The following is a 57671-nucleotide window of genomic DNA, read 5'->3' as shown; positions in this document are numbered from 1 at the left end:
TTGTATTCTTGCCTGATTTTCTATCTGAAGCTTCATCACGCATATTATTTAAGTTTAAAACCCCTACACTCAATAATCCTATTGCTACTGCTGGTAAGATTAAAAGTGGATCTACTTCTTTTGAATATAAAAAATTCACTCCTAATGTACTTACTAATCCGAAGAATACAAATACAAATAGATCACCAAATCCTTTATATCCATAAGCTGAATTTCCTACTGTATAACGTATTGCCGAAATAATTGCAGCAATTCCTAACAATAAGAAAAAGATTGAATACACAAAGTTTGTTTCGCCAAAAGCAAAATAAATCAATGTTATTGCTGACAACAAAGTCAATATAGCAGTAATTATTATAGCCTTTTTCATAGCTTGTGGTGTTATTACACCGCTTTGAATGGCGCGTTTAGGCCCTATTCTGTCTTGGTTATCGGTTCCTTTTACTCCATCACCATAATCATTGGCAAAATTGGATAAAACCTGTAATCCAAGGGTTGTTAACAGCGCAAAACCAAAGATTTTCCAATTAAAAACCTCTGTTGGCGTGTAAACGTTTTCTGTGGGATTTGCCAAAGCATACATACTACCGACAATAATCCCTGAGACTGATAAAGGTAATGTTCTTAATCTAGCGGCTTCAATCCAATGTTTCATTCTGATTTTTTATTTAGTTTGTTTCAGGTTTCATGTTACACGTTTCAAGTTCAGAACCTGGAACCTGAAACCTAAAACATTTTTTAAACTTTTTTATTTATGGTAACCATTTGTTTTCGCCAAAATTAGGCTTTCTTTTTTCTAGGAAGGCATTTCTACCTTCTTTTGCTTCTTCAGTCATATAAGCCAAACGAGTTGCTTCTCCAGCAAAAACTTGTTGCCCAACCATACCATCATCTGTAAGATTCATAGCAAATTTTAGCATTTTTATAGATGTTGGAGATTTTTGCAATATCTCTTGTGCCCACTCATAAGCTGTATCTTCTAGTTCATCATGAGGAATTACTGCATTTACCATTCCCATATCCATTGCTTCCTGAGCTGAGTAGTTGCGTCCTAAGAAGAAAATTTCACGTGCTTTTTTCTGTCCAACCATTTTGGCTAGATAAGCTGAGCCATATCCTCCATCAAAACTAGTAACATCAGCATCTGTTTGCTTAAAAATAGCATGTTCTTTACTTGCTAATGTCATATCACAAACTACATGCAAACTATGTCCTCCACCAACAGCCCAACCTGGAACTACTGCTATAACAACTTTTGGCATAAAACGTATTAAACGTTGTACTTCTAGAATATTTAAACGATGTTGCCCATCTTCTCCTACATATCCTTGATGGCCTCTTGCGTTTTGATCTCCCCCACTACAAAAAGAATATACGCCATCTTTAGTCGAAGGTCCTTCGGCTGACAATAAAACTACTCCTATCGAAGTGTCTTCTTGTGCATCGTAGAACGCTTGGTATAATTCAGATGTTGTTTTTGGACGAAATGCGTTGCGAACATTAGGTCTATTAAAGGCTATTCTTGCAACTCCATTACATTTTTTATAGGTTATATCTTCAAATTCTCTGACAGTAATCCAATCCATTAGATGCTATTTTTAATTAATTATAGTGTAAAAATAAATCATTTTTTACACTTTAGGCTATACATTTTTAATGAAGTCATTCCTTAAACAATTTTACTCAAATGTTAAAACTTGTTTTAAAATAAAAAACGATATTGTTTTATAGTGTATTTTGTTTTTTATTTTTATCTTTACAATCTATTAATCAATGTGATACACTATTTTAAGTACACATTTAAGATTGATTTTCTTTCACTGATTTATTAACCTAAAAAATGATTTTTTGAGAAAATTTAAAAAATTTGTCGCTCATTTTTCTATGGTTTTAAATTTAAAATCCCTAGACCATGAGCAAATGAGAATAGCATTTGTCGAAATTGCCAAAAAGAGATAGTAACACCTACGGTTAACGAGGAAGATTTATTAAGCTACTCTAAAAATGAGTGTACATTATAGTTTAATCATCTTTTAAAATATTAAAAATAAACCAAAGGTTCTGCCGTGAAATTAATTTTAGCATATACGTATTTGTTATCCTTATTTCCAGACAAACCCATCTGAAAAAGTAATAAATCACACGCAAGAAGAGTTAGTACAGTATTTATATTGTGTGATTCTATTCACTTTTCGCGATGACAGTAGATTTATTTTTATTTTTGTTTTTTTTAATTACAATTTTTTTTAAAACTAGAATAAAAAGAGAAAGGCTAATCGTAATGATTAGCCTTTCTTGTTGTATTATTCTTTAACTAAATAGATTCCATCTTCTTTAATCTCGATTAGTTTCTCTCTATAAAGTGCCCCAATAGCTTTTTTGAATGTTTTCTTACTCATTTTAAGCACCGTTTTAATATCTTCAGGATGTGAATTATCTGTAAGTCTTAAAAAACCACGACTCGCTCTTAATTCATCCAAAATCTTATCAGCATTTGGCTCGATACTTTGGTATCCTTGCACTTGCAATGAAACATCAATTTTATTGTCAGGGCGAATGTTTTTAATATAACCTCGCATACGGTCTCCTGTACGAATAGCATCATCATAAACCTCATCTTTGTACAGCAACCCTTTGTGTTTCTCATTGATGATTACATTAATCCCAATCTCAGTTATATGAGAAACAATTAAATCTACCTCTTCTCCTTTTTCGACTGTTAAGTTATCATTGCTCAGGAACTGGTTGGTTTTACTAGAAGCTACCAAACGATTGGTTTTTTCGTCCATGTATAAATAAACCAAATAACGCTTTCCTTTTTCCATAGGACGCGCCTGTTCTTTAAATGGAACCAGGATATCTTTTTCCATTCCCCAATCCATAAAAGCACCAATCTGATTAATGTAGTTTACTCGCAAAAGAGCAAACTCATTTAGTAAAATATATGGTTCTAAAGTTGTTGCAACTGGACGCTCTTCGTGATCTAAATAAACAAAAACAATGAGTTCTTCGCCTATTTCAAATTCATTTGGAACATATTTGTTTGGTAAAAGTATGTCGTGTATCCCTTCTGGATCTTTTTCGGGGTTACCCAAAAACAATCCTACTTTGGTATCACGTAATATAGTTAGTGTATTGTATTTTCCTATTTCAATCATCTTCTTTAAAGTTCTGTATTGCTATCTAAGCAAGTTTCTAAGTTGCAAAGGTACGAAGTTTGAATCTACCAAGGAAAAGTATTTATGAAGGATTCTTTATGTTAAGTTTTCTAATCGTTTTATTTTTTAATTAAATTTGAGATTATATCAATAAACTACAAATAAATCAAACGATAATCTCTTATTTATATCTTTACATTACTATTTCTTTCCCCTTTTATACAATCTCAAACAAATAATAACGATCCTGAAGCAAACGATGATGATTCTGGAGTTGTTGCAATAGACCTCAATTAATTTTCATTAAAAAAGCGCCTTTTGGGCGCTTTTATTATTTTATAATGAGATACTATTTGTAAACACTTTCTTTTTTAAAGTGTTTCGTTAATAAATAGTACACAACTGCTCTATATTTATTCTTGTTTGAGCGTCCGTATTGTTCTAATACAGCATCGATTCCAGCATCTAAAGCTGGTGTATCTGGCAAGCCTAATTTCTTGATTAAAAAATTATTCTTTACGGTATCCAATTCCGATTTTTGCGTTCCTGCAACCGTTGCTGCATCTGCATTATATATTGACGGACCACAACCAATAGTTACTTTTGTCAATAAATCCATATCTGGAGTTACACCACACTTGTCTTTTAAATCAGCAGCATACTTTACAATTAATTCGTCTCTTGCACTCATAAATAAAAATTTAATAGTTGATTAATAATTGGTTTATACTCTCAAATTTAAGCTTTTATTCTATATATCGTGTTTATTTAAGACAAAAATAAGTTTACAATAATTCTTTAAAAAACTGAAGCAATATTTTGTCGTTTTCAAATGTTGGCGTGAAAATTTCTAGAATTGCTGGTGCTCCGTTTGTATTGTACAATGATTTTAATCCCAATTGTAATGCATTTTCATCATCAGCCTTTATATAAGTCATTTTAAACATTCTTGCCATATACTCGGCCGTTAAATGATGTGATGTTTCAAAAAAGGTATTAAACACTGGTTGCTCCTGATGTCCTGGCAAAATACGGAAGATTCCTCCTCCCCCATTGTTTACGATTATAATTTTAAAATCATTCGGAATATAACTATTCCATAAAGCATTACTATCATACAAGAAACTAATGTCTCCTGTAATAAAAACTGCTGGCTTAGGATTGCCTACTGCGGCTCCTATAGCTGTTGATGTACTACCATCGATACCACTCGTACCACGATTACAGAAAACATCTATCGATGAGTCTATGTCGATTAATTGTGCATATCGAATAGCCGAACTATTACTTATTTGTAATTGACTGTTTTTTGGCAATGATTCAATTACTTTTTCGAAGACCTTAAAATCTGAAAATGGAATCTTTCCTAAATATTCCTGTGCTCTTACTTTTCTTAAATCATTTATTTTTTCAATTTTTGAAAAGTAATCACTTTCAATAGATTCCGTTTGAGGCAAAAATGCTTCGAAGAAATCATTTGGATTTGTTTTTATATGATTTGGTGAAGCTCCAAATGTATCATACGCTCTTAACGTATCTATATGCCAATGTTGCTTTGGTTTGTACTTTCGTAGAAATGCTTTGATGCGTTTAGAAACTATCATTCCTCCAAAAGTGATTAAAATTTCTGGTTGGAAATCTTCAAAATCTGCTGGTGTAAACGGCGTAATTAAAGTATCGATACTATTTACAAAACTCGGATGATGCAAGTTAGATGTTGTTTCGGTTAAAACAACTACTGATTCATCATTGGCTAATCTTTCAATTATTTTTTGATTAATAGTATGTGGCTCATTTACTCCTACAAGTACCATCTTACGAGTCGATTTATTCCAATCAGCAACCATATTAGCTATATCTACTATTGCTTCTGACTGGTTTTCTTTTACGTAAGTGTCTATTATTGGGCTAACAGTAAGTTCTGAAACTGTTTCGTATAGCGGTTCTTCGAATGGTGCATTAATATGTACTGGCCCTTTTTGTATTCTAGCTGTATCTATTGCTTCGTTGATTTTCTTATCATTTTCTGGCGAGACATCTTCATGCAAATTAGCATTATACAAGGAGTGATTGCTATATACATTTTCTTGTCGAATGGTTTGCCCATCACCTATATCTATTTTACTTTGCGGACGATCTGCTGAGATTACAATTAACGGTATCTGGCTATAAAATGCTTCTGCAAAAGCGGGATAATAATTTAGCAATGCTGAGCCAGAAGTACAAACCAAAGCTGTTGGTTGATGGGTTTGCTGAGCAATTCCTAATGCAAAAAATGCAGCACACCTTTCGTCTGCAATACTATAGCACTGAAAGGCTGGGTTACTAACAAATCCTATGGTTAAAGGCGCATTTCGCGACCCGGGAGATATAATTATATTGGTGATTCCTTTTTCTAAACAAATTTGAATGATACTCTGTGCAAGTGGTATTTTGGGGTAAATCATTTTTTCGAAATTATAAAACACAAAGTTAATGAGTTCAGACATGATTTAGGGTATAAATAACAATATATTACCATCTACTTATAGAAAAAGGAAATATATTTGTAAAAATTGTCTTTAATAAAACTGAAGAATTATGCGCTTTATTTATCTATCGTTACTCCTACTTTTTATACATACAGGAAATGCTCAAAATCAATTCATTCATGATGACATTTCATACAAAGATGCTTTAGTAAAGGCGAAACAAGAAAGCAAACCTGTATTTATTATGCTTTATGCTAATTGGTGCCCGCATTGCAATGCTATGAAGAATGGTACTTTAAAAGATGCTACAGTAATGACTTTTTTAAAAGACAATTACATTTGTGTTTGGAAAGATATTGATAAAGAAGAAGGTCTTGCTTTAAAAACTAAGTTTGACACTAAATCATTACCTAGTTTTTTAATTGTTGATTCTAATGAAACTGTTTTATATAATTTGAAAGGCGAAATAAAAACTGCTGCATTCTTAAACGAAATCAAAAACGCTTTAAATCCTAAAATGCAATTGCCTTATTTGGAGTCTGTATTCATGGCTGACCCAAGTAATCCTAATAAATGTTTGGCATACTTGACTACATTGAGAAAAGGTCGTGAAAGAGTCGATTTATCCAAAGCCACTCATACCTATCTTGCCACACAATCGGATGCTCAATTACTTACTGAAATGAACTGGCGTATTATTGCTAATGGCGTAAGTGATATCAAATCGCATGAATTTCAATATGTATTGCAACATCAAAAGGAATTTGGAAATGTTGTTTCTCCTGATCGTGTAGAGAAAAAGATAATTAATATTGTAACTGAATTGCTTCGTCCTTATACTGAAAGTCTTGATACCATTAACTATTACAAACAAAGAGAAATTGCCAAAACGATTCGTCTTCAAAAAACTGATTCTCTTATTTTCTCTTATGATTTAACAATTGCTGAAAGAAGTACCAATTGGAAGTATTATAACAAAACTGCTTTAGATGGAACTCAAAAATATGTATGGAATAGTCCAAATACTCTTAAAGAAATTGGACAAGTTTACCTAAAAAACATCACTGATACTGAAAGCCTTAAAAAATCTATCGAATGGGTAAAACGTTCATTAGAACTAAATGATGCTTACGATGGTAATTTATTATTAGCGCGTCTTTATATTAAAGTTAAAGACAAAAAATCAGCTTTAGTTTATGCTAAAAAGGCTAAAGCTATTTGCAAAGAAATGGATTGGGACTCGAAAGATGCTGATGCTTTATTTGCCGAACTTAAATAAAACTACAAATAATACAACTCAATATGTCTGTTACAATTCGACCAGCAACTTCTCAGGATTTAGTAAAAATCCTTGATATTGTTAACTATTCTATTTTACATACCACTGCAAATTACAGCTACGAAACTCAGACGATCGAAGTTCAGAAAAAATGGTTTGAAGATAAAAACTCTAAAAACTTACCTGTTATTGTTGCTGAGCTGGATGGTGAAGTTATTGGTTTTGGCAGTTATGGTCCGTTTAGAGAAAAAATTGGATATCAATACACTATAGAGCATTCTGTTTATGTAACTGATAATATAATTGGGAAAGGTATTGGCTCTAAATTATTGACTGAATTAATTCGCCTAGCCAAAGAGCAAAATTATCATGTTATGATTGGTGCAATTGACGCTGATAATGCCGGAAGCATTAAGTTTCATGAAAAATTTGGTTTTGTAGCAACTGGAACTATCCGTGAAGTAGGTTACAAATTTGATCATTGGCTTGATCTGATTTTCATGCAGTTAATACTTAAATAAAAATTTACATTTAATAATACGGTGCCTAATTAATGTAAGCGTCTGAATAAGTATGAAGTGCCATTTGAAAGTTATTTATTAATTCTTCTCGTGAAGCAGAAATATCCAATAAACTAATATCATCAATATTTTTAAACTTGTACAATACTTCTTTATTAAAACTACAGACTACAATAGGCACCCCTTTTCTTTGCAATTTAATAAAGTCAAATAAGTCCTCTCCTGAATAAACAATGAAAAAAATAAACGAATATTCCTCTTGTATATTGTCAAAATTATCTTCTGAACTAAATTTTTTATAGACTTTAAAATTAATATCTTTTCCAAATTGCTTTTTCAAAAATCTGGAAAAACCATGTTGATTATCATATACTAATACCTCTTTTGTCTCCATTTTATTTACTTACTATTCCCCATTTTGCAATTAATCCACTTGCTCTTTATTCCCTTTTAGAAAAGATACAAAATAACCGATTTCTTTTAGGAGAATATGTTTAAAAAACAACAAATTAAGACATATTTCAACCGTTAAGTGATTTTTCAACAAACAACAGTCGGAAAAAATCAAAATAAATACGAATTATTCATTAGCATAATACAATTTAAAAAGTAGCCTTAATGAAATCATCAGAAGGTTTTCTTCCGAATTGCTGAAAATACATTGAAGTAAAATAACTTAATTTGTCATAATTTAATTCATGTGAAATATCTATCAATGAATCAAACTTTCCGCTTTTAAGCAGTTCATTGGCAAGAATCATTTTTTCTCTTAAAAAGAAATGATTTGGAGTACTAATAAACATTTTTTTGAACAAAGACATATATTTTGAGACTGACATTCCTGCCATATCAGCTAAAAATTCGATTCCAGGAAATCCTTTATATAGATTTTCTAATAAATAATCTTTTGTAGTATTTAAAACTTCAGCTTCTTTTTCTGGCACATAATGAAGCATGGGTAATGGATTTGAATAACGATCAATAAATGTTGCCAATAGCCTAAGTGCAACTCCCCGCAAATATATTTCGAAAGCTGGATCTAGGAAAGACTTATTTTTTATAGCATGCATAATAACCTTGCTTTTACTATCAATATGATCATAAAAGAAAAGCGTATTTTTTCCACTTTTTATTTTACGCTTATTTGAATCTCTTATAACGCCATTTGCAACTGTAAATTTCAATAAGTCTTTGGCTACCAATAATCGCATAGCAAAAACCCGTTCTCCTACAACAGGCTGAAAAACATTATCAATAGCGTTGTCAAACACACCCAAACCTAAATTAGCTTTATATCCAATTTTATGCTTTATCCCCTGAACATGAATCAAATTCATTTTATCACTAAAATCATAATGAATTATATATAAGTCATCTTCTGATTTGATTCTTTTTATCAGAATGGGTTCTTTAAATATTAAATCCCAAATTACAACCGAAAGCCCAGGCATAACTTCTGTATAATAAAAACCGCCATCAGCAACATCTTTAGGCATCTGTAAAAACTTATCTTCAATTAGCGCTGCTCCTAACCTCTCAATAAGTTGTTTTGCAAGTTCTTTTTGCCATACAGATGTTAAAGTATATGTGTGACTAATTTCTATCATTACTGTAATTGTTTAATAAACTCTTTTGGTGACATCCCATAAAAATCTCTAAATTTTGCTGTAAAATAGGAATTGTTAGTAAAATTTAATTCGTTCGAAACTTGGGTAATCGTCAACTGTTTCTCTATCAAAAGACGTTTAGCTTCAATAAGTTTATTATTAAGAAAAAAAGAATTTGGAGTCATTCCGGTAATCTTTTTAAATAATTTTTTATATTTAGTCTCTGACATATTTGCCTCTTGCGCTAAAAAAACAATACTTGGAAAAATCTGATTTAAATTTTCAATTAAATAGGCTTGAGATTTTATAATTCCTTCTAAATCTTTTTCATTAACTCTATCAACTACAATTTCATCAAGGACCATCTTTTCAATATATTCAGCCAAAAGATTTTGTACAACTCCTTTAAGATGAAGAGCAAAAGACTCCCCTTCTAACTTTGAGAGCGCAAATTCATCAGAAGATTATAACTTTCATTACTCATTCTGGTAAATTTGACGATCGTATTTAATTTAGAATCTAAAATTTCTTCCGCATGCATTTTTATTGATGGGTTATTTTCTAAATATCCTTTTATTACTTCTTTTTAATAAAAATATTTAGGGCAAATGTCTTACTTCCTGGTTTAACAATATAATCAGAACTTAATGTACTATCAATAATAACTAAATTATAATTCCATCTACCAATTGGATTCTCTCCATCGCCTAATAATAAAACAGCCTCTCCTTCAGTAAGATTATAATACATCCCTATAAAGTCATCTGTTTTGTTTTCTTGTCTGAAGTGAATTTCTGAATGGTATAAAACATCTATATAAAGTACTGAAATTCCAAAGTCACAACTCAAGAAATACCTTTCTCCTGTATGAATATAATCTGGAACTATGATAAAATTACTATCAACTCTTCCTTCCAATTGTATCGCTAGAGGTTCTACCCAATCTAACTCCACTCCATAATGATGTATAATTTTTTTCATAAATATTGTTTACAAGCTTTTTACATAATACAAAACAAAATTATCATGTATTAAAGTAATCAAAAAAACTGTTCAATTAATGGTAGTAGTATTGTTTTTTGCTTTTATTCTCTAGAAAATTTTAGAGTGCAAAATGAAACAATATTTATGGTTTAATACGTTAAAAAAATATCAGATTAAGACATTTCTTAAACACATAACAAATCTTTATTAGCCATAAATTAAGTTATGTTTCGTAAATGTATAAATTATCTATATACGTATTACAAAAAATGAATATACTAATACAGGTTATGTTTCAGAAGGTATTTTATTAATAAAAAAAGCGATTTCCAATATCCTGAAAATCGCTTTTGAATTTGTTTTTTTGATGAATTAACTTTTAATCCAATTGATTATCTCTGGATCTGTTGGTACCGTTTTAGGATGAATTACTTTTACCAATTCTCCTTTTTCATTAATTAGATATTTCTGGAAGTTCCACTCTACTTCTGAGTCTTGCAATCCATTTTTAGATTTTTGAGTCAAAAATTGATATACTTCGTTCATATCATCCCCTTTTACTGAGATTTTGTCCATCATAGGAAAAGTTACACCATAGTTTTGCTGACAAAAAGCACCAATCTCTTCATTTGTTCCTGGTTCTTGTGATGCAAAATTATTTGCAGGAAACCCAACAATTACAAAACCTTTATCTTTATATTCTTTGTAAATAGCTTCTAAATCTTTGTATTGTGGTGTTAATCCACATTTTGAAGCTGTATTTACAATCATTATCTTTTTCCCTTTTAAAGAAGCAAAATCAAATGGGTTCCCCGATAGATCCTCTACTTTAAACTGATAAATGGTTTGTTTTTCCATAACCTTTTCGTTTTTGTTGTTTTTATTTTTCTTTGTTTGCGCTTGATTCTGACAGCTAAACAAAATCATAGCACCGCAGAATAGAAACAATAATCTTTTCATAATTAAATTTTTTATAAAATTAATCAAATTTGATTTACCTGATTTCGTTCTTCACTTTATTTTATGATTGAACAATTGTTAATTTAAAAAGAAGCCTGATGCATATAAACATCAGGCTTCCTTAACAAACAAATTAAATTCTCTCTTCTAAAAAGTAATTTTAAACATAATACTTTTATTAAATTTATAAATTAGGAAAGAGGCTTCCAAATTCGTTCCTTCATCTTTTACCTCTAGAAGCAGGCTAAATATTATCCCCCATATTTGCCTTTATTGTTCTAAAATCTCATTAGAATGGAAACCTATCTCCCTATTCAATCAATTATTCAAGTCTAAATTATCCCCCATTCAGACTATCATAATGTACATATACGAGATTAGTTTACGCATGGTTTTAAAAAACATAAAAAAAGTTAATATATTATACTTTATATACTTATAAAAGTATTATGGTTATAAATAAATTACTATTTCTTTAATTTTTTAAATTATATTTATACCAGCTTTAACAATATTTATAGTTTTTTAAAATAAAAAAGACAAATTTGTTCACCCTAAATCTACAAAATATGAGTCAAGACGAATTATTGGTATTAATTTATAAGAAAGACGAAAAAGCTTTTACCTATCTATACGATATGTATTCTAAAAGTTTATTTGCCGTTATCAATGTTCTTATAAAAAACAGAGAAGAAGCTGAAGATGTACTTCAGGAAGTATTTGTGAAAATCTGGAAAAACATCGATACTTACCACGAAAGCAAAGGTCGATTTTATACTTGGATCCTTAATATTGCTCGAAATTCGTCTATTGACAAACTTCGTTCTAAAAACTTTAATAACAGTCAAAAAAACCTTTCATCAGATAATTTCGTACATCTATTAGACGACAGTAATAAACTCGTCAACAAAATCGATACTATTGGAATTCATGAGTTTGTAAAAAAACTCAAACCAAAATGTATTGCGATAATTGATTTATTATTCTTTAAAGGATATACCCAACAAGAAGCTTCAGAAGAGTTGGCGATACCTTTAGGAACTATAAAAACGCAAAACAGAAACTGTATTAATGACTTACGAATTTATTTGAAATTATAATGGAAACAAAAGAATATATAGAATCCGGTATTTTAGAGCTTTATGTTTATGGATTACTTAGCGAATCTGAAAGTATGGAAGTAGCTGCTATGGCAAAAAAACATGTTGAAATTAACAATGAAATTATAGCCATCGAAAAAGCAATTGTAGCACTGTCTTCAAGCTTTTCACCTTTTCATTCGGTAGCTAATTTTGAAAAAATTAAAGCGAAACTAGAACTTAAACATGGTAAAGTTGTCGATATGAAGCCAGCTTCTACTTGGTCACAATATGTAGGTTGGGCCGCTGCTGTACTCTTCTTATTAGGTTTTGCTTACCAGTATGTACAACTCACTCAAACCAAGCAAGCAATAGCGATTGTTGGGAGTGAAAAAGACAAATTGAAAAATGATTATGCACTTTTAGACCAAGAAAATAAAGTTACTGCGCAAAGCTTGGCCATTGTAAGAGACATAAAAAACACTGGAGTTACCCTAGGTGGACAAGCTGTAGCACCTCAATCATATGCTAAAGCCTATTGGAATAAAGATACCAAAGTAACCTATATTGATGCTGCTGGTTTACCAAAACCTCCAAAAGGAAAAGTATATCAGGTATGGGCACTTAAACTTAGTCCAGTACTTACACCTACAAGCATTGGTTTATTAAGTGATTTTGATTCTAATAGTCAAAAGTTATTCAAAGTAGAAGATACTGGCTATGCTGAAGCTTTTGGAATTACTCTTGAACCTGAAGGCGGAAGCCCAAGTCCTACAATGGATCAATTGTACACTTTAGGAAAGGTATAAAAAATAACCTATCACAAAATTAAAACGCATATTTAAATAAATTAATATGCGTTTTTTATTATTTTAAAATTCCATTCAACCAATACTAAACCAATTCAATTTATGAACAGTACTTTAATTTTAAGAATTGCCGTAGCTATTATTCTACTTACTCACAGTGTTTTTGGAATATTTGATAATGGCATTAATGATTTTGGAAACCTCTATTTAAACCAAATTGGGTTCGCTCCTCTTGGTGTATTCCTCGCCTGGTCGATAAAGCTATCACATATTGTTGCAGCTGTTCTTCTGCTTGCTAATAAGTACATCAACTTTGCTGCAATTATTACTATTCTAGTACTTATTATGGGAATTATTTTAGTTCATTTTCAAGAAGGCTGGTTTGTTGTAGGTGGTGGCAGAAACGGAATGGAATATAACTTTTTATTGATTTGCGTATTATTAGCAATTATGTTTCCAAATGGGATCATTAAAGGTTCTGAGAAATAAAGGCTTCTTCTTAAGGTACAAAGAGGCAAAGTTCCGATAGGTATCAGAACTTTGTAACTTAGTGCCTCAGAACCTTTAAGAAAACCTTAGTAACTTAAAAAAAATATAAAATTCTTTTTTTATAAAAATCTATATCGTAATATTGCAATATAAAAATACAATCATGGGAGCTACTAAAACAGATTTCTTTACTGACAATCAAAACGAACTGGCTATTCTGGCAAAAGCACTAGGACATCCTGCAAGAATTGCCATTATAGAATATTTATTAAAGGTAAATGCATGCATTTGCGGTGATATTGTAAACGAATTACCACTTTCCCAGCCTACCATTTCTCAACATCTCAAAGAGCTTAAAAACGCTAATTTGATAAAAGGAAGTATCGAGGGAAACGCAATTTGCTATTGTATTAACGAATCTGGATTTGAAAAAATCAAGGTCTTTTTCCAACATGTTACAGCACATTTGGAGAAAAGAAATAATGAATGCTGTTAAATATTAAAAATAAAAACTATGAAACTTTCAGAAATTAAAAACATTTTAAAAACTGTTGAAGCTATTAATTTTCAGCTTCCAAATGGGAATTATGTACCCGAGTATTTTCACGTTACCGAAGTTGGTTTGATAACCAAGAATTTTATAGATTGTGGAGGAACGGTACGTAAAGAAACAGTTGTAAACTTTCAGCTTTGGGATGCTAATGATTACGAGCATAGATTAAAACCTCAAAAACTGGTTCATATTATCGAACTTTCAGAAAAGGTTTTGATTCCGACAGCTATCGGAATGGAAGATTTTGAAATTGAAGTCGAATATCAAGATACTACTATCGGCAAATACGATTTAGACTTTAACGGTAAAGATTTTCTTTTATTAAATAAACAAACGGCTTGCCTTGCTATGGATCAATGTGGAATTCCATCGGAAAAACAAAAAGTAAATCTTTCGGATATATCAAATCAATCTAACTCTTGTACTCCGGGCGGAGGCTGTTGCTAATTTTTTAAATATCTTAAATATGCGCACACTCTTTCCCGAAATCGAAAACACAATTGGTTCTTTTGATTTTAAAAATATTCCTCCTGAGCGTAAAAGTATTTTGCTTCCTTTGGTAGTTTTTATACAAAATAGAGTGAATACGCTACAAGAAATTAGGCTTAATTTTATTTGTACCCATAATTCGAGAAGAAGTCATCTGGCACAAATTTGGGCACAAGCTGCAGCTGCGCATTTTGGCATAAAAAACACTTCTTGTTATTCGGGAGGAACGGAAGCGACTACTTTATTTTCTGTGGTTACTAAAACGCTGAAAGAATCGGGTTTTAAAATCGAAACTATTTCCGAAGGTCAAAACCCTATTTATTCGATAAAATTTGCGCCTAACGAACAACCTATTATTGGGTTTTCTAAAACCTATGATGCTAATTTTAATCCCGAAAGCAAATTTGCAGCTATAATGACGTGTTCGCAAGCCGATGTGGGATGCCCATTTATTGCTGGTGCTGAAAAACGCATTCCGATTACTTACGATGATCCGAAAGCATTTGATAATACACCTCAACAATTTGAGAAATATCAAGAACGCAGTGTACAAATTGCTACCGAAATGTTTTATGTTTTCTCACAAATAAACAAATAATATGTCTGCAAATACTTGCGCTCCAACTTTCGAAAGAAAAAAATTAAGTTTTCTTGACCGTTTTTTAACGCTTTGGATTTTCCTTGCTATGGCTGTAGGCGTTTCAATTGGTTATTTTATTCCATCGAGCGGAGATTTCATTAATTCTTTCTCTCGCGGAACTACTAATATTCCGCTTGCAATTGGATTAATATTAATGATGTATCCTCCACTTGCGAAAGTTAAATACGAACTCTTGGGAGAAGTTTTTAAAAATACCCGAGTATTGGGTGCCTCTCTATTTCTTAACTGGATTGTTGGCCCTTTTTTAATGTTCGGATTGGCTTTATTATTCTTAAATGGTTATCCTGAATATATGATTGGCTTAATCTTAATAGGCTTAGCCAGATGTATTGCAATGGTTGTTGTATGGAATGATCTTGCTGATGGAAACCGTGAATATGCTGCTGGATTAATTGCACTAAATAGTATTTTTCAGGTTTTACTTTATAGCGTTTATGCTTGGTTTTTTATCACTGTTTTACCTCCTTATTTTGGATATACGGGTTTTAATGTAAATATCTCCATTGGTCAAATTGCAGAAAGTGTTGGTATTTATTTAGGGATTCCTTTTGCACTTGGTATTGGTAGCCGTTATATTCTTATTAAACTAAAAGGTATCACTTGGTTTGAGAATAAATATGTGCCTCGAATTTCACCTATCACACTAATTGCATTATTGTTTACCATCTTAATCATGTTCAGCCTAAAAGGAGAATTAATTGTGCAAATTCCTATGGATGTAATACGAATTGCTATTCCTCTGATTCTTTATTTTGTAATAATGTTTGTATTTAGCTTTTTTACTGGCAAGTATTTTGGTGCTGACTATTCTAAAGCTACTGCAATTGCATTTACTGCTACTGGAAACAATTTTGAACTTGCAATTGCTGTCGCCATTGGTGTTTTCGGTATTAATAGTGGACAGGCTTTTGCTGGCGTAATCGGACCTCTTGTTGAAGTCCCTGCCTTAATTGCTTTGGTTAATGTTGCCTTTTGGTTTAAAAAAGTTTCTTTTAAAAACTCAGAGATTTAAAGTAACAAAGGCATCTTTTAAGGTGCTGAGGTACTAAGTTACAAAGTTCCGATAGCTATCGGAACAAAGGCTGTTTAGCTGGTGTGTGTAACTCTTTTGCAATAATGCTTTCTAAACTTTACGTTTAATTTCTCATGTAAAAGCAGACACAATCTTATCATCCTAACGCAGAAAAGATCCCCCATTGATACGATACAATTTGGAGAGCTATTACTACATCAATTTACTATTTTCGAACTTTCGTTTCTCAATAACTCTCATAGATTTATATTGATTGTTTTATCATGAAAACGAATACCCTAGCCCTGATGGAAACGGCATCCTTTTTATTTTTTCTTTAAAAATAAAAAGATATAGTGGACAGCAGGAAGTAGCTACTAATTCAAAATCTTAATTTACAACAAGATTCATATAACCATACTGTTACTAAAACTTATAAAACCTACTTAGGAGGGGAAAAGTTAAATAAAAAAAGGTTCAACTTTTTACAGTTGAACCTTTTTATGTGAACTAATAATTTATTATTTTTTATAATACTTGCGGTATTTTGGATAAGTTACAGCTCCTATCAGTGTAATTGTCCCCAATGAATACCATATCCAATCTAATGAATGTGCTTCTCCACTTGCATAAGAGTGTAATCCTACCAGGTGGAAGTTTACTCCATAATAAGTAAATAAGATTGATACAAATGCAAACATACTCATTAGGTTAAAAAACCATTTTCCGCGTAAAGCTGGTACAAAACGAGCGTGAATTACAAATGCATAAATCATAATACTGATTAATGCCCAAGTTTCTTTTGGATCCCATCCCCAGTAACGTCCCCAACTTTCATTGGCCCATTGCCCTCCTAAGAAGTTTCCTATACTAAGCATAATCAAACCAATAGTTAATGCCATTTCGTTGATGTATGTAATTTCTTGAATATTTAAGTCCATCTTGGCTTTGTTGTTCTTGTTGGTAAAGAAAATCAATACTAATGATACAAAACCTAATATCATTCCTAATGCAAATGGTCCGTAACTAGCAACAATTACTGCTACGTGTATCATTAACCAGTATGAATTAAGAACAGGCTGCAAATTAGCTATTTCTGGATCGATCCAGTTTAAATTTGATGCAAAGAAAATCATAGACGTAACAAATGCTGCAGAAGCTACTGTAAGTTTTGATTTTCGATCAAAAGCCAATCCAAAGAACATCGTTGCCCAAGCTACATAAACAATAGACTCATACGCATTACTCCATGGTGCATGTCCTGCAATATACCAACGTGCTATTAATGCAATTGTATGAAATGTAAATATGATACCTATTAAAATATGAAAGCCATTTACTACAATACGCAAAAACTTTTTATCAAAGAAAATACTGAGTAAAGTAAAAATCAACATAAAAATTCCGGCAAGCGAATACCAATAAATCATTTTTGGTAAAATATTATAAGTATTATATGCAATTTCAAGATCAATTTTATTATCACTTGGTCGCACTTTACTTCCAAATTTCTTTTGGAACCCGTTGATGCTTTCTAGCAATTCATCGGCTTGTTTGAAATCTTTTGTTATCGAAGCATTATTTAAAGCTGCAAAATACATTGGCAAAATTTGCTTCACATAAGTTTCGTCCATTCCTTTCAAACCAGCATTGCTTATCTCTAAGTAGGAAATCCATTTATTACCTGGATCATTTGGTATAGGGAATATTTTTAATATACTTCCGCTTAAAGCCGATTCCATTATATTTACCTTTTTATCAGTTTCGATAAAATCTTTCTCAAACTGATTTGGGTTTGCTGCTTTATAAGCCGCATCTAAATAAGGTGATAATTTATAGTTTCCTTTCTCGTCAAAGAATTTAATAAATGGAGCAAAGCCTGCATCTTTATCGATTCCGATAATTTTACGAATACTATCATTTCCTGACTTAATGTATATAATCGGAATTTCTATCCAAACCTGAGCGTATTGTGTCATTGACAAAAATACCTGATCAGAATTCATTCCGTTATACGTATCGTTATGACTTACTTTTCTCAATAATTCTGATGAGAAAGTATTAATAGGCTTCATTCTTCCACCTGCATCCTGAATAATCAAACGACCAAATTTGGCTGCATGTTCTTTTGGTGCTTTGTATATATTTATTAATGAATCAAGTTGTTTTTGACTTGGTGGTTTTGTAACATGGTTTGCATGATTCTTTGGATCCTTTGTTTCTGCTGCATGATTGTGGTCATGGTCTTTTGCATGGTCATGATTTGGATCAGTACTATGTGCTGCATGATCATGGTCGTGATCGTGATCGTGGTCATGTTGCTCTTGTGCAAATCCGTTGAAGCTCAACATTAAAACTAAAATAGTAATAAATTTTGCTTTTTTATTTTTTACTTTTTCTAGTTTGCGCTTTAAGTCAGCAAAACGAGAATGTTTAGTAAACATAATTGCCATTAGACCAAAATACAACAAATAATAACCGAAATAGGTAATGTTAGTTCCCCAGAAATCATGATTTACTGATAAAACAGTTCCTTTTTCGTCTGGATCAAATGAAGATTGGAAGAATCTATATCCTCTATAATCTAATACGTTGTTCATATAAATTCTAGCATCAAATGTTTTAGTTGAATCTATAACAGTAACTTTACTTTCAAAAGAAGAATAACTTTTCTCTGTTCCTGGATATTTTTGAGCTATAAAGTCATTCAATTTAACCTTGAATGGCAGTATATAAGCTTTACTTCCGTAGAAAAAAGTATAATCAATTTTTCCAATTTTAACTGTTTTAAAATCTCCAATTTTCCCTTTTGATCCTAATAACGTTACTTCTTTTTCCTGACCTTCAGCTTTTAGCGTTACTGTCAAAGCATCTTCATGTGTTTTAGCCTTGTAATCATTATTTGATTCATAAGCAATAACTCCTTTTACAGCTGGATCTGGAAAAACAATACGTATATCTCCAATACTATATAATGAACGCATCATTAATGGCTGTACATTATCCTTGGTTACTTTTCCTTTGAATTTATCGGCCATACGCATAAAATCTCCTTCAAAAGGGGTTTGTATCGTATACGTTTCACCTGTTGTATTGATATTAATAGCTCCTTCTGTAGGTTTGTTTAATGCAAATAAAACATTGTGTATGTTTTGCACTTCGCCATCTTTAAGGAAATGTTCTTCACGTCCACCTTCACCAGCTTCTACTAATTTTAAATATAAAATTCCGTTAGCATCTGGTTTTATAACTTCTTTGGCTCCCATAATAAAGTCCTTATATTCAACCTCAAATGGAGTTTCATCAAATTTTCCTGAAATACTAAAATCGTTATTGGCTACTGGAGATAATAGTAAATTTTTCTCAAAGACACGGCGTTTCATTTCGCCCTTAAACTCCCCATCTGCAAAAACAGTAAGAAATGTTTTGTCTGAATATACCTGATTTTCGGTAGCGCCTTCGCGAATTGGCATCATCCCTTCATAACTAATATAACGCGTTATAAAAGCGCCTAAAAGGATAAAAATGAAAGCCAAATGCAATAGTAAAGTTGCCCATTTTTCTTTTTTGTGTAATTGGTATCTTTTAATATTTCCAAAGAAATTAATTAAGAAGAAAACCATTATGACCTCAAACCACCATGAGTTGTATATAAAAATTCTGGCTGTGTCAGTATTGTACTTACTTTCTATAAAGGTCCCGACCCCCATTGCAATTGCAAATGTTAAAAAAAGGACAGCCATTAATCGTGTAGAAAACAAAAAGGAGAATATTTTTTTATCCATTACTAAGGAATTACGTTTTATAAAGTGGCACAAAAGTACTTAAAAATGTTGACTCAAATATTCGTGCTTTTGTTAATTAAATCCAAAATAAAACACTTCTATGAAATCTCTATAATGTTTTTTCTTGTTAAAATGAATTTCTAAACGAACTTACCTAGTAACGGGAGTCCTTTAAAAAAATTTGCTAATTTTGCAATATGATTAAAATAACACTTATTGGATCTGGAAATGTATCTCAACATTTAATAAATGCTTTCGCAAAAAACAGTGCGATTGAACTTATTGAAGTATATTCCAGAACCAAAAAAGAAATAGCTCCACTACTCGATTCTAATAAAATTGTAACTGATCTTGCTCTTTTAAAAGAAGCCGATTTGTATATTATTGCCGTTTCTGATGATGCAATATCGATAGTTTCTGAACAATTGCCTTTTAAAAACAAACTAGTAGCTCACACTTCTGGAACTGCTTCATTACAGGCAATTAATACAAAAAACAGAAGTGCTGTCTTTTATCCTTTACAAACATTTACAAAGAATAAAGAAGTCGATTTTAAAGTGATACCGCTTTGTTTAGAAGCCGAAAATAATACCGACTATTTGGTACTTGAAACAGTTGCTAAAAGCATTTCGGATGCGGTATATTCCATCAATTCGGAACAACGCAAAGCATTGCACGTTGCAGCTGTATTTGTAAATAATTTCACTAATCATTTATATCAAATCGGACAGGAAATATGCGAAGAACATCAGGTTTCATTTGATACATTAAAACCTTTAATCGCCGAAACTGCCAATAAAATTAATACGCTTTCGCCTATTGAAGCTCAAACGGGTCCTGCAAAACGCAATGACATTACAACAATCGAATCACATTTGAGTTATTTATCAAATGAAAATCAAAAAAAAATATACACATTACTAACAAAATCTATACAAAATAATGGCAAAAAGTTATAAAGAAATAATGAACGACATCACTACTTTTATTTTTGATGTTGACGGAGTACTTACTGATAGTTCTGTTTTTGTAACCAATGAAGGAGAAATTCTTCGTACGATGAATATCCGTGATGGTTATGCTATGAAAGCAGCTGTAGAAAGTGGGTATAATGTATGCATTATCTCTGGCGGAAGCAATGAAGGCGTGCGTGTACGATTACGCAATTTAGGAATTACAGATATCCACTTAGGAACTCCAGATAAAGTAGCAACCTTTAAAGAATATACTGAGAAATATAATATTAATCCTGAGCAAGTTTTATACATGGGTGACGATATTCCTGATTATCATGTAATGAAATTAGTAGGATTACCAACTTGTCCTCAAGACGCGAGTCCTGAAATAAAAACAATTAGTCGTTATATCTCACACGTAAAAGGAGGAAAAGGTTCAGCGCGTGATGTAATCGAACAAGTTATGAAAGTACAAGGAAAATGGATGGAACACTTTAATGGGAAACACGATTAATTTAATTGTTGATTGTGAATTGTTGATTGTGAATTGTTGATTGTGAATTGTTGATTGTGAATTGTTGATTGTGAAATGTTAGATGAAAAGATTTAAGATAATCTTTTATATAAAATATCGCCTTTCTAAAATCTTTACTATCTAGAACCTTAACCACTTAGTACCTCAGCACCTAGTAAAAAAAATGAAATACCTCAAACTCATTCGTTACCAAAACCTATTGATGCTTGCTTTTATGCAACTATTATTCCGTTATGGATTCTTAAAATTGCAAAATATCCCTTTGGCACTAGCCCATTGGCAATATGCGTTATTGGTTTTAAGTACTGTTTTAATTGCAGCCGCTGGATATGTGATTAATAATATTTTTGATCAGGAAACCGACTTAATCAATAAACCCGCTGATGTTGTAGTTGGTAAAAGCATTTCTGAAACTGCAGCCTATAATATATACGTTGCTCTTAATATTAGTGGCGTTGCTATTGGTTTTTACTTATCGAATGTAATTATGAGACCTGGTTTTGCAACAATTTTTATTCTGGTCGCGGCTAGTCTTTATTTTTATGCTACAACCCTAAAGCAAATTATGATTTTAGGCAACATTATTGTTGCCCTATTATTGTCTTTTAGTGTTATAATAATTGGTGTTTTTGATATATTCCCTGCTACTGATGCTGAAAACAGAGCACAAATGGCAAGTATGTTCTCTATCCTTTTTGATTATGCTGTTTTTGCTTTTATGATTAATTTTATGCGAGAGATTGTAAAAGACATCGAAGATGTAAACGGAGATTATAACCAAGGTATGAATACATTGCCTATTGCAATTGGCACTAGCCGAACAGCCAAAATTGTTTTTGCACTTTCAATTATTCCAGTTGTTTTTTTATTAATCTATATCAATAACTATTTTGTAGCCTACAATCTTTATATCGCTACGTTATATGCCTTTATATTTGTACTTGCTCCACTATTATATTTCATTGCTAAAATAACAACTGCAAAAACAAAAAAAGAGTTTCACAATTTGAGCTCTATTTTAAAATGGATTTTATTCTTCGGAATTCTATCAATTTTAATCATCAATCTTAATATTAAATACAATGCTTAAGCAAAAATTAGAAAAATATACTTTAATACTAGCTTCCGGTTCTCCAAGACGTCAGCAATTTTTTAAAGACTTAGATTTAGATTTCGAAATCCGATTAAAAGATGTTGAAGAAATATATCCTCTGGAATTAAAAGGAGCTGAAATCACCGATTATCTAGCCGAGTTAAAAGCAAATGCGTTTGAAGGGCAATTAAACCCAAACGAAATCCTAATTACAAGCGATACTATTGTTTGGCATAATGATAAAGCTTTAGGTAAGCCAAAAGATGAAGAAGATGCTTTTAATATATTAAAATCACTATCAAATACGACTCATGATGTAATCACTTCTGTGTGTTTTAAAACCAATGACAAATCAGTAATTATAAACGAAACTACAAAAGTTACCTTTACTGTATTAAGTGATGAAGCTATTTTATATTATCTAAAAAATTACAAACCATATGATAAAGCTGGAGCATATGGCATTCAGGAATGGATTGGTTTTGTAGGCGTTGCAAAAGTAGAAGGCTCTTATACCAATGTTATGGGCTTACCTACACACAAAGTTTACGAATATTTAAGTACATTAGATTAAAATAATAAATTACTATGATGTCTTTCTTCACCGATTATGCCAAAGAGATATTTGCAACAGGAATTCTTATTGCAGTAACAATTTCTACAAGAGTCATTGTTACTCAAATAGTTCGAAAATATGCTAGAAAAGAACATTTTTTAGAACATCGAACCATTTTAATAATTAAGTATATTCATTTACTCACCAATATTTTATTTATAATAGGGTTATTTATTGTTTGGGGAGTCAAAACTGATGATATTTTCCTTACTGTATCTTCTATAGCAACTGTTATTGGTGTGGCAATGTTTGCACAATGGTCTATTTTAAGTAACATTACCTCAGGAGTTATTTTGTTTTTTTCTTTTCCATTTAAAATCGGAGATTCTATCAAAATTCATGATAAGGATTTTCCAATCGAGGCCGAAATTGAAGACATAAATGCTTTTCACGTAAGTTTAAAAACTAAAGAAGGAGAAAAAATAATTTACCCTAATAATTTACTTTTACAGAAAGGAATCTCAATTATACCAGCTCGTTTTGAGGATAAAGAGTTTTTTGACTAAAAACGAAATATGTTAAGTCATTTAAGCGAAGAGTTTCAAAACTTATATTTATTTAAATGGCTTATATGTCTGTACTTTTATGGGAATTTTATAAGCTAATCTTAAAAATGTAGAACGTAAAAAAGTAAATAAACATAACATTTGTTTAACTTAGTTTTTATTAGTCGTAATAAAAGCTTTTAATCTCAATAAATTAGTTATGGAAACAGTTAAATTACCTTTTTACGTAAGACTAATGTGTGTTTTAATAAGCATAATTTGTATTGGCTTTATATTTTTTATTGGTAAAGATATTCTAACATCAATACTATTAGCTTTTCTATTTTCGGTACTATTACTACCATTATTCACATTATTAAATATTAAGTTGCGCTTCCCCCATTTTCTAGCATCTATAGTCACCGTTATCATTTTTGTATTGATTATAATTGGAATACTTACTTTTATATCTTATCAGATTAGTGATATTGCCAATGACTTTTCTGTAATTAAGAAAAATGCCATTTCAGTTTTTAATGATTTTCAAAACTTTATTAAAGCAAATTTTAATATTAGTACTGGCGAACAAAAAAAGTACATTGAAAATGTCACTTCTGATTCAGTAAAAAATGGTGGCGAAAAAATAAGTACTGCTTTGGGCTCTCTCTCCGATGTTCTTTTAGATTGCACTATAATCCCTATTTTTATTTTTCTGTTCTTACTATATAAGAAACATTTTATTCTATTTTTAGCAAAATTATTCAAGAAAGAACATCATAATAAACTAAAGGAAATTCTAACTCAAATAAAAGTATCCATAAACAATTATATTGTTGGCCTCATTATAGAAATGCTTGTTGTTGCTGTATTAACTAGTTTAGGACTTTATATTATTGGTGTAAAATATTTTATTTTGTTAGGTCTTATCACAGGTATTTTAAACATGATTCCATACATCGGAATCTTTATAGCAGGTGTATTAACGGTTTTGGCATCATTAACCGGAACTCCTGGAATATCAATTATTTTAGGAATTCTTATAGTAAATATTATTGTTCAACTAATCGATAATAATATTCTCGTACCTTTAATTATAAATACTAAAGTAGAAATAAATGCGCTCTTCTCAATTGTCGGAATCATTGTAGGTGGCGGAGTTGCAGGCATATCCGGAATGTTTTTGGCTATACCATTATTGGCTATTCTTAAAATAATATTTGACAGAATTGAGTCTCTTGAGCCTTGGGGATATCTGATCGGTAATGATTTGCCAAAAAAATTTAACTGGAAAATCAAAAAGACAAAATTAAAAGAATAGAATACCGTTTTATGTACTATCTAAATGAATTTATAAACATTACACTTTGATAATAAAACTATTTCAATATAAAACATTACTATTACTTATTATGGTATGCTTTTGCTATACGAGCTCATTTTCGCAAGTAAAAGAAACTAAAAAAGACAGTACTGAAATGTATTCTAAAATTAAGTCCTATACTAAAAAACATAAATTCACAAATTTCTTTCATCGCCTTGTATTTAGATCTACACGTCCAAGAAAAAATGACGAACAGATCAAAAAAGTAGATACGACAAATTACAATGGAAAGATTATACGCAAAATTAATATTATAGTACTAGATCCTTTTGGATACTCCGAAAGTGATTCGACTATTACACCTAGAAATTGGGGAGAAAGAACTGGAAACAAGCTTCACCTGAAAACAAAAAAATTCGCAATCCGTAATTTATTATTATTTAAAAAAAATACTCCCTACGATGCCTACAAAGTACAGGAATCTGAGCGTATAATTCGATCTCAGAGATATGTTAATACAGTAAGTATTAAAGAGCAATTAACTAGCGTAGCATCAGACTCGGTAGATGTTACCATCCGTGTGCTAGATTCTTGGAGTTACATTCCAAAATTTTCGATTTCGAGTAGTCAGTTTGGTATAGGACTAAAAGATAAAAACTTTTTTGGAACAGGTCAACAATTAGAATATAAGTTTATCAATCGGATTAGCGATGGAAAAAATGCAAACAATTTTACCTACACAGTTCCTAATATTAGAAATAGCTTCATTAATGCAACTGCAAAGTATAATATCGATTTAGATAACAACTATAATAAAAGCATAGCTATAGAGCGTCCTTTCTACTCTCCTTTAACCAAATGGGCAGGAGGAGTTTATTTCGGGCAACAATTTAGAAAAGATACCTTACAAGGTCCTGATTTAAAATATGCCTTTCAGAATTTTAAATTCAATTCACAGGATATCTGGCTCGCAAAAGCATTTCCTATTTTTAAAGAAAAAGAAAGAAAAACGAACTTAATTGTATCTGGTCGCTTATTAAATGTAGATTATACCGAAACTCCCACTCCAGAATATGATCCGGTAAGTTTTTATTCGGATGAGAAGTTATTACTTACCGGAATAGGAATCAATACCCGAGAGTTTGTTAAAGACAATTATATATTTAGAAATGGAGCTACTGAAGATGTAGCAACCGGTAGAATCTTTGGGATAACAGCTGGCTACCAATACAAAAACACATTTTGGCGTTCTTATGTAGGCGCACAAGCCTCATTTGGAGATTACCATAAATGGGGATATCTGAGTGCTGATTTTGAGTTTGGAACTTTCTTTCATCAATCCAAAACATACCAAAGTGCATTTGTATTTGAAGCCAATTATTTTACCAATCTTGTAAAGATTGGAAATTGGAAATTAAGACAATTTGTTAAGCCTGCATTAATTGTTGGTGCCAATCGAGAAAATTCTATTGGTGATAAACTTAATATAAATGGAGACAATGGTTTACAAGGCTTTAACAGTGCACTATATGGTACTAGCAAAATGGTATTATCATTGCAAACACAAACTTATGCTCCACATGCGTTATGGGGATTTCGTGTGAATCCGTTTTTTAATTATACTGCAGCAATATTAGGAGGACCCGGAGATGCAATGATGAGAAACAAGGTTTATTCTAAAGTAACTCTGGGGCTTTTGATAAGTAACGATTATTTAGTCTTTAGTTCATTCCAGCTTTCAATCTCTTATTATCCATCAATCCCTTTTGAAGGAGATCGAGTTTTTAAAACAAATACATTTGAAACTACCGATTTTGGATTACAGAATTTCGAATTGGCTAAACCTAGATTAGTTGATTATAAATAAAGAACAGAATATTCTCATATCCTATATTTTTTTACAAAAAAACAATACATCATAATCTACTACATATCAAGGCTTTTACTTCTAATCCATTATATTTCACCTTTTGTTGCTGTTCAAAAATCGTATTGTGGCACAACTTTTGGTTTTTACAAATCAGATGTCGAGATAATCAATCATTTCAACATTTAGAATAAGAATAAGAATCCCAAAACCCCAGAAAAAATGAAAACGCTAAAAATTATTACTTTCGGAATATTTCTTTTTATTTCAAGTACCATTCATTCTCAAGTTTCAATAAACGTAAATATTGGTTCTCCACCACAATGGGGACCTGTAGGATATACTGAAATGGAATACTATTATTTGCCAGACATTGAAGCATATTATGATGTTCGTGCTACACAATTTATTTATTTTGGTGGAGGAAAATGGATTAGATCTAGCCGTTTGCCTAGACAATATAGAAACTATGATTTATACGGAGGATACAAAGTAGTTCTAAATGATTATCACGGTAGAACACCATATGTTTATTTTGACAGACATAAAGGTAAATATCACAAAGGATATCATGGTAAACCTCAAAAAACTTATGGCTATTACAAAAAAGATCGTCACGATCATTACAAAAAAGATCGCCACGACAAGCACGATAAACATGATAGAAATGACCATGATAGAGACGATCATGATAGAGGGCATGGTAACGGACATAGAAGACATTAAACATCATTTTATAACTTAGAGAGAGTGCCTTTAATTAGGCACTCTCTTTTTTTATTAAAATATTTAACATCTTTACAACTCGTTAACAACTACTGGTTTCTATTATTACTATTTTTGAAAATAATCCTTAAATTAAATAATTCTCAGATGCACGAACTTCGTTTAAAAATTATTCTTTTATTTCTTATCAGCTTTCAAGCTAGTTTTGCACAAAAGCCACAAAAACCTAATTCTGTTGAGATTTACAATCAAATAAAGAAAGTAAATTTCTTAGGCTCGGTACTTTACATAGCTGCACACCCCGATGATGAAAATACTAGACTAATTTCTTATTTATCTAACGAAGTAAATGCGAGAACAGGATATTTATCTTTAACTCGAGGCGATGGTGGCCAAAATTTAATTGGTCCCCAATTAAGAGAATTATTAGGTGTAATTAGAACCCAAGAACTTATTGAGGCTAGAAAAATTGATGGTGGCGAACAATTTTTTTCACGTGCCAATGATTTTGGTTACTCCAAAACTCCAGATGAAACATTGACTATATGGGATAAAGAAAAAGTTCTAGCAGATATAATATGGAATATTAGAAAATTTCAGCCCGATGTAATCATCAATCGCTTTGATCATCGTACTCCTGGTACCACTCACGGACATCATACAGCATCCGCTATGCTAAGTGTTGAAAGCTTTAATTTAACCAACAATCCTAGTATATATCCTGAACAATTAAAATACGTAACTCCTTGGCAACCTAAACGTCAATATTTTAATACCTCATGGTGGTTTTATGGCAGTCAAGAAAAATTTGAAGCCGCTAATAAATCTAAATTCACAACATTAGAAACAGGTGTTTATTATACAGGAATAGGAAAATCTAATCAGGAAATTGCTGCATTGAGTCGTAGTCGCCATCAATCTCAGGGATTCGGTAGTACAGGAAGCCGCGGTCAGGATACCGAATATTTAGAACTCATTAATGGCGATGCTCCAAAAGATTCAGCTACTATTTTTGATGGAATTGACACCACTTGGAACCGTATTAAGGGCGGAAAACCTATTGGGGAATTAATTAGTACAATTTTATCACAATATAATTTTAACAACCCTTCAGCAAGTATTCCTGACTTGATAAAAGCATACACAATGATTCAATCGTTGGACGAAAAACATTGGAAGCTCATAAAATCAGAAGAAATTAAAAAAATTATAGCCGCTAGTTCTGGCTTATATCTAGAAGCAGTTGCACAACAACAAGAAACTATACCAGGAGGCACTGTAAATCTTAAATTAGAGGCTATTAATCGTAGCACTGTTCCTATGCAATTAGTAAATGTAACAACTTTACCAGATCACAAAAGCACACCACAAAACATAGATTTAATCAACAATAAAGATCAAAAATTTGATTTAAAAATACAATTACCAAGCACAATTCCCTTTACTCAACCGTATTGGTTAGCTGAAAAAGCAACTACAGGGATGTATACCGTTTCAAATCAAGAAAATATTGGAATTCCAGATATTATTCGTGATGTGAAGGTTGTTTTTAACATCAAAGTAAACAATGTTGAGATTCCGTTTGAACGCACTGTGGTTTATAAATATAATGATGATGTAAAAGGAGAAATGTATGATTTCCTAGATATTGTTCCAGAAGTAACTACTACAATCCTTGAAAAAGTATTGCTATTTAAAGATACTCAAACAAAAACTGTCGCAGTAAAGATTAAAGCTGGAAAAGATGCTGCAAATGGTAATTTACAATTAGAGTTACCCAAAAGTTGGATGATATCGCCAAAACAAATTCCTTTTAGCTTAGCAAAAAAAGGAATGGAGCAAACTGTTTATTTCGAAGTTACTCCACCTGTTAATCCTGAAAATGCTACACTAAAAAGTGTTGTAATCATGAACAACAAACGCTATGATAAAGACCAAATAATAATTGATTATAGCCATATTGCTAAGCAGCAAGTTTTATCTACATCTGAAGCCAAAGCAATACGATTAGACTTAAAAACAAATGGTGATTCAATTGCTTATATCATGGGAGCTGGTGACGAAGTACCAAATAGTCTGGCACAAATGGGCTATAAAGTTACCATCTTAAAGCCTGAAGAAATTACTCCTACACGACTTGACGATTTTGATGTAGTAATTACAGGAGTTCGCGCCTATAATACTATTCAGGCACTTTCTAATAAACAAGTTGTACTTTTTGATTTTGTTAAAAACGGAAAAACAATGATTGTACAATACAATACCGCAGGTGATGTTGTAACTGATAGTATTGCACCATATCCTTTAAAAATATCGACAGATAGAGTAACCGAAGAAAATGCTCAAGTTACCTTTTTAGCGCCAAATCATCCAGTTTTAAGTACGCCAAATAAAATTACGACTAAAGATTTTGAAGGCTGGAAACAAGAGCAGGGATTGTATTATCCAAATCAATACGACAAAGCTTTCACTCCTATCCTATCTTCACATGATAAAGGAGAATCGCCCAAAAAGGGCGCTTTATTAGTCGCTCCATACGGAAAAGGATATTATATTTACACTGGTTTAAGTTTTTTTAGAGAATTACCAGAAGGAGTTCCTGGAGCCTATCGATTATTCTCAAACATAATCTCATTAAAACAACCAGTACAAATCCCAAATAAAGAAATTAAGAATTAAAGCTTTTTAATATGGCAACGAAAAAAATAAAAACATGGAAAAAAAGCTACACCTATGTGCTAGTAGCCAACGCCATTTATATTCTAGTTTTTTACTTAATAATGCAATTATACTCATAACATATGCAACTATTTGATTGGGTTATACTCATCGTTACACTTTTATTTATTGTTGGTTACGGCTCATGGAAAACCAAAGGCAGTAAGAATGTTGAAGAATTTATTTTAGGAAATAACGAAACTCCTTGGTACACTGTTGGACTTTCGGTAATGGCAACACAAGCAAGTGCCATTACATTTTTATCGACTCCAGGACAAGCTTACCATGACGGGATGGGTTTTGTACAGTTCTATTTTGGATTGCCAATTGCGATGATTGTTATTTGCGTCACCTTCATACCATTATATCATAAATTCAAAGTCTATACTGCTTATGAATTTTTAGAGAAACGATTCGATTTAAAAACTCGCTCTCTTGCAGCAATCTTATTCTTGGTTCAACGAGGTTTAGGAACTGGATTAACCATTTATGCCCCAGCAATTATATTATCGGCACTATTAGGATGGAATCTTACTTTAATGAATGTGATGATTGGAGTATTAGTAATTATCTATACATTTTCAGGAGGAACAAAAGCAGTAAACGTTACCCAAAAACAACAGATGTTTGTCATCATGTCGGGAATGTTTATTACCTTTTTCCTAATATTACATTACCTGCCAAATGATATGACTTTTACCAATGCTATGCATATTGCTGGAGCAAATGATAAAATGAATATCGTGGATTTCTCATTTAATCCTGAAGAAAAATATACCTTCTGGAGCGGAATTACCGGTGGGTTCTTTCTTGCCCTCGCCTATTTTGGAACGGATCAATCGCAAGTAGGTCGTTATTTATCTGGGAGGTCAGTTAAGGAAAGCCAAATGGGATTAATCATGAATGGGCTTTTAAAAGTCCCTATGCAATTTTTCATTCTACTTACTGGAATAATGGTTTTTGTATTCTTTCAGTTTAACCCAGTTCCATTAAATTTTAATCCGAACAACAAAGCTATAATCGAAAAATCTGCGTACAAAGACGAATACCAATCTTTAGAAAAAAAGCTTACTGTTCTTTCTGAAGATAAAAAAGTGATTAACTTATTATACATCGATCAGTTAAATCAAGATTACGACAATCCAATTCTACGAAAAGAATTAGTAACACTTTCCAATAAAGAAAGAGACTTACGCGAAAGAGCGAAAGAAATCATCTTAAAAGCCGACAGCAATAGCGAAACAAATGATAAAGATTATGTTTTCTTCCATTTTATTCTAAACTATTTACCAAAAGGATTAATCGGATTGTTATTAGCAGTAATACTTTCGGCAGCCATGTCGTCTACCGCTTCGGGACTAAATGCTTTGGCATCGACAACAGCAATCGATATTTACAAGCGTAATCTTAAAACCGAAAAATCAGACAAGCATTACCTCTATGCAACTAAATTTTTTACTTTATTCTGGGGAATAATTGCTATCCTATTTGCATGTATAGGAACTTTATTCGAAAATTTAATTCAACTGGTAAACATTATTGGTTCTATATTTTACGGAACTGTTTTAGGGATATTTCTGGTTGGTTTTTATATCAGACGTGTGCAATCAAAAGCAGTGTTCTATAGTGCACTTATTAGCCAGATTACCATTTTTATAATTTTTTATTATGCCATCTGGATTTACCCAAGTGGCCAAGAAAAACTAGGTTATTTATGGCTTAACTTTATTGGTGCTATGTTAACCATTTTCTTATCCACGCTAATGCAGCTTACTATCTTCAGAAAACAAAAAGGAATAGTAGCTTAACAAATATCAAATTACTACAAACGCTGTAAGACATAAGTTTTACAGCGTTTTTTTATTTTCATCATTATAAACTAAACATACAAAAGAGCAGAAATAACCATTATTAATAAATTCTATTTAGAATAACATTAACTACTTAAGTACAATTATTTTCTGACACAGAAACATAGTTAACCAATATCTAAAAAAGACGTTTAGCATAAAATAAATCATATAAGGCTATATGATATATTTTTTTGGATTCCTTTTCTGATTATCAATATTAAATGTTTTTATATACGTTGAATACCATTTTTACATATGCCACTTAGAAGCTTAAAATAGAATTAAAAGATTGTTAGGCTCTGAATAAGACATAAAAAAAACCATTTTGAAATAGTATCAAAATGGTTTTTTTAGTAATCGAATAAAATATTATTTACTCCATTCAGAAATACTGTCTTTATTCATTTTTACGTAATCCTGATTTTTAGCAGCTTCTGAAGCAACAAGCGAAATTTTAGCTGTTTCGATAGCTCCTTTTTTGTCTCCTTGTTTTGCTTGGATTAATGATTTAAGTCTGTAGAAGTAGAAAGGTTTATCAGCACTTAATTCAATTGCTTTATCAACATATTCTCTTGCTTTAGCAATATCCCCACCTTTTGCTTGAAAAGTGTATTGTGCAGCTGCAAAATAATCATTTGATGATGGTCCAGCCAATACTTTTTTGATACTTTCTGAAGCTAATTTATCTGTAGGAACTTCAAACTTTACTGATACAGAAGAATTTTCCCAAGCAATATCAAGAGTACCTGAATTAAAGTCTAAATTATTAATTCCAATTGTGAATGTTTGAACTGCTTTATTTAAAGCATCTTCTTTTACAGTAGTTTTTAAAGCTACATCAGCATCATTCCAATTTTCTGGTAATCCCCAGTTGTCTGTTTTTGAATAGAAAATAACATCCCAGCTTTCAATTCTTGGAACAGTAAAGATAGCATATTTCCCTTTTTTCAACGTTTTACCATCAATTACAACATCATCGCTAAATGATATTACTGAATTTTCGTTTGCTCCCGTTCTCCATAATTTACCAAACGGAACCAAATTTCCAAATACTGCTCTACCTCTAGCGCCTGGTCTTGAGTAAGTAACTTCTACATCTGTTAAACCAACAATCTGGTTTACAACCGCTTTTGGACTCGCTTGAGGAGTTTTTATTTGTGCTTCTGCAACAAATGGAGCAATAACAATTGCTAAGGCAATAAGTACTTTTTTCATTATTTATAGTTTTTTTGTTTTCCCAAAATTACGAATTCGTTCAATTCAAAATGTTAATAATTACCTAATAGGAGCCTTAATTTGCACTATTTTCTCAAAGTTTAACTCATCAAAATGATTAATAACAATATCAGCATCTGATAAGTCCTGCATTTTTGAATGTTCGCTATTGTATCCCACACAAAATATTCCCGCAGCTTTTGCTGCTTTGACACCATTGGTACTATCTTCTATTATAATACAATCCTCTTTTGGTGCTTTAGACAATGAAGCTGCATGCAAGAATATAGCTGGATTAGGCTTAGATTGAGGAAAGTCTTCACCGCTAACAATATCAGTAAAATATTGATGCAAATTAAAACGTGTAAAAACACGCTCAATAGTCACTTTTGAAGCTGACGAGGCTAAAATTAATTGCATGCCATTGGCATATAAATCCTTAATTAAATCCTCAACACCTTCTAGCAACAATAAATCTTCTTTAGTATCAAAAGCATCATTAAAAATAGTTCTTTTTCTCTGAATCAAATCTTCTACATCTTGCTCTATAGTTGGAAAAATATTCTTTAGAGTTTGAAAAGTATTCCGTGTCGAAAATCCAGTAAACGATGCATAAACCTCATCGGTTACATGAATACCTAATTCCGAAAATTGTTTGTGATATGCATAATAATGCACGGGTTCTGTATCTACAATTACACCGTCCATATCAAAAATTACTGTTTTAATCATTTCTTTCTTTTTAAGGTACTAAGATTCTGAGGCTCTAAGAGGCAAAGGTTCTAAGTTTTTTTTATATTGTGAAATACTTTGTATTTAGATTATATACTATACGCATTCTTAATACTGGTACTCTAAACGGTGACTGAATACTATTTCTTTAGCAGATAACGAATTACCGTTTCGGCAGCGTATAAACCAAATAATCCTGGCATATAGCTATTTGTTCCATAAAATGATTTCTTAAAATTAGATCCATCAGTCATTTTTAAACTTGCCTCATCCTGAATCTCTGAAGAAAAAACCACTTTTAGTTTATCTATTTTAGCTTCTTTTAACCTTTTACGAATTGTTTTAGCAAAATAGCAATTTACAGTATTAGATATATCAGTAACTTTTACTTTTGCAGCTTCCATTTTTCCTCCAGCTCCCATGCTACTAATTATTTTAATATGCTTACGCTTAGCTGCAATAATCAAATTTAATTTTGGAGTAACACTATCGATACAGTCCAAAACATAATCAAACTCTTCTGTAACAATCTCAAATGCACGCTCTGGTGAAAGAAACTCCTGAACACGTATTAATTTTAATTCTGGATTAATATCCATCAAACGATCGCCTACGATTGTAACTTTTGGCTGTCCAACAGTCGAGTGTAAAGCTGGTAATTGTCTGTTTATATTGGTAATATCTACTACATCTCCATCTACAATTGTCATAGTTCCTACTCCTGCTCTTGCCAAAAACTCGGCAGCAAAAGATCCTACTCCACCTAATCCAACAACAAGAACATGTGAATTTTTAAGATTATCTAATCCTTCTTTTTTAAATAATAATTCGGCTCTTTCAGTCCACTCTGCCATATAATTTTGTTTAAAGTTTAATGTTATTAAGGTTTTAAAAATCTGAACCTTTTTTATTTATTAAATACTGTTTTATAATTACTAGCAAGTAATTGCTGTAATTCATCAACTGTACTATTTTTATATTTTGCTGCTATCGCATACACTATAGCTATAGATTCATCGACTGTATCCGTTTCTAAAAAAAAACGGTTATTAGGAATACTTTTAAAAATAGTTTCTAAATGAGGATTCCTGATTAAATGTTTTCCAAAAGAAAGATAAAATCCATTGTCTAAAAGTTGTTTCGCTACTTGCTCATTTTTAGAAAAACCATGAATAATCATAGGAACTGTAATTCCTAATCTTTTCTTCAAAGCAATCACTTCCTGAAATGCTGCTACACAATGTACCACAACAGGTTTTTGGTGTTTTTCTGCCAAAAGTAATTGCCTTTCAAAAACAGCTACTTGTAATTCAAACGGAACTTCTGTTCGCTTGTCTAAGCCACATTCGCCAAGAGCCAAACAATTTTCGGCAGTCATTTTTTGATTTATAATTTCCAGATCAGCTTCAATTCGTTCCTTTACAATATACCAAGGGTGAATTCCGATAGAGTAAAAAGCTACGCTTTCGTCAAACTCATTAGGATATTGATTGACTATATCCAAAACATCTGGACGTTTTGCTGATTTATGTGTATGGAAATTTAAAAATTGCATTAATCATGAAACTTTTTAACACCTGCTTCTATTGCCACATTTAAATCATTCTCTAAAGGTACAATTGGGCAAGAATATTTATGGTTATAAGCGCAATACGGATTATATGCCTGGTTAAAATCAATTACAATTGTATTTCCTTTTGGGATTTTTAAATCAATGTACCTTCCTCCTATATAAGTTTCTTTTCCAGAAGTTAAATCCGAAAAAGGTAAAAATAGATGATCTTTGTATTCTTCTTTTTTAGAAAGGTCAATATTTCGATATACATTTAATTGTAAATCAACTCCATCAATAATAAAATATACCATTCCATATTTTATATACATTGGCTTTCTTGCTGTAGAGGTTTTCATCTCAAACGGTTTCTCTTTTTTGGCTTTTACAAATTTAGCCACGACAGCATATTTTTCATTTATTGGATAAAAATCTAATGTCTGGAAAGTTTTTAAATCTTCAGGAAGCAACGGACTTGTTTTTGCATCTGCATATTCGCTATTAATTGTCTTTTGAAAATTTTCGGCAGCAACACGATCAAATTTTTCTTGAGCAAAGCCAAAGTTAAATACTAAAAGGGCTAAAAACAGAATTAGGTTTTTCATCTTATAAATTTTAGCAAAAATAGTTTAAAAGTAACAAAGCAACAAAGACTGTAAGTTACAAAGTTTTATAACTTTGCACATATAACCCATTTATAATGCTAATCAACGCCTTTCAACGCTATATAAACAATTTTAGAGGATTTTCTAGAGAAATTTGGATACTTACACTTGTCACGTTTATTAATCGTGCTGGAACAATGGTTCTACCGTTTTTATCGAAATACTTAAAAGAAGACCTTCAATTTTCATACAATGAAGTGGGCTGGATTATGGTCGCTTTTGGATTAGGTTCTATGTTGGGTTCTTGGCTTGGTGGTAAGCTATCAGATAAAATAGGCTTTTACAAAATAATGGTATTTAGTTTATTTACCAGCGGGATCTCTTTATTCTTTTTACAATACATAACGACTTTCTGGGCATTGTGCTTTGCAATGTTTAGTATTATGGTCATCGCCGATATGTTTCGTCCTGCAATGTATGTTTCGTTAAGTGCTTATGCCAAACCCGAAAACAGAACTCGCGCCTTAACATTGGTACGACTTGCAGTAAATCTCGGTTTTGCTGCTGGTCCTGCATTAGGAGGTTTAATTATTATGGGAATTGGTTATAAAGGATTATTTTGGGTGGATGGTGCTTCTTGTATTGTAGCAATTTCAATTTTTGCATTACTGGTAAAAGAAAAGAAAAAACCAGTTCATGACAGTAGTCACGATATAATAAGCGAACCTAAATCGGTGTTTAAGGACAAAATATTTTGGGCGTTTTTATTTGTAAGTTTTGCAACTGCTATAATTTTCTTTCAGCTTTTTACAACGCTACCATTATATCACAATGAAAAATTTGGCTTAAGCGAATTGCAAACAGGATTATTAATGACACTAAACGGACTTATGATATTTTCACTCGAAATGCCAATTGTGAGCTACTTAGAGCGAAATGCTATTCATAAAATAAAGATAATTATCTATGGTACTATATTAATGGCTTCAAGCTTCTATTTATTATTAATTAATGTTTGGGCTGGAATACTTGTATTTGCAATGATTATAGTTTCTCTTGGCGAAATATTAGCCTTCCCTTTTTCTAATGCTTTTGCTTTAAGCAGAGCGCCACGAGGTCAAGAAGGACGCTATATGGCTTTATATACCATGAGTTTTAGCTTGGCACATATTATTAGCTCCAAAGTAGGTTTTGAATTTATTACCCGATTAGGATATCAATATAATTGGTTCATAATGGGAACTATTGGACTAGCTGCAACCATATGTTGTTTTTGGATTCAGAAAGAATTACAAAAAGAAAACAGCATTTTACAACTACACAAAAAAGATTTTAAAAGCAAACTAAAAACCTGTTAAACAATATTTTAAACTAGAAACACGTTTCTAATACGACTTCTTTAGAATAGACCTTAACTAAAAAAATAGTTTAATAACTGCTTTTTTAGTTGTGTAACTATAAAAATAGTTGTACGTTTGATTTAAAATTAGAAATATGCAAAAGTTAACCAACAAAGAAGAAGAGATAATGCACATTTTATGGAAGCTAAATAAAGCATTTGTAAAAGAAATTCAGGCTGAAATTACTGAGGACCAACCGCATTACAACACGCTATCGACTATTGTACGAAACTTAGAAGAAAAAGGTTTTGTGGCTCATACTCCATTTGGAAACACACATCAATATTATCCTGTAGTAACTTTAAAAGAGTATAGCAAACGTTTTATGAATACGGCAATTGACAATTATTTTAATAGCTCGTATAAAAATATGGTTTCCTTTTTTGCCAAAGAAGAAAAAATTTCTGCAGACGAATTACGTGAAATTCTAGAAATGATCGAAAACAAAAAATAATAATTTATGGAAGCAATTTTCATCTATATTCTTAAAACTAGTGGACTAATCACCCTATTTTATTTGGCGTATTATTTTTTATTGCGAAAAGAAACTTTTTTTAATAGCAATAGATGGTTTTTATTAACGGGATTAATCACCTCGGTTGTATTGCCTTTTATAGTTTATACTAAAACAGTTTGGATTGCTTCTACTCCAACTTCATATATCAATAATTATCAAATTTATACTCCCCAAAATAATCCGGATGTATCACTTGTTGATTGGAATTTTGCTTTAATTGCTATTTATGGTATTGGATTCTTGGCTCTATTAATAAAATTTGCTTTTGATTTCTATAGTTTAAATTCTGTTTTAAAGGGCCAAAAAATAAAACAACAAGCTGATTTTAAATTCATTGACATAAAAGAAAATATCGCTCCTTTTTCTTACTTTGATTATATCGTGTACAACTCATCATTGTATAGCGATTTAGAACTAGAAAGTATTATTGAGCATGAAAAAGTACATAGTGAGCAAAATCATACAATAGATGTTCTGGTATCAAGAATCTTTTGCATATTATTTTGGTTCAATCCCATTGTTTGGCTTTATAAAAAATCTATTCTACAAAATCTTGAATTCATAGCAGATAGCGAAGCTGCACAAAAAATATCCGACAAAAAAGCATACCAATACACGCTTTTAAAAATAACAACACATGAGAATTGTGTTGCAATCACCAATCATTTTTTTCAATCATTAATCAAAAAACGAATCATTATGTTAAACAAAAATCAATCAAAAAAGAGAAATTCATGGAAATACTACGTTGTAATTCCAGCACTTGTAGCTTTTGTACTTTTATTTCAAGTTGAAATTATAGCAAAAGAAAAGGAATCCATCAAGAATGAAACCCTGAAAACAGATCCAATAGAAGAAATAACTGATGTAGATATTTACAAAATTAAAAATAGTGCAACAGATCAGGAATTAAAAGTAATGGCCGAAAAACTAAAACAAAATCACAATATAGATGCTGTTTTCTCAGATTTAGAACGCAATTCCGAAAATCTGTTAAAAGCTATTAGAATAGAGGTAAAAAGAGGCTCTGAATTAAACCAAACCTTTCTCTTGAATGAAAGTAAAGCAATTAAAAACTGCGGAATTATCGTAACGACATACAAAAACGGCTCTAAAAAAGTTGCCTTTACTACTGATAAAAAAGTTGAAGATAAAAAAAGAGCTAAAGAACTTAAGAATGAGCCTAAAAATAATAAAAGCTCAAGTGTCTTTACTACTACTTCAACTACCACTAGTGATAACAATGTTGCCATTACTATTAATAACGATGATAAAGATGCTCATGATATAGCTATTCAATTAAAAAATGATAAAAATGCTAACAGTAGCAGTTTTACGAGTATTAAAATTAATAAAAACGCTAATTCAACTAAGGCAAACACTGACACAAAAAATGACACAAAAAATGAAACTACAATCAAAATATCTTCTCCAAAAAAAGGAAGCTCAAAAAAATCCGAACAATTAATAATTATAGATGGTATTATAGTTTCTGATATAAGTCTAGATGAACTTGATTCGAAAAATATCAAATCAATGAGCGTATTTAAAGGACCTGATGCAATAGCTAAATACGGAACTCAGGGAGAAAATGGTGTAATTGAAATTGTAACCAAAAAATAACATTCCAGATTGCATCTAAAATAAAACTAAAAACATGCAAAAGTTAACTAACAAAGAAGAAGAAATAATGCATATTTTATGGAAGCTAAACAAAGCATTCGTAAAAGAAATCCAAGCAGAAATTACTGAGGATCAACCGCATTACAACACCCTATCGACTATTGTACGAAACTTGGAAGAAAAAGGCTTTGTAGCACACACTCCTTTTGGGAACACGCATCAATACTATCCTGTAGTAACTTTAAAAGAATATAGCAAGCGCTTTATGAATACAGCAATTGATAATTATTTTAATAGTTCGTACAAGAATATGGTTTCTTTTTTTGCCAAAGAAGAAAAAATTTCGGCCGATGAATTACGTGAAATCTTAGATATGATAGAAAACAAAAAATAATAATTTATGGAGGCAATTTTCATCTATATTCTTAAAACTAGCGGACTAATCACCTTGTTTTATTTAGCGTATTACTTCTTATTGCGAAAAGAAACTTTTTTTAATAGCAATAGATGGTTTTTATTATCGGGATTAATCACCTCGATTGTATTGCCTCTTGTAGTTTATACCAAAATAGTTTGGGTTGCCCCTGTTCGTACAAATTTTACTTTACCTATAAATAATAATGTTATACAAACAATTCCTGTCGAACAGAGTTGGTTTGATATTCATTTAAATTTGTGCTTGGTACTATTGTATGTTTCAATCATCTCTATATTATTATTAAAGTTTGCTTTCGACTTTTATAGCTTAAAAAGAGTTATTAAAGGACAAACCATTCTAAATCAATCCGATTTTAAGTTTGTAGATGTTTCAGAAAATATTGCTCCATTTTCATTCTTCAGTTATATTGTGTACAACTCATCACTGTACAATTCTACTGAACTAGAAAACATTCTTGAGCACGAAAAAATTCACAGCGAACAAAATCACACCTCAGATGTATTGATATCAAGGATATTCTGTATTGTATTCTGGTTTAACCCAATTGTTTGGCTTTATAAAAAAGCCATCATGCAAAATCTGGAATTCATTGCCGATGCTGAAGCCTTGAAAAAAATAGCCGATAAAAGGGCCTATCAATACACACTTTTAAAAATAACAACACACGAAAACTGTGTTGCAATCACCAATCACTTTTATCAATCATTAATCAAAAAACGAATCGTCATGTTAAACAAAAATCAATCAAAAAAGAAAAATTACTTAAAGTATGCCTTAATACTTCCCGCATTAGGAGCATTTGTATTCCTATTTCAAGTAAAAGTTATTGCACAGGAAAAAGAACAAAAGGAAGTAAAAGAAGATATTATTGTTAATACAAAATCTGATCCTAAAAATGTATTTGTATACAAAATTAAGAAGAATACAACAGATAAAGAATTAGATGAAATTGTACAAAAATTAAAAACAAATCATGAAGTAATCATTGCATTCAGCGATATAACAAGAAATTCGACTAATGAATTAACTGGAATACGTGTTGACATAAAAAGAAAAAATGGTAAATCGCAAATTATGCAAACTAGTGGCAATGAAGCCATAAAACCTTTTGGTGTTGTTATAATAAAAAACGAAGATGGTACCGAATCTATTAATTTACAAACTGGTAAAGATATCCATCAGCCTGTAACTATGAGTGAAAGCTCAGAAGAAGATGAAAGTTATAATACCAATGAAGATTTTCCTATACCTCCAACGCCACCAACACCTCCGGATACTCCTGAATTTCCTGAAGGACCAATGCCTGTTGCGAATATTGACATGTCTAAAATGCCAAAACCTCCTGTACATCCAAAAGATATAAATGATGCAAAAGCTATGCAAAAATTCAACAAAGAAATGGCTGAATTTAATAAAAAGATGGAAGCTTTTAAACCAAATATGTCTGCTTACGAAAAAGAAGTAGAAGCTGTAATGGCAAAGCGTGAAGCGATTTATGAAAAAGAAATGGCCAAATTCGACATTGAAATGAAAGAATTTGATTTAGAAATGAAGCAATTTGATCTAGACATGAAAAAATTCAATGTCGAAATGGCAAAATTTGACAAGGACATGCGAAAATTTCAAAAAGAAAGCAAATCAAAATAAGAAAAAAGAAACTATCTTTCTTTAATCTGTGATGAAAAATCATACACACACATGCATTATTCCTTAATTGTTACTATGAAAGAAGCATTTTTAATTTCAGTATTTCTACTCATCTTCAACAGCTGTTTTGGTCAAAAAGCAGCTGTTAATCAAAACGAAATAAAACAAAAAATCGATAGCTATATTAATGAAGTAATCAAAATAAATGAAATCCCTGGAGTTGCACTAGCTGTTATCAAAGACGGAAAAGTTATCTACGAAAAATACTTTGGAAAAGCTTCTTTTGAGGATAATAAACCAGTAGATAAAAACACTGCTTTTAAGATTTTCTCTACAACAAAACTGATAACAAATGTTGGAATTTTTCAACTTATCGAGAAAGGAAAATTATCTCTGGAAGACCCAATTTCTAAATATCTTGATAATCTCCCAAAAGAATGGCAAAGTATAAAAGTGAAGAATTTATTAACTCATTCATCAGGCTTACCAAACATCGTAATGTTTGAAGATATTCCGATTACATTATCCTATAATGAAAAAATTGCAATACTATCAAAGAAACCAATGGAGTTTGCAACTGGAAGTGAATACAATTACAATCAAACAAATTATTTGTTCCTTACCAAGATAATAGAAAAAATAACAGGTTTGTCGTTTGAAGAATACATCATGCAAAATCAATTCCCAGGAGTTAAATCTGGAGTTTATTTCTCCTCTAATTTTGGTGAATCGGTGCCTAACAGTGCATTTAGATATAATTACAATAATAAAACAAAGGAGTATGTAAAACAAACCTCAAATAGTGGCGCTGATCTCCATTCGGCAAATGGTCTAAATATTACTCTGCAAGAATTTATTCGTTGGAATGAAAATTTAGATAAAAATACTTTCTTAAAAAAAGAAACAAAGTATCCAATGTGGGAGCCATTTAAATACACTAATAGTACTCAAAATTTTGGATATGGTTGGGATTTTTACCCTGTAAACAAAATCATCTCGTATGGTTTTACAGGCGGAAATGAAACTGCTTTTAGAAAGTTTACTAAAAACGATTTAACTATCATTTTTTTATCTAATGGTCACAAATATGGCAATTTATCTGTACAGTCTCAAGTAGTAAATCATGTAGCAGGAATTGTAGATAAAACCTTAATCGATGATTACTTACTAGCTGACGAAAAGATAACACAGGATTTTTTGAAATTAGACTTTACAAAAGCGGAGCAAAACTATCTTGCCTTGAAAAAGAATCATCCTGAATGGAAGTTTGAAGACAGATTAAACGCTATTGGCTATACATTGATGAATTACGAAAGAGTAAATGATGCCATAAAAGTTTTTGAATTAAATACAAAAGAGAATCCTAAATCAGGAAATGCATTTGATAGTCTAGCCGAAAGTTACTTTAATAACGGTCAGATTGAAATCTCTAAACAGGCGTATCAAAAAGCACTGGAGCTTTCGCCAGAAAATGCAAACGCCAAAGAAATGTTGGCTAAAATAGATAAACTACTTGCAAAATAGTATTTAAAACTTATTTAAAATTCAATAAAAAGGGCTTTGTATCACTACAAAGTCTTTTTTTATATCTTTGAAAAAAATCCTACTCTTATGTATAAAATTCTAGCTCAGATAAATAAACTTATTCTACCCAGTTTTACCAAACAAGGACTTGATATAACAAAAGCAAAGAAATGGCAAATGGCTATTATTGGTTACCGCTATTTTGTTACAGCACGCGCTTTAGGATAACATACATTATTCATTAAACACAAAAAAGTCCTGTACAACATACAGGGCTTTTTTTGATTATTGGAGCAATCGGGTCTAAATATTAACTTTTAGGCAACAACACTGTATTAATTACATGAATTACACCATTAGATTGATTCACATCTGCAATAGTAACGTTTGCTTTATTTCCGCTTTCGTCACTTATGTACAAATCTTTTCCTTTCATCCAGGCTGTTATCGTTCCTCCACTTACTGTTTTAAGCGAAGCTTTACCACCACCCATTTTTATAGCTTTTGCGATATCGGATGCATTCATTTTACCAGCTATAACATGGTAAGTTAAAATGGTTTGTAATTTTTTAATATTTTCTGGTTTCAACAATGTTTCAACTGTACCTTTTGGCAATTTATTAAATGCCTCATTTGTTGGCGCAAAAACAGTAAATGGCCCTTTACCTTCTAAAGTTTCTACTAAGCCCGCAGCTTTAACCGCAGCTACTAATGTAGTATGGTCTTTTGAGTTGACTGCATTCTCAATAATGTTTTTGTTAGGATACATTGCTGCTCCACCAACCATAACTGATTTTTGAGCGAAAGAAGTTGCTCCAAATACTAATGTAAAAATTACTGCTGTTAAAATGTTTTTAGTTTTCATGACTTAATTTTTTAGTTATAAAAGCATTTACGACATAACATCCTATTTGGTTTTTAATATCTGAAAATAAATAGAACAAAAAATGCTAACACTCCATAAAAACCTACCAAACAGAGAATTAACATCTATCAAAAACATCTTATCTGACTGTTATATTTTGTTTCTGGTTTCAAGTTCTGGACTGAAAACCGAGGCCGATAATCCTTTAAAAATTAGCAAAAAAAAACCGAGTCATTTCTGACTCGGTTTTTCATTATTGTTTAAAGAAGAATTATTTGACTTCTTCAAAAATAACAGTAACTGATTATCAATACATTACAATACAATGGTACAAATATGGAACAAAGTAACTATTTTATTTCACAAAATAACATATTTCTTTTCTGAAAGCCAATCATTTAAAATTTTATTTGACAGGCTTAGTTTCTGAATAAACTAAGTTCCTTTAGTTAGAAAGAAACTATCCTTAATCCTTAAATGGGAAACTCTAACTCCTATTTTTAATCTCTTGTAAAATTTAATTTTATATTTTTAGCAAGAAAAAATTCCTTACTAAAAACCCACTTTATCATACAACACAATATTTTCTTTAATCAGATGCTTTTTCAATTCTTTCCAAGTATGATCTCTTAAACTAGATACAGGTATAAGTTTTGTTGCATTCTCCATTTTAATTTCTAATGAAATTGCTGTCTTTGGAGGGTGTAATATGGATATACTTGTAATTGAATTAAAGTCTATTTTGGTTACTTTCCAAAACCAAAAAGGATTTTTAGAGATAATTTTACTTTCTGTCAAAATAAAATAGTTCAAAATTGTATTTTTACTTATAATTCCCAACCTTTTGTCTTATGAGTATTAAAGCATCAAAGTTGTGAATTGCTTTCAAAATTGTATTTTTACTTATAATTCCCAACAGTAAATTTTATATTGATTGTAGCTAATCCGTTGTGAATTGCTTTCAAAATTGTATTTTTACTTATAATTCCCAACCCGTTGTCATTTACTTGCAAAACCTTGTTAGTTGTGAATTGCTTTCAAAATTGTATTTTTACTTATAATTCCCAACTTGTAAATTCGATTTAGTTTTAACTATCATGTTGTGAATTGCTTTCAAAATTGTATTTTTACTTATAATTCCCAACTTATGGAATCGCTAAGTTTCCAAACAACCTGTTGTGAATTGCTTTCAAAATTGTATTTTTACTTATAATTCCCAACCTTTTTTAGTAATGCTTAATCTTAATGACTGTTGTGAATTGCTTTCAAAATTGTATTTTTACTTATAATTCCCAACTTCCAAAATCCTAATTAGATTACTCTTCCCGTTGTGAATTGCTTTCAAAATTGTATTTTTACTTATAATTCCCAACTAACGGAGTTCAATTACATACAGGTTACGAGTTGTGAATTGCTTTCAAAATTGTATTTTTACTTATAATTCCCAACGAAAAACTTGGTTTTAAATATTACGTAATCGTTGTGAATTGCTTTCAAAATTGTATTTTTACTTATAATTCCCAACTAGAGGTGGCCGAAAATGCGATTACATTTAGTTGTGAATTGCTTTCAAAATTGTATTTTTACTTATAATTCCCAACTTAATATTTAAAACTGTTTTACTGTCGTTTGTTGTGAATTGCTTTCAAAATTGTATTTTTACTTATAATTCCCAACCAAAATCATCAGAATTATCTAATTGTCCTTGTTGTGAATTGCTTTCAAAATTGTATTTTTACTTATAATTCCCAACTTCCTTCGACAATTAGCACAGATATTTCAGTTGTGAATTGCTTTCAAAATTGTATTTTTACTTATAATTCCCAACAGGCCTTTCTTATAAGGTTGCTGTTCTAATGTTGTGAATTGCTTTCAAAATTGTATTTTTACTTATAATTCCCAACTGGAATACAGAAAGATTTAGTAGATTCATAGTTGTGAATTGCTTTCAAAATTGTATTTTTACTTATAATTCCCAACTTAGAGGGTGTAAGTAATGAACTCTAACTGGTTGTGAATTGCTTTCAAAATTGTATTTTTACTTATAATTCCCAACCGTTTAATAGATGTAATGAAACAAATAGCTGTTGTGAATTGCTTTCAAAATTGTATTTTTACTTATAATTCCCAACAGCAAAAGACAGTAAGCATGTAACTAATAGGTTGTGAATTGCTTTCAAAATTGTATTTTTACTTATAATTCCCAACTATTTATCAAAATTTTACTGGAGGAAATTCGTTGTGAATTGCTTTCAAAATTGTATTTTTACTTATAATTCCCAACCAATGAACTCGAAATTGTAATATAGTCTATGTTGTGAATTGCTTTCAAAATTGTATTTTTACTTATAATTCCCAACAGTTCCTTTTTGCTCATTTCCTTTGTCATCGTTGTGAATTGCTTTCAAAATTGTATTTTTACTTATAATTCCCAACAATGAACTCGAAATTGTAATATAGTCTATGTTGTGAATTGCTTTCAAAATTGTATTTTTACTTATAATTCCCAACCTAAAGGACAAATAATTCAACAAGTATGTGGTTGTGAATTGCTTTCAAAATTGTATTTTTACTTATAATTCCCAACAAGTTCGATGCTTACTAATTGCTTGTACTGTTGTGAATTGCTTTCAAAATTGTATTTTTACTTATAATTCCCAACAGAGAACAATGCTAACGCTTCACAAGTCAAGTTGTGAATTGCTTTCAAAATTGTATTTTTACTTATAATTCCCAACTAAAATTCATTACTAAAGACAGCGAAATGTGTTGTGAATTGCTTTCAAAATTGTATTTTTACTTATAATTCCCAACTTCATTAATATCTTTTGGATATGTAATATAGTTGTGAATTGCTTTCAAAATTGTATTTTTACTTATAATTCCCAACAAAAGTTCTAATGGCATCTCTTCCGAAATAGTTGTGAATTGCTTTCAAAATTGTATTTTTACTTATAATTCCCAACTCAGACGGTTATGCAGTACTTACTGCTTCTGTTGTGAATTGCTTTCAAAATTGTATTTTTACTTATAATTCCCAACTGAACGACCGCGCTCATGTCCTGCACGTTAGTTGTGAATTGCTTTCAAAATTGTATTTTTACTTATAATTCCCAACACTTGCCTGTTACGGGCTATTATCTTATTAGTTGTGAATTGCTTTCAAAATTGTATTTTTACTTATAATTCCCAACGCAATGCAAGGACAAACCGCTAACGGTTCAGTTGTGAATTGCTTTCAAAATTGTATTTTTACTTATAATTCCCAACTAAGCATTATCACATACATAGAAGAATATTGTTGTGAATTGCTTTCAAAATTGTATTTTTACTTATAATTCCCAACATTAAAGAAACTTAGAGAAACCTTAAATGAGTTGTGAATTGCTTTCAAAATTGTATTTTTACTTATAATTCCCAACTGTAGAAAGTTTAATTACAGGGCCAAATACGTTGTGAATTGCTTTCAAAATTGTATTTTTACTTATAATTCCCAACTTATTATTTTAAAAAAGCGGCTCCTATGATGTTGTGAATTGCTTTCAAAATTGTATTTTTACTTATAATTCCCAACAACCGTGTGATGCAGATTGCGATAATTCATGTTGTGAATTGCTTTCAAAATTGTATTTTTACTTATAATTCCCAACGCTTCTGCTAGTAAATCAGCAGTACCGTGTGTTGTGAATTGCTTTCAAAATTGTATTTTTACTTATAATTCCCAACCTTTTTTTAATTTTTCAATAACTGTATCAGTTGTGAATTGCTTTCAAAATTGTATTTTTACTTATAATTCCCAACATACTATCTTGATACCATTGCATTGTATCGGTTGTGAATTGCTTTCAAAATTGTATTTTTACTTATAATTCCCAACAGGTTTTGAAGGATTGGTTCTTACCCATAGTTGTGAATTGCTTTCAAAATTGTATTTTTACTTATAATTCCCAACCAGCAAGCTCTTGAATAGTAGACCTCGTTGTTGTGAATTGCTTTCAAAATTGTATTTTTACTTATAATTCCCAACTGACTGTTTCTCTACTTTATTTAAACTCCAGTTGTGAATTGCTTTCAAAATTGTATTTTTACTTATAATTCCCAACCGAGTTCATGTTTATTTGTGTTTAATTATTGTTGTGAATTGCTTTCAAAATTGTATTTTTACTTATAATTCCCAACGGTTGCTAAGCCCTCTACATTTATATCGTAGTTGTGAATTGCTTTCAAAATTGTATTTTTACTTATAATTCCCAACGTTTTCAAAAATGGGAGTCGCCGACGTCGTGTTGTGAATTGCTTTCAAAATTGTATTTTTACTTATAATTCCCAACCTATTAACTGTCTGTATGCATCAGAAACGCGTTGTGAATTGCTTTCAAAATTGTATTTTTACTTATAATTCCCAACGAGGTAAAGAGAACCGCCAACCGTTGGGTTGTTGTGAATTGCTTTCAAAATTGTATTTTTACTTATAATTCCCAACCATTATACTTTTGAACCGTTGCATTATGTGTTGTGAATTGCTTTCAAAATTGTATTTTTACTTATAATTCCCAACATACCGCGAGTTAATCGTTTGATATGTTGGCAATTATGTATTTTCTTAGGAATTAAAAAGTTGCTTAATTTAAGACCTGAACCAGAGCTGTTTAGGTATTTTTTTTATCCTAATTATTAGAAAAGTTCTAATTGTTGAGATGGTTTTTCTGTTTCAACAGGTTTTTTTCCATAAAACAGTTCCATCATTCCAAATTGTTTATCTGTGATTTGCATCACGCCAATTTTTCCATGCTCAGGCAAGCTATTTTTTATTCTCTTAGCATGTACCTCTGCATTTTCCCTACTAGCACAAAAACGCATATATATCGAAAATTGGAACATAGAAAAGCCATCGTCTAATAATTTCTTACGAAAAGCACTAGCAACTTTACGCTCTTTACGCGTTTCGGTGGGCAGATCAAAAAATACTAATATCCACAAACTCCTATATTGATTTAAACGTGTATAATGCTCGTCATACATAAATTGGGTATAAAATTCTTCTGGAACTTCCTTCAAAACACTCATGTAAAGAATTGGTTGTTCTACTCATAGCTACCATCAAAGGGCTATTTTTACCATCAATGTTTACATCTATTGTTGCAATATTCAATAATTGTTTTTTTATTTCAACAGTTAATTCTTCATAAGAATCAGCTGTTTCCATAATATGGCATACAATCAAATCCACATATGGTCGATAAGGTTCCATAATGTCGTCAGCAAGGCAGTAGGCATTATATTTATTGCGATGAAAGATTCCTAATGTAGGCAGCATTCCCGAACTTACTAAGGCTCTTGCCGTGATGGCTCTTAAAATGGCATAGCCGTAATTGAGTAAATTATTAGGAGGTATTCCTTTTTGACCCCTTGTAAAATTCTCCACTTTTATCAGGCTTTGCCAATAGTATACTGCAGCCCGTGCTTCGTGATTTAAAGAGTCTCCAGAGGTTACTTCCTTTGCCCATAATTCCATTTTACGCATTGGAATTCCCTTTTCTTTTAATAGGCCAGCCTGATTCGTAATTTTAGAGCTTATAGTCTGTTGCCACAGATTCTTTTTTAGTGGAACAGAAGCATTAATTTGATTTTTAAAACGTTCTGTTTGTTCTGTGTGCCCGTTTAGCGGCATTAACAAGCCTATTGGCAAATGTTGTTGGTCGCAATTAATTAAAGCAACATTATTTTGGGTTAGTTTTTCTAATAATCCATTAGTTATAGTAATTTGTTGATTTTCTAAAACAATTACCCCAATATCCTCAATAGAAACGCTTTTAGTCTCCTGATCCTTGTCGGGATAAGATATTATAATTTGCTCATTTTTAGTACTTAAATAAGCTGGGGTACCAAAGAAAAGTGTCCGTTTTATCATAACTAATATTCTCCTAATTGCACAAATTGACCCAAATGATTAATCCTAACCTTGACGATAGTTGATAATTCTTTTGGACTTCTAATTCTTTTATAAGCGATGTTATTCAATTTACTATTGTCCAATAATTGAGTTTCTAAATGATGTCTAAAATTATAATCTTTTGTTCCTAATTTTTGTACCCTAAACAGATTAGGACTAATCAAAGAATAATTACTAGGATTTAGAAGATCAATTTCTTGTGGATTAAATCCTTCAGAAGGAAATATAAAATATTCATTTTGCTTCAATGTGAATACAAATCCCCAACCTTCAGATTTTCTATAATCCTTATCAATAATTGACAATCCTAAACTAATTTGAGTTACGGCCTCATAGAAAGAAACAATTTTTTCCTGTAAATTTCCCTTTGCATCTCTGTAAATAGCTACATGATGATTATTACCTGTACTAACAAAATCAACCGGAATCGAAGTTCCGTTATCATCTAAAATTTCAGTCCCGAAGTGATCTCTCTTAACGTGTAAAGCCTGAGCATTACTTACTCCACTAATGGTTACTCGTTTTATGGCAATTCCTTTTTCTTTGTTCTGCCAAATTGGATTTTCGTCTAAATTGATAAAAGCTTTTTTAGGATCTCCACCAAATTCATTTAAACGGCTTTGAAGAATAGATTTTAAGCCAATATCTATTACTTTATCAATTTTTAAATCTGGAGTAATATCTTTTCTGATAGTATAATCGGATTCTAGCCAAACTAATTTTACCTTTTCTGGTAATTCAATAGTTTTGTTGACATCTAGATATATTGGATTTTTAGATAATGTATTTTTCCCTGAAAAAGCTTTTTTAGGATCATTTTTGTTTTCTGACAAACGATTTAATAAAGCTTCTCTATACTGTTTTTTCGCAACCTTATTAATTAATTCAGCTGTAAAATTAACACCTACTTTTTCTTCTTTTGTACCATATTGTTGTAACTTACCATAAACTGTTTCTTTATGCAATTGTCCACGTGGAGTGAGCTGTGTTTTCTGATTTGTTCCTCCGCCTTTTTTAGTTATATTCTTATTTTTGGTAACTACTTTATTTTTTGCTTTGTAGGATATTAATATGCTTTCGAGTTGCTTTTTTGCTTCTTCCCTAAAGTTAGGCATTGGTTCGATGAATCGAAGCTTATTATTCTTATCTCTTTTTAAATATTTAGTTTCAATTCCAAAAATAGAATCTGCTTTTTTATCGCCTTGCGTTTTTGCATTTAAATTGTTCAAATATTGAATGTATGCTGGCTTTGTAAAAGCAACTGTTATAGCATCCATCGCATGATGACGATGGTCATTTCGTTTTGTCCAATCTTTAATTTTGTACAAACGCTCTCCGTTCTTACCTTCCTCTATATGAGTTAAACCTAATTTATCATATTTGTCCCAATTGAGTTCTTTCATCACATCAACCAGTTCCCAATCTTCGCGAAGTTTATCAGTTACACTTCCAATAGTTGAAGTTACATTTCTGGAAACTTCCAGTAAAATTTCTTTGGCTTTTTTTGCAATATATTGTGTTTCTCTTAATTGGCGTTCAATAAAACCTTCTGGAATTTCATTATCAGCCATTAAGAGTTTGTTCTGTTTTGTTCGGCTAATTTTTCCAAACAAGCTTTTTACTCTTTTTTCGAATTGATCAAACTCTTCAGCAGATAATTTTTCTTGTAAAAAAGAGTAAGCTGTTTTATTGCTTTTATCAATATTTAATTGACGTTCACAAATGGTTTTGTTCGAAAAACTATCGTCAAATAAACGTGATTTTGGAATAATATGCTCAATGTCGTAATCTTTTGTAAACAATTTTGATGGTTCTATTGGTTTTCCTGTGTATAAAGAAATACCGTCGCACTCTTTCCAAAGCTTATAGCGTATAACATCATTTCTGGTTACACGATGAATTCCAAATTCGTGATGTAATAATTTCCTGATTTGCTCGTGTTCTACAGTACTCTTATTAATAGCTTTTGTCATTTCACTGCGTTGCTCATTATTGTTTTTCAATTCACGGGCTAATTCTACACGAATTTCATCTGGCTTTCCTAATGTCGGGTCCTTTAAAATAGCATTAATAACGTTAATCATTTGATTAAGTATCTTTTCTACAACGGGGTTCCTTAAGCTATTTTTTTTAAGTAGTTCCAAAGTATCTTTGATAACTCTATTATTATTTTGTTCTGCTGTTAGGGATGATGAATGATTATAGCCAACTAATGTACATGCCTTGTCATAAATATGTCCGTCAATTAAATGAGGGAGGATTTTTTTAATTGCTTTAGCGCTCAGACTACCATAATCAGCTTGTAAGATTACATTCAAAAGAAATGGAATGTGATTTTCTCTAAAGCCAAATTTACTCATCAGACTTTTTTTTAAAAAATCATCATCTTCCGCAGAAAATAATAAATGCCAAAACTGATAGTAGGGCTGTTTGTCAAAATCATTCCCTTGAATATTTGTATCGAAATCAAGAATATCAGTATTAATTTCTAAATCAGAAAATGCAGATTTGATTATTTTATTTATTTCAAAAGCATCTAATTTAGTAAGGTCTAATTCATCATAGCCTTCTAAAACCAGAATTTTTTCAAAAGCTTTATAAATCTCAGTATTAGTTCTGTTTCCTTCAATTTTTTTGAAATTTGCAGTATGAGTCCCCTTTTTTAGCTCACAAAAAGATAATAATTGAGAGTCAGTAATACTGTCCTTAAACAATAATTGTTGTGCAAGAATTTTTTTTAGGTCTTCATCCAAAACAAAAGGTTCTTTTGTAGTCTCATTTTTGACAACAATATTATTTAAGTTCTGCCAAACTCTAAATTCCTGAAACAAAGGAGATGATTTCGGAATTGCTTTATGTCCTTTTTCAAATTCGCAGAAACTTACAAGATGCTTCTGGGACTTTAATTTTCGTTGATAAAAAATTGTGACATCACGAACCTCTGTTTTTAGCAGGTCGTTTAATTCGCTATGAAATTGCCTTTGTGTTTCCCAAATTTTTTCAAACTCATCTAAATAATCCTGACGATAGAATACTTGATTTTTCAGTTTGGCATGTGGATCTTTCTCGAGTTGCTTGTATTGAAATTGACCAACAGTTTGTTGATTGAAATATAATTCTTTGCTTCTGTCGCTAATTGCACCAAGGTAGCCACTGGATTGATTAATTTGGTTGTTTATTTCAGTAAGAATAAATGCTAAAATTTTTAAATCAAGTTCGTTTGTCAAAGCATCATTTCTCCATTTATAATGCTGTAATTTGGTTTCTTCTCTGGTTCCTTTGTTTTCTGCAAGTTCAATTTTTAATGTTCTTGAAAAATGTTGAGAAGTTTGTGTTCTTGATTTTCCTTGAATATCTTCTAGAAGTTTGTTGTTTAATTGTTCTGGATAGAATTGATTTTGAAAACGCACAATTTTATCTAATTCCTTCTGTAAATCTGAACGATAGAAATCAGGAATAAATCTACTTCCTTTTGATAATGAATTATAAACCCATTGTCCAGGTGTTAAATTATTTTCAAAAATTTCTTTGGCAATTTTCATTCCATCAATTGCATCTCCCTCTTCAGCAGTCTTTGCTTTTCGGCTGCTTTTGTAACCTCTTTTTTTATTAAGCATCAATAAAACTTGAACTAGCTCTTCTTTAGAAACTGGTTCAATTGCTGCTTTAGCTCTTAATTGGTATGAAGAGAAAGTAGTTTCTTTTCCTGTTTCAGCATAAACAAAACCAGTAGAAATAAATTTTATTTTATTGAAGGTCTCTAATAAAGCATCTCTTCTTTGTTTAAAACGCTGCAGGCCTCGTCTTGCTCCACGCTTTAATGTTCTGTCTGCATTTATGGAAATAGTATTTCCTTTTTTGAAGTCGGCTTCTTCATCAGTAGTAAGAGGCACAATACGTACACCTGAATTTATTATTGATGATGTCTCATCATTATTTTCTGCTTCATGGATATATGCCCAACCAATAGAAGTTGTCCCTAAATCTAATCCTAATATTTTTTTCATCTCTAAAAAATTAATTTTTAAAATTAAGTAAAAGATAATTAATTGATTTACGGAAAACCATAATTAAGGATAGAGATTTTTTTGTATTATTGCAATACAATTTTGAAGCAATTCACAATAAGGATTATTCCGTTGTGAAAACATTCAAAGCGGCCTCACAAGGGTCGCTTTTTTTATACTTATTATTTTAGGCATTATAATATTTGTTGAGAAATTATTTTGACTATTCTACTAAAAAATTTCAATAGGCCGGCATCGCAAAAATCATTCACAAATCTTAAGGAGTTTAAGCAAGGTACAGATGTTATACTATTTACAACTTAGTACAGATTCAGTAGAAATATCGCAGATGCTTATTATATAATTTAAAAAACTTAAAAGCTGCGTGTTGATTCACGAGCTATTGATAAGCTTATCGATTTGACAACTACAATAAGCAAAATAATGCTAGTTAGGTATATATTGTAACATCTGAAATTGAAAATTATCATTAGCTGAGTAAAAATATATTGTCTGTACGATTTATACTGTTTATTCATAATTAATTGTTACTAATATTTACCTATTGATTTATCCGAAAGATTAGCGTTTCCGTAAATTTATGTAACTAATTAAAATGTCTAGACATGTTTCCTATTAATAGCAAATCAAAGAAATCTCTACATAATTTGAGATAAAGCTTCTTTATAAAAATAATTAGTAGGTCAATTTATTAAATACCTACGTTCCAATTATTAAAAAATGTAGGAGCTAAAAAGCTCCTTCATCTGCAAAGGAATAGTAGGTTTCAGGGGTAATGATGAGATGATCCAGCAGTGTAATATTGAGAATGCTACCGGCCTCTTTGACTTTTCTGGTTATCTGTTTATCAGCCTCGGAAGGTCTGATTTGTCCCGAAGGATGATTATGAATCATAATCAGCGATACGGCATTAGCTTTAAGTGCCGCTGCAAAAATCAGTCTGAGGTCAACTATGGTGCCGGAAATACCTCCAGATGAAACTTCATAGATTCCAAGTACCTTATTGGATTGATTGAGAAGAAGGATTTTAAACTGCTCGAAAAATTCTATTGTATCGGGATTCCAGGACTGGAGCGCCAGCTGGTAAGCCGTTTTGGAAGAATTTATGAAAGGTCTTTCTGATGCTTTCACTTTTGTTTTGTAAACCAACTGAATTTCTGCTACCTGATTCCAGTTCTGAAGTGTCTTTGAAGTTTCCATGATTTCTAAAGTTTTAAGATTAATTATGGAACCTCAGCCGGGAATGAGAAAGCGAGCGAAAAAAGCAACGCAATAAAGCAGGTTTTTCACCTGCATTTATGGGGGAATTTTTTTCGGCGAACCGCCTTTCCTTCCCGAACTTTGTTTTAGAATTAAGCCTGAACCCCTTGAGACAATACCCCAGCCTTTAAGTGTCTGGGCGCCGCAATTTAACATTTTGTTAAAAAAAAAGCCGAAAACTAAATTTCGGCTCGGACTGCTTTTTTGTTTTTTATCCGCTTTTTTATCCGCTTTTTAATCTGATACAGGTTCTGATTCAAAAGTTTTAGAATCTGTTTGTGGTGCGGGGAAACCTTGTTTTTGTCTCCCCTGCACTGCACAATTTCAAGTGACGGGAGTGCCACCTCTATGGTCTCTACAGGCTTGTTTTCAAATTTAGCTGAAAGAATAAGGGAGTTATTCTTTTTATAGTATTCGTTGGTAAATACGCAGTGTCGGAGCACGTCGCCCTCTTCGAGAAAATCCTGCACGCTTTCCATGACACTAATGCTGAGATTTTCCTCTGTGAACTCCAGTCCGAAAAACTGTTTTTTCTGCTCCTCATAGATCATCTGCGCCTGCTGGATTTCCGAGCGGAGTTCCTTTATTTTAAGACGTCTCTGAATTCTGCGTTTGCGCTCGACAAGCCTGTCATGCTGTTCAGCTAAGTTTTCAGGACAGACATTCTGGGGAATATTCAAATCCATTTTAAACCATCTCAGCAGTGAGATGTAATCTTCCCAAAGCGTAAAATTTGACACCTTAAAATTGTTTTTAAAACACGTTTTAACCGCCTGCCAGTTTTCCCTGATATACTGCGCGCGCGACAGCAGATAATGCTTCAAAAAATCTGTCTGTCCCGTTTTAAGGAGCGTCTCGGCATGGGAATCTTTCAAAAGAGCCGTAAAAAGCACCTGCGGTGCAATGGTGTAAAAACTGCCTTTGAAACCGTTTCTTTTAAGGACATCAAGCACCTGCCCTCCTGCATAAACCTTATAAGGATTAATGCGGTATTTGGGAGAATCCTCAAAATTTTTGGGGCGGATTTCAAGGGGCGAGTAATATTTCCAGGCATCATAGGTATTTGAAAAAACGTTGGTGCCGAGCGAGAGTGTACGCACCTCCCCTTTTGAATTTATCCAGTGCTGCATGGCTTCTTTGTGAAAGTAAGACGGCATAAAATTCTTTTTCATATTTTTATGCGAGCAGATAATACGCACCACCTGAAATCCTGCGCATATATTCAAAACTGCCCAGTACTCTATTTCTTTGAAATGCACCTGATTGTACTGCTGTATTTTGAGTTTCCCCCTACAAGCTGTGCAGTTTATATAATTTGTGCAGGATGCTTTCTGCGCATCAGGCTTCCAAGTGCAGGTGCATTCCAAACAATGAAATTTTCCCCTTGACAGGACAGCCCATTTAAGAAAAATGTCTTTTTCCGCTCTCCCCTGCATTTTTTCCGTTACAGGTTTAAGGGAGACACTCAGTTCTGTAATCTGCTTTTCGATGATGGTTTTAGGTATCATAGGTCAAAGAGTGTTAAGGTTTTTGGTGCGGTTTTATAAGCAGGCACTTGCGTTTTTAAAACGATGCTGTTTTGAGGAACTTCGGATGAGGAGGTAAACAAATCAGGTTTTTCAGGCTGATTTACCACAACCCTGCATTTTATAGGCTGAGGCTCGGCAATAGTGTCATCGGTATAATATTTAACAGCCATGTCAAATATTTCCTGATTATCAAAGGCGCACAGTCCCGTTTTTTTTACCTCGGCAAAAATGTAATTGAAACAGCTTTCCAAGTTTTTGCATGCTTTACTGAAGTCCTGCGCAAAGACGGTGTCGCTCTGCGCAGTTTCACTCAGATAATTTTCTATAACGGTTTTAAATTGGTCTGAAGCTTTCATAAAAGTTGATTTAAGATTGAACAGTAACTGTTATTCAAAACTGCTTCTGTATATGTCAAAACAGTATTCTTCGAAACACAGCCAGCACATAAAAGTGTAGTGAGGCAGGCGGTGTCTGTTTTTTACAGCTTCGCCAAGCGAATCTTCGATTTCTTCCCTGATGTCTTCTAAATCATCAAGATGCTGGATATAGAATTTTTTACAATCGGCATGATAAATAAATTCGGAAATCATACCGCTGATGCACCCGATTCTCTGCAGGTCTTCAAGGAAAGATTTAAGCTTTACTTTTTTAGTTCCGTCATACGATTCCAAATCGGAAAGAATAATTTTATTGAACGCAAGGCGTACATCATAATCGGCGTATATTGATTTTTCTAAGGCTTTCATAACTCATTT

General features: G+C 31.5%; 51 protein-coding genes and 2 CRISPR repeat arrays (1 of these 53 cut by a window edge). Of the genes, 26 read left to right on the top strand and 25 right to left on the bottom strand.

Features of this window, described 5'->3' with window-relative positions; translation table 11 throughout:
• The 5 genes from menA to menD form a co-directional block, all read right to left on the bottom strand.
• A protein-coding gene (gene menA, locus EAG11_RS05245) for a 1,4-dihydroxy-2-naphthoate octaprenyltransferase (RefSeq protein ID WP_129538228.1) crosses the window boundary here: on the bottom strand, positions 1 to 655 show its 5' portion. It extends 308 nt beyond the left edge of the window; 655 of the gene's 963 nt are visible here — the first part of the coding sequence; the start codon lies at positions 653 to 655; the stop codon falls past the left edge of the window.
• Between the two features lie 97 nt (positions 656 to 752).
• Positions 753 to 1586, bottom strand: coding sequence for a 1,4-dihydroxy-2-naphthoyl-CoA synthase (locus tag EAG11_RS05240; RefSeq protein ID WP_129538227.1), 834 nt, complete (start codon positions 1584 to 1586; stop codon positions 753 to 755).
• 717 nt (positions 1587 to 2303) lie between these two features.
• Positions 2304 to 3158 (bottom strand): S1 RNA-binding domain-containing protein, encoded by an 855-nt coding sequence (locus EAG11_RS05235; protein ID WP_129538226.1) that lies wholly within the window; start codon positions 3156 to 3158, stop codon positions 2304 to 2306.
• A gap of 349 nt (positions 3159 to 3507) precedes the next feature.
• Entirely contained in the window at positions 3508 to 3849 is a 342-nt protein-coding gene (locus tag EAG11_RS05230; protein WP_129538225.1) for a DUF2853 family protein, read from the bottom strand.
• A gap of 94 nt (positions 3850 to 3943) precedes the next feature.
• Positions 3944 to 5605, bottom strand: a complete 1662-nt coding sequence (gene menD / locus EAG11_RS05225; RefSeq protein WP_129541034.1) for a 2-succinyl-5-enolpyruvyl-6-hydroxy-3-cyclohexene-1-carboxylic-acid synthase — start codon at positions 5603 to 5605, stop codon at positions 3944 to 3946.
• A gap of 133 nt (positions 5606 to 5738) precedes the next feature.
• Here menD and EAG11_RS05220 point away from each other — a divergent pair, with 133 nt between their 5' ends.
• Together EAG11_RS05220 and EAG11_RS05215 are read left to right on the top strand one after the other, a co-directional pair.
• The gene (locus tag EAG11_RS05220; protein ID WP_129538224.1) at positions 5739 to 6908 is read left to right on the top strand and encodes a thioredoxin family protein; all 1170 of its coding nucleotides are present in this window, start codon (positions 5739 to 5741) and stop codon (positions 6906 to 6908) included.
• A 23-nt stretch (positions 6909 to 6931) separates the two neighbouring features.
• Entirely contained in the window at positions 6932 to 7429 is a 498-nt protein-coding gene (locus tag EAG11_RS05215) for a GNAT family N-acetyltransferase (RefSeq protein WP_129538223.1), read from the top strand.
• Between the two features lie 25 nt (positions 7430 to 7454).
• Here the strand turns inward: EAG11_RS05215 and EAG11_RS05210 are convergent, their stop codons facing one another.
• The 5 genes from EAG11_RS05210 to EAG11_RS05190 all read right to left on the bottom strand — a co-directional run bounded on the left by EAG11_RS05210 (position 7455) and on the right by EAG11_RS05190 (position 10980).
• A complete protein-coding gene (locus EAG11_RS05210) occupies positions 7455 to 7823 on the bottom strand; it encodes a hypothetical protein (RefSeq protein ID WP_129538222.1) in 369 nt (122 codons plus the stop codon).
• 208 nt (positions 7824 to 8031) lie between these two features.
• Positions 8032 to 9036: a helix-turn-helix domain-containing protein gene (locus tag EAG11_RS05205; RefSeq protein ID WP_129538221.1), complete on the bottom strand. Its 1005-nt coding sequence runs from the start codon at positions 9034 to 9036 to the stop codon at positions 8032 to 8034.
• The gene (locus tag EAG11_RS05200) at positions 9036 to 9422 is read right to left on the bottom strand and encodes an AraC family transcriptional regulator (protein ID WP_129538220.1); all 387 of its coding nucleotides are present in this window, start codon (positions 9420 to 9422) and stop codon (positions 9036 to 9038) included. The genes EAG11_RS05205 and EAG11_RS05200 overlap by 1 nt, the downstream gene beginning before the upstream one ends.
• 190 nt (positions 9423 to 9612) lie before the next feature.
• Positions 9613 to 10017, bottom strand: coding sequence for a hypothetical protein (locus tag EAG11_RS05195; RefSeq protein ID WP_129538219.1), 405 nt, complete (start codon positions 10015 to 10017; stop codon positions 9613 to 9615).
• Positions 10018 to 10392: 375 nt separating this feature from the next.
• The gene (locus EAG11_RS05190; RefSeq protein ID WP_129538218.1) at positions 10393 to 10980 is read right to left on the bottom strand and encodes a glutathione peroxidase; all 588 of its coding nucleotides are present in this window, start codon (positions 10978 to 10980) and stop codon (positions 10393 to 10395) included.
• Positions 10981 to 11549: 569 nt separating this feature from the next.
• On the opposite strand from EAG11_RS05190, the gene EAG11_RS05185 reads away from it, so the two are divergent.
• The 7 genes from EAG11_RS05185 to arsB all read left to right on the top strand — a co-directional run bounded on the left by EAG11_RS05185 (position 11550) and on the right by arsB (position 16072).
• Entirely contained in the window at positions 11550 to 12080 is a 531-nt protein-coding gene (locus tag EAG11_RS05185; protein ID WP_129538217.1) for an RNA polymerase sigma factor, read from the top strand.
• Complete coding sequence (locus tag EAG11_RS05180) at positions 12080 to 12868, top strand: anti-sigma factor domain-containing protein (RefSeq protein ID WP_129538216.1); 789 nt, start codon at positions 12080 to 12082, stop codon at positions 12866 to 12868. Before EAG11_RS05185 ends, EAG11_RS05180 begins: the two co-directional genes overlap by 1 nt.
• 102 nt (positions 12869 to 12970) lie before the next feature.
• Positions 12971 to 13357 (top strand): DoxX family protein, encoded by a 387-nt coding sequence (locus EAG11_RS05175; protein ID WP_129538215.1) that lies wholly within the window; start codon positions 12971 to 12973, stop codon positions 13355 to 13357.
• A gap of 163 nt (positions 13358 to 13520) precedes the next feature.
• Positions 13521 to 13853: a helix-turn-helix transcriptional regulator gene (locus EAG11_RS05170; RefSeq protein WP_129538214.1), complete on the top strand. Its 333-nt coding sequence runs from the start codon at positions 13521 to 13523 to the stop codon at positions 13851 to 13853.
• An 18-nt stretch (positions 13854 to 13871) separates the two neighbouring features.
• On the top strand, positions 13872 to 14357 hold the full coding sequence (locus tag EAG11_RS05165) for a DUF6428 family protein (protein ID WP_129538213.1): 486 nt from the start codon (positions 13872 to 13874) through the stop codon (positions 14355 to 14357).
• Between the two features lie 19 nt (positions 14358 to 14376).
• Entirely contained in the window at positions 14377 to 14997 is a 621-nt protein-coding gene (locus EAG11_RS05160) for a protein-tyrosine-phosphatase (protein ID WP_129538212.1), read from the top strand.
• A 1-nt stretch (position 14998) separates the two neighbouring features.
• Entirely contained in the window at positions 14999 to 16072 is a 1074-nt protein-coding gene (gene arsB, locus EAG11_RS05155) for an ACR3 family arsenite efflux transporter (protein ID WP_129538211.1), read from the top strand.
• Positions 16073 to 16593: 521 nt separating this feature from the next.
• On the opposite strand, the gene ccsA is transcribed toward arsB, so the two are convergent.
• Positions 16594 to 19857 (bottom strand): cytochrome c biogenesis protein CcsA, encoded by a 3264-nt coding sequence (ccsA, locus tag EAG11_RS05150; protein ID WP_129538210.1) that lies wholly within the window; start codon positions 19855 to 19857, stop codon positions 16594 to 16596.
• 197 nt (positions 19858 to 20054) lie between these two features.
• Here ccsA and EAG11_RS05145 point away from each other — a divergent pair, with 197 nt between their 5' ends.
• From EAG11_RS05145 to EAG11_RS05100, 10 genes are all read left to right on the top strand, one after another.
• Positions 20055 to 20816: a Rossmann-like and DUF2520 domain-containing protein gene (locus tag EAG11_RS05145; RefSeq protein ID WP_129538209.1), complete on the top strand. Its 762-nt coding sequence runs from the start codon at positions 20055 to 20057 to the stop codon at positions 20814 to 20816.
• Complete coding sequence (locus EAG11_RS05140) at positions 20800 to 21327, top strand: HAD family hydrolase (protein ID WP_129538208.1); 528 nt, start codon at positions 20800 to 20802, stop codon at positions 21325 to 21327. Before EAG11_RS05145 ends, EAG11_RS05140 begins: the two co-directional genes overlap by 17 nt.
• A 184-nt stretch (positions 21328 to 21511) precedes the next feature.
• Positions 21512 to 22438, top strand: coding sequence for a geranylgeranylglycerol-phosphate geranylgeranyltransferase (locus tag EAG11_RS05135; RefSeq protein ID WP_129538207.1), 927 nt, complete (start codon positions 21512 to 21514; stop codon positions 22436 to 22438).
• A complete protein-coding gene (locus tag EAG11_RS05130) occupies positions 22431 to 23015 on the top strand; it encodes a Maf-like protein (RefSeq protein WP_129538206.1) in 585 nt (194 codons plus the stop codon). The genes EAG11_RS05135 and EAG11_RS05130 overlap by 8 nt, the downstream gene beginning before the upstream one ends.
• Positions 23016 to 23032: 17 nt before the next feature.
• A complete protein-coding gene (locus tag EAG11_RS05125) occupies positions 23033 to 23563 on the top strand; it encodes a mechanosensitive ion channel domain-containing protein (protein WP_129541033.1) in 531 nt (176 codons plus the stop codon).
• 199 nt (positions 23564 to 23762) lie between these two features.
• Entirely contained in the window at positions 23763 to 24860 is a 1098-nt protein-coding gene (locus EAG11_RS05120) for an AI-2E family transporter (protein WP_129538205.1), read from the top strand.
• Positions 24861 to 24906: 46 nt separating this feature from the next.
• Complete coding sequence (locus EAG11_RS05115; RefSeq protein ID WP_371414626.1) at positions 24907 to 26730, top strand: hypothetical protein; 1824 nt, start codon at positions 24907 to 24909, stop codon at positions 26728 to 26730.
• A gap of 222 nt (positions 26731 to 26952) precedes the next feature.
• A complete protein-coding gene (locus EAG11_RS05110) occupies positions 26953 to 27456 on the top strand; it encodes a hypothetical protein (protein ID WP_129538204.1) in 504 nt (167 codons plus the stop codon).
• A 147-nt stretch (positions 27457 to 27603) separates the two neighbouring features.
• Entirely contained in the window at positions 27604 to 30135 is a 2532-nt protein-coding gene (locus tag EAG11_RS05105) for a PIG-L family deacetylase (RefSeq protein ID WP_129538203.1), read from the top strand.
• 122 nt (positions 30136 to 30257) lie between these two features.
• Positions 30258 to 31982, top strand: coding sequence for a sodium:solute symporter (locus EAG11_RS05100; RefSeq protein WP_129538202.1), 1725 nt, complete (start codon positions 30258 to 30260; stop codon positions 31980 to 31982).
• Between the two features lie 414 nt (positions 31983 to 32396).
• Here the strand turns inward: EAG11_RS05100 and EAG11_RS05095 are convergent, their stop codons facing one another.
• The 5 genes from EAG11_RS05095 to EAG11_RS05075 form a co-directional block, all read right to left on the bottom strand.
• Positions 32397 to 33242, bottom strand: a complete 846-nt coding sequence (locus tag EAG11_RS05095; protein ID WP_129538201.1) for a DUF2911 domain-containing protein — start codon at positions 33240 to 33242, stop codon at positions 32397 to 32399.
• Positions 33243 to 33302: 60 nt separating this feature from the next.
• Positions 33303 to 33974: an HAD family phosphatase gene (locus EAG11_RS05090; protein WP_129538200.1), complete on the bottom strand. Its 672-nt coding sequence runs from the start codon at positions 33972 to 33974 to the stop codon at positions 33303 to 33305.
• Between the two features lie 140 nt (positions 33975 to 34114).
• Positions 34115 to 34828, bottom strand: a complete 714-nt coding sequence (locus tag EAG11_RS05085; RefSeq protein ID WP_129538199.1) for a ThiF family adenylyltransferase — start codon at positions 34826 to 34828, stop codon at positions 34115 to 34117.
• A 53-nt stretch (positions 34829 to 34881) separates the two neighbouring features.
• Positions 34882 to 35529 (bottom strand): TatD family hydrolase, encoded by a 648-nt coding sequence (locus EAG11_RS05080; protein WP_129538198.1) that lies wholly within the window; start codon positions 35527 to 35529, stop codon positions 34882 to 34884.
• Positions 35529 to 36131 carry a DUF1684 domain-containing protein gene (locus tag EAG11_RS05075; RefSeq protein WP_129538197.1) on the bottom strand — a complete coding sequence of 201 codons (603 nt, stop codon included), beginning with the start codon at positions 36129 to 36131 and terminating at the stop codon, positions 35529 to 35531. Before EAG11_RS05075 ends, EAG11_RS05080 begins: the two co-directional genes overlap by 1 nt.
• A gap of 95 nt (positions 36132 to 36226) precedes the next feature.
• Between EAG11_RS05075 and EAG11_RS05070 the strand changes: the two genes are divergently transcribed.
• From EAG11_RS05070 to EAG11_RS05040, 7 genes are all read left to right on the top strand, one after another.
• Positions 36227 to 37489 (top strand): MFS transporter, encoded by a 1263-nt coding sequence (locus tag EAG11_RS05070; RefSeq protein ID WP_129538196.1) that lies wholly within the window; start codon positions 36227 to 36229, stop codon positions 37487 to 37489.
• A gap of 136 nt (positions 37490 to 37625) precedes the next feature.
• On the top strand, positions 37626 to 37985 hold the full coding sequence (locus EAG11_RS05065) for a BlaI/MecI/CopY family transcriptional regulator (RefSeq protein ID WP_129538195.1): 360 nt from the start codon (positions 37626 to 37628) through the stop codon (positions 37983 to 37985).
• 6 nt (positions 37986 to 37991) lie between these two features.
• Positions 37992 to 39671: a M56 family metallopeptidase gene (locus EAG11_RS05060; RefSeq protein ID WP_129538194.1), complete on the top strand. Its 1680-nt coding sequence runs from the start codon at positions 37992 to 37994 to the stop codon at positions 39669 to 39671.
• A 34-nt stretch (positions 39672 to 39705) separates the two neighbouring features.
• Entirely contained in the window at positions 39706 to 40065 is a 360-nt protein-coding gene (locus tag EAG11_RS05055; protein ID WP_129538193.1) for a BlaI/MecI/CopY family transcriptional regulator, read from the top strand.
• A 6-nt stretch (positions 40066 to 40071) separates the two neighbouring features.
• The gene (locus EAG11_RS05050; RefSeq protein WP_129538192.1) at positions 40072 to 41757 is read left to right on the top strand and encodes a M56 family metallopeptidase; all 1686 of its coding nucleotides are present in this window, start codon (positions 40072 to 40074) and stop codon (positions 41755 to 41757) included.
• Between the two features lie 75 nt (positions 41758 to 41832).
• Entirely contained in the window at positions 41833 to 43281 is a 1449-nt protein-coding gene (locus EAG11_RS05045) for a serine hydrolase (RefSeq protein WP_129541031.1), read from the top strand.
• An 87-nt stretch (positions 43282 to 43368) separates the two neighbouring features.
• Positions 43369 to 43509 (top strand): SsrA-binding protein, encoded by a 141-nt coding sequence (locus EAG11_RS05040; RefSeq protein ID WP_129538191.1) that lies wholly within the window; start codon positions 43369 to 43371, stop codon positions 43507 to 43509.
• Between the two features lie 82 nt (positions 43510 to 43591).
• On the opposite strand, the gene EAG11_RS05035 is transcribed toward EAG11_RS05040, so the two are convergent.
• From EAG11_RS05035 to EAG11_RS04995, 9 genes are all read right to left on the bottom strand, one after another.
• Positions 43592 to 44146, bottom strand: a complete 555-nt coding sequence (locus tag EAG11_RS05035; RefSeq protein WP_129538190.1) for a fasciclin domain-containing protein — start codon at positions 44144 to 44146, stop codon at positions 43592 to 43594.
• 552 nt (positions 44147 to 44698) lie between these two features.
• Positions 44699 to 44944 (bottom strand): hypothetical protein, encoded by a 246-nt coding sequence (locus tag EAG11_RS05030; protein WP_129538189.1) that lies wholly within the window; start codon positions 44942 to 44944, stop codon positions 44699 to 44701.
• 73 nt (positions 44945 to 45017) lie between these two features.
• A CRISPR array of direct repeats spans positions 45018 to 45974; the repeat unit is 46 nt; unit sequence GTTGTGAATTGCTTTCAAAATTGTATTTTTACTTATAATTCCCAAC.
• A gap of 562 nt (positions 45975 to 46536) precedes the next feature.
• Positions 46537 to 48325: a CRISPR direct-repeat array (repeat unit 46 nt; unit sequence GTTGTGAATTGCTTTCAAAATTGTATTTTTACTTATAATTCCCAAC).
• 495 nt (positions 48326 to 48820) lie between these two features.
• Entirely contained in the window at positions 48821 to 49168 is a 348-nt protein-coding gene (gene cas2 / locus EAG11_RS05025; protein WP_129538188.1) for a CRISPR-associated endonuclease Cas2, read from the bottom strand.
• Positions 49161 to 50057: a type II CRISPR-associated endonuclease Cas1 gene (cas1, locus tag EAG11_RS05020; RefSeq protein WP_129538187.1), complete on the bottom strand. Its 897-nt coding sequence runs from the start codon at positions 50055 to 50057 to the stop codon at positions 49161 to 49163. The genes cas2 and cas1 overlap by 8 nt, the downstream gene beginning before the upstream one ends.
• Before the next feature lie 2 nt (positions 50058 to 50059).
• On the bottom strand, positions 50060 to 54106 hold the full coding sequence (cas9, locus tag EAG11_RS05015; protein ID WP_129538186.1) for a type II CRISPR RNA-guided endonuclease Cas9: 4047 nt from the start codon (positions 54104 to 54106) through the stop codon (positions 50060 to 50062).
• Positions 54107 to 54856: 750 nt separating this feature from the next.
• The gene (locus EAG11_RS05010; protein WP_129538185.1) at positions 54857 to 55327 is read right to left on the bottom strand and encodes a RadC family protein; all 471 of its coding nucleotides are present in this window, start codon (positions 55325 to 55327) and stop codon (positions 54857 to 54859) included.
• 239 nt (positions 55328 to 55566) lie between these two features.
• Positions 55567 to 56895 (bottom strand): PcfJ domain-containing protein, encoded by a 1329-nt coding sequence (locus EAG11_RS05005; protein WP_129538184.1) that lies wholly within the window; start codon positions 56893 to 56895, stop codon positions 55567 to 55569.
• Positions 56892 to 57272 (bottom strand): Cas9 inhibitor AcrIIA9 family protein, encoded by a 381-nt coding sequence (locus EAG11_RS05000; RefSeq protein ID WP_129538183.1) that lies wholly within the window; start codon positions 57270 to 57272, stop codon positions 56892 to 56894. Before EAG11_RS05000 ends, EAG11_RS05005 begins: the two co-directional genes overlap by 4 nt.
• A gap of 30 nt (positions 57273 to 57302) precedes the next feature.
• Positions 57303 to 57662 (bottom strand): hypothetical protein, encoded by a 360-nt coding sequence (locus tag EAG11_RS04995; protein WP_129538182.1) that lies wholly within the window; start codon positions 57660 to 57662, stop codon positions 57303 to 57305.
• Positions 57663 to 57671 lie beyond the last annotated feature (9 nt).

Source organism: Flavobacterium sp. 140616W15 (assembly GCF_003668995.1).
Classification (GTDB): Bacteria; Bacteroidota; Bacteroidia; order Flavobacteriales; family Flavobacteriaceae; genus Flavobacterium.
This window is presented reverse-complemented; position numbering and strand designations above follow the sequence as displayed.

Coding starts and splice junctions, on each gene's coding strand:
- EAG11_RS05240 (WP_129538227.1), bottom strand. CDS start 1,586: ATGGATTGGATTACTGTCAGAGAATTTGAAGATATAACCTATAAAAAA.
- EAG11_RS05235 (WP_129538226.1), bottom strand. CDS start 3,158: ATGATTGAAATAGGAAAATACAATACACTAACTATATTACGTGATACC.
- EAG11_RS05230 (WP_129538225.1), bottom strand. CDS start 3,849: ATGAGTGCAAGAGACGAATTAATTGTAAAGTATGCTGCTGATTTAAAA.
- menD (WP_129541034.1), bottom strand. CDS start 5,605: ATGATTTACCCCAAAATACCACTTGCACAGAGTATCATTCAAATTTGT.
- EAG11_RS05220 (WP_129538224.1), top strand. CDS start 5,739: ATGCGCTTTATTTATCTATCGTTACTCCTACTTTTTATACATACAGGA.
- EAG11_RS05215 (WP_129538223.1), top strand. CDS start 6,932: ATGTCTGTTACAATTCGACCAGCAACTTCTCAGGATTTAGTAAAAATC.
- EAG11_RS05210 (WP_129538222.1), bottom strand. CDS start 7,823: ATGGAGACAAAAGAGGTATTAGTATATGATAATCAACATGGTTTTTCC.
- EAG11_RS05205 (WP_129538221.1), bottom strand. CDS start 9,036: ATGATAGAAATTAGTCACACATATACTTTAACATCTGTATGGCAAAAA.
- EAG11_RS05195 (WP_129538219.1), bottom strand. CDS start 10,017: ATGAAAAAAATTATACATCATTATGGAGTGGAGTTAGATTGGGTAGAA.
- EAG11_RS05190 (WP_129538218.1), bottom strand. CDS start 10,980: ATGAAAAGATTATTGTTTCTATTCTGCGGTGCTATGATTTTGTTTAGC.
- EAG11_RS05185 (WP_129538217.1), top strand. CDS start 11,550: ATGAGTCAAGACGAATTATTGGTATTAATTTATAAGAAAGACGAAAAA.
- EAG11_RS05180 (WP_129538216.1), top strand. CDS start 12,080: ATGGAAACAAAAGAATATATAGAATCCGGTATTTTAGAGCTTTATGTT.
- EAG11_RS05175 (WP_129538215.1), top strand. CDS start 12,971: ATGAACAGTACTTTAATTTTAAGAATTGCCGTAGCTATTATTCTACTT.
- EAG11_RS05170 (WP_129538214.1), top strand. CDS start 13,521: ATGGGAGCTACTAAAACAGATTTCTTTACTGACAATCAAAACGAACTG.
- EAG11_RS05165 (WP_129538213.1), top strand. CDS start 13,872: ATGAAACTTTCAGAAATTAAAAACATTTTAAAAACTGTTGAAGCTATT.
- EAG11_RS05160 (WP_129538212.1), top strand. CDS start 14,377: ATGCGCACACTCTTTCCCGAAATCGAAAACACAATTGGTTCTTTTGAT.
- arsB (WP_129538211.1), top strand. CDS start 14,999: ATGTCTGCAAATACTTGCGCTCCAACTTTCGAAAGAAAAAAATTAAGT.
- ccsA (WP_129538210.1), bottom strand. CDS start 19,857: ATGGATAAAAAAATATTCTCCTTTTTGTTTTCTACACGATTAATGGCT.
- EAG11_RS05145 (WP_129538209.1), top strand. CDS start 20,055: ATGATTAAAATAACACTTATTGGATCTGGAAATGTATCTCAACATTTA.
- EAG11_RS05140 (WP_129538208.1), top strand. CDS start 20,800: ATGGCAAAAAGTTATAAAGAAATAATGAACGACATCACTACTTTTATT.
- EAG11_RS05135 (WP_129538207.1), top strand. CDS start 21,512: ATGAAATACCTCAAACTCATTCGTTACCAAAACCTATTGATGCTTGCT.
- EAG11_RS05130 (WP_129538206.1), top strand. CDS start 22,431: ATGCTTAAGCAAAAATTAGAAAAATATACTTTAATACTAGCTTCCGGT.
- EAG11_RS05125 (WP_129541033.1), top strand. CDS start 23,033: ATGTCTTTCTTCACCGATTATGCCAAAGAGATATTTGCAACAGGAATT.
- EAG11_RS05120 (WP_129538205.1), top strand. CDS start 23,763: ATGGAAACAGTTAAATTACCTTTTTACGTAAGACTAATGTGTGTTTTA.
- EAG11_RS05110 (WP_129538204.1), top strand. CDS start 26,953: ATGAAAACGCTAAAAATTATTACTTTCGGAATATTTCTTTTTATTTCA.
- EAG11_RS05105 (WP_129538203.1), top strand. CDS start 27,604: ATGCACGAACTTCGTTTAAAAATTATTCTTTTATTTCTTATCAGCTTT.
- EAG11_RS05100 (WP_129538202.1), top strand. CDS start 30,258: ATGCAACTATTTGATTGGGTTATACTCATCGTTACACTTTTATTTATT.
- EAG11_RS05095 (WP_129538201.1), bottom strand. CDS start 33,242: ATGAAAAAAGTACTTATTGCCTTAGCAATTGTTATTGCTCCATTTGTT.
- EAG11_RS05090 (WP_129538200.1), bottom strand. CDS start 33,974: ATGATTAAAACAGTAATTTTTGATATGGACGGTGTAATTGTAGATACA.
- EAG11_RS05085 (WP_129538199.1), bottom strand. CDS start 34,828: ATGGCAGAGTGGACTGAAAGAGCCGAATTATTATTTAAAAAAGAAGGA.
- EAG11_RS05080 (WP_129538198.1), bottom strand. CDS start 35,529: ATGCAATTTTTAAATTTCCATACACATAAATCAGCAAAACGTCCAGAT.
- EAG11_RS05075 (WP_129538197.1), bottom strand. CDS start 36,131: ATGAAAAACCTAATTCTGTTTTTAGCCCTTTTAGTATTTAACTTTGGC.
- EAG11_RS05070 (WP_129538196.1), top strand. CDS start 36,227: ATGCTAATCAACGCCTTTCAACGCTATATAAACAATTTTAGAGGATTT.
- EAG11_RS05065 (WP_129538195.1), top strand. CDS start 37,626: ATGCAAAAGTTAACCAACAAAGAAGAAGAGATAATGCACATTTTATGG.
- EAG11_RS05060 (WP_129538194.1), top strand. CDS start 37,992: ATGGAAGCAATTTTCATCTATATTCTTAAAACTAGTGGACTAATCACC.
- EAG11_RS05055 (WP_129538193.1), top strand. CDS start 39,706: ATGCAAAAGTTAACTAACAAAGAAGAAGAAATAATGCATATTTTATGG.
- EAG11_RS05050 (WP_129538192.1), top strand. CDS start 40,072: ATGGAGGCAATTTTCATCTATATTCTTAAAACTAGCGGACTAATCACC.
- EAG11_RS05045 (WP_129541031.1), top strand. CDS start 41,833: ATGAAAGAAGCATTTTTAATTTCAGTATTTCTACTCATCTTCAACAGC.
- EAG11_RS05040 (WP_129538191.1), top strand. CDS start 43,369: ATGTATAAAATTCTAGCTCAGATAAATAAACTTATTCTACCCAGTTTT.
- EAG11_RS05035 (WP_129538190.1), bottom strand. CDS start 44,146: ATGAAAACTAAAAACATTTTAACAGCAGTAATTTTTACATTAGTATTT.
- cas2 (WP_129538188.1), bottom strand. CDS start 49,168: ATGTATGACGAGCATTATACACGTTTAAATCAATATAGGAGTTTGTGG.
- cas1 (WP_129538187.1), bottom strand. CDS start 50,057: ATGATAAAACGGACACTTTTCTTTGGTACCCCAGCTTATTTAAGTACT.
- cas9 (WP_129538186.1), bottom strand. CDS start 54,106: ATGAAAAAAATATTAGGATTAGATTTAGGGACAACTTCTATTGGTTGG.
- EAG11_RS05010 (WP_129538185.1), bottom strand. CDS start 55,327: ATGGAAACTTCAAAGACACTTCAGAACTGGAATCAGGTAGCAGAAATT.
- EAG11_RS05005 (WP_129538184.1), bottom strand. CDS start 56,895: ATGATACCTAAAACCATCATCGAAAAGCAGATTACAGAACTGAGTGTC.
- EAG11_RS05000 (WP_129538183.1), bottom strand. CDS start 57,272: ATGAAAGCTTCAGACCAATTTAAAACCGTTATAGAAAATTATCTGAGT.
- EAG11_RS04995 (WP_129538182.1), bottom strand. CDS start 57,662: ATGAAAGCCTTAGAAAAATCAATATACGCCGATTATGATGTACGCCTT.